This is a genomic window from Sphingomonas sp. AAP5 (assembly GCF_004354345.1).
GTDB classification, from domain to species: Bacteria; Pseudomonadota; Alphaproteobacteria; order Sphingomonadales; family Sphingomonadaceae; genus Sphingomonas; species Sphingomonas glacialis.
This window is the reverse complement of record NZ_CP037913.1, coordinates 1486716-1543528: the sequence shown is the minus strand read 5'-3', so window position 1 is coordinate 1543528 and position 56813 is coordinate 1486716. Positions and strand designations below refer to the sequence as shown.

Annotated in this window: 52 protein-coding genes (2 of these 52 cut by a window edge); 26 read left to right on the top strand and 26 right to left on the bottom strand. The window is 66.9% G+C overall.

Annotated features, from left to right (window positions below; all coding sequences use genetic code 11):
* From frr to E2E30_RS06910, 15 genes are all read left to right on the top strand, one after another.
* Nucleotides 1-437: the 3' portion of a ribosome recycling factor gene (gene frr, locus E2E30_RS06980; RefSeq protein WP_133188501.1), read on the top strand. The gene continues 121 nt to the left of window position 1, outside the view; the window shows 437 of its 558 coding nt (coding positions 122-558); its start codon lies off the left edge, out of view; the stop codon is at nucleotides 435-437.
* Entirely contained in the window at nucleotides 434-1177 is a 744-nt protein-coding gene (locus E2E30_RS06975; protein WP_189674831.1) for an isoprenyl transferase, read from the top strand. The genes frr and E2E30_RS06975 overlap by 4 nt, the downstream gene beginning before the upstream one ends.
* A complete protein-coding gene (locus tag E2E30_RS06970) occupies nucleotides 1174-1974 on the top strand; it encodes a phosphatidate cytidylyltransferase (protein ID WP_133188497.1) in 801 nt (266 codons plus the stop codon). Before E2E30_RS06975 ends, E2E30_RS06970 begins: the two co-directional genes overlap by 4 nt.
* Nucleotides 1971-3164, top strand: a complete 1194-nt coding sequence (locus E2E30_RS06965) for a 1-deoxy-D-xylulose-5-phosphate reductoisomerase (RefSeq protein WP_133188495.1) — start codon at nucleotides 1971-1973, stop codon at nucleotides 3162-3164. Before E2E30_RS06970 ends, E2E30_RS06965 begins: the two co-directional genes overlap by 4 nt.
* Entirely contained in the window at nucleotides 3161-4294 is a 1134-nt protein-coding gene (locus E2E30_RS06960; protein WP_133188493.1) for a M50 family metallopeptidase, read from the top strand. The genes E2E30_RS06965 and E2E30_RS06960 overlap by 4 nt, the downstream gene beginning before the upstream one ends.
* 68 nt (nucleotides 4295-4362) lie before the next feature.
* On the top strand, nucleotides 4363-7149 hold the full coding sequence (gene bamA, locus E2E30_RS06955; RefSeq protein ID WP_189674827.1) for an outer membrane protein assembly factor BamA: 2787 nt from the start codon (nucleotides 4363-4365) through the stop codon (nucleotides 7147-7149).
* Entirely contained in the window at nucleotides 7149-7880 is a 732-nt protein-coding gene (locus tag E2E30_RS06950) for an OmpH family outer membrane protein (RefSeq protein ID WP_133188491.1), read from the top strand. Before bamA ends, E2E30_RS06950 begins: the two co-directional genes overlap by 1 nt.
* Nucleotides 7881-7885: 5 nt before the next feature.
* The gene (gene fabZ / locus E2E30_RS06945; RefSeq protein ID WP_133188489.1) at nucleotides 7886-8362 is read left to right on the top strand and encodes a 3-hydroxyacyl-ACP dehydratase FabZ; all 477 of its coding nucleotides are present in this window, start codon (nucleotides 7886-7888) and stop codon (nucleotides 8360-8362) included.
* Nucleotides 8362-8580 (top strand): hypothetical protein, encoded by a 219-nt coding sequence (locus E2E30_RS06940; protein ID WP_133188487.1) that lies wholly within the window; start codon nucleotides 8362-8364, stop codon nucleotides 8578-8580. The genes fabZ and E2E30_RS06940 overlap by 1 nt, the downstream gene beginning before the upstream one ends.
* Before the next feature lie 81 nt (nucleotides 8581-8661).
* On the top strand, nucleotides 8662-8895 hold the full coding sequence (rpmE, locus tag E2E30_RS06935) for a 50S ribosomal protein L31 (RefSeq protein ID WP_010186706.1): 234 nt from the start codon (nucleotides 8662-8664) through the stop codon (nucleotides 8893-8895).
* A gap of 182 nt (nucleotides 8896-9077) precedes the next feature.
* Nucleotides 9078-9404, top strand: a complete 327-nt coding sequence (locus E2E30_RS06930) for a PilZ domain-containing protein (RefSeq protein ID WP_133188485.1) — start codon at nucleotides 9078-9080, stop codon at nucleotides 9402-9404.
* Between the two features lie 151 nt (nucleotides 9405-9555).
* On the top strand, nucleotides 9556-11043 hold the full coding sequence (locus tag E2E30_RS06925) for a TolC family protein (protein ID WP_133188483.1): 1488 nt from the start codon (nucleotides 9556-9558) through the stop codon (nucleotides 11041-11043).
* Nucleotides 11040-12038, top strand: a complete 999-nt coding sequence (locus E2E30_RS06920; RefSeq protein ID WP_133188481.1) for an HlyD family secretion protein — start codon at nucleotides 11040-11042, stop codon at nucleotides 12036-12038. Before E2E30_RS06925 ends, E2E30_RS06920 begins: the two co-directional genes overlap by 4 nt.
* Nucleotides 12035-13171 (top strand): ABC transporter permease, encoded by a 1137-nt coding sequence (locus E2E30_RS06915; protein WP_133188479.1) that lies wholly within the window; start codon nucleotides 12035-12037, stop codon nucleotides 13169-13171. The genes E2E30_RS06920 and E2E30_RS06915 overlap by 4 nt, the downstream gene beginning before the upstream one ends.
* Nucleotides 13168-14280 (top strand): ABC transporter permease, encoded by a 1113-nt coding sequence (locus tag E2E30_RS06910; protein ID WP_133188477.1) that lies wholly within the window; start codon nucleotides 13168-13170, stop codon nucleotides 14278-14280. The genes E2E30_RS06915 and E2E30_RS06910 overlap by 4 nt, the downstream gene beginning before the upstream one ends.
* Nucleotides 14281-14298: 18 nt before the next feature.
* Here the strand turns inward: E2E30_RS06910 and E2E30_RS06905 are convergent, their stop codons facing one another.
* The 7 genes from E2E30_RS06905 to E2E30_RS06875 form a co-directional block, all read right to left on the bottom strand.
* Entirely contained in the window at nucleotides 14299-15438 is a 1140-nt protein-coding gene (locus E2E30_RS06905; protein WP_133188475.1) for an aldose epimerase family protein, read from the bottom strand.
* 146 nt (nucleotides 15439-15584) lie between these two features.
* A complete protein-coding gene (locus tag E2E30_RS06900; protein ID WP_133188473.1) occupies nucleotides 15585-18074 on the bottom strand; it encodes a TIM-barrel domain-containing protein in 2490 nt (829 codons plus the stop codon).
* 18 nt (nucleotides 18075-18092) lie between these two features.
* The gene (locus tag E2E30_RS06895) at nucleotides 18093-19613 is read right to left on the bottom strand and encodes a tryptophan halogenase family protein (RefSeq protein ID WP_133188471.1); all 1521 of its coding nucleotides are present in this window, start codon (nucleotides 19611-19613) and stop codon (nucleotides 18093-18095) included.
* Nucleotides 19610-21229: an alpha-amylase family glycosyl hydrolase gene (locus E2E30_RS06890; protein ID WP_133188469.1), complete on the bottom strand. Its 1620-nt coding sequence runs from the start codon at nucleotides 21227-21229 to the stop codon at nucleotides 19610-19612. Before E2E30_RS06890 ends, E2E30_RS06895 begins: the two co-directional genes overlap by 4 nt.
* Nucleotides 21230-21234: 5 nt before the next feature.
* Nucleotides 21235-23049, bottom strand: a complete 1815-nt coding sequence (locus tag E2E30_RS06885) for an alpha-amylase family glycosyl hydrolase (RefSeq protein WP_133188467.1) — start codon at nucleotides 23047-23049, stop codon at nucleotides 21235-21237.
* Entirely contained in the window at nucleotides 23046-24569 is a 1524-nt protein-coding gene (locus E2E30_RS06880) for a tryptophan halogenase family protein (protein WP_133188465.1), read from the bottom strand. The genes E2E30_RS06885 and E2E30_RS06880 overlap by 4 nt, the downstream gene beginning before the upstream one ends.
* 81 nt (nucleotides 24570-24650) lie before the next feature.
* Nucleotides 24651-27605 carry a TonB-dependent receptor gene (locus E2E30_RS06875; protein WP_206365654.1) on the bottom strand — a complete coding sequence of 985 codons (2955 nt, stop codon included), beginning with the start codon at nucleotides 27603-27605 and terminating at the stop codon, nucleotides 24651-24653.
* Nucleotides 27606-27816: 211 nt separating this feature from the next.
* Between E2E30_RS06875 and E2E30_RS06870 the strand changes: the two genes are divergently transcribed.
* The gene (locus E2E30_RS06870) at nucleotides 27817-28839 is read left to right on the top strand and encodes a LacI family DNA-binding transcriptional regulator (RefSeq protein WP_133188463.1); all 1023 of its coding nucleotides are present in this window, start codon (nucleotides 27817-27819) and stop codon (nucleotides 28837-28839) included.
* Between the two features lie 13 nt (nucleotides 28840-28852).
* Here the strand turns inward: E2E30_RS06870 and E2E30_RS06865 are convergent, their stop codons facing one another.
* Nucleotides 28853-29536 carry a DUF6445 family protein gene (locus E2E30_RS06865; protein WP_240699063.1) on the bottom strand — a complete coding sequence of 228 codons (684 nt, stop codon included), beginning with the start codon at nucleotides 29534-29536 and terminating at the stop codon, nucleotides 28853-28855.
* Nucleotides 29537-29677: 141 nt separating this feature from the next.
* Here E2E30_RS06865 and E2E30_RS06860 point away from each other — a divergent pair, with 141 nt between their 5' ends.
* On the top strand, nucleotides 29678-31180 hold the full coding sequence (locus E2E30_RS06860) for an MFS transporter (RefSeq protein WP_240699062.1): 1503 nt from the start codon (nucleotides 29678-29680) through the stop codon (nucleotides 31178-31180).
* On the opposite strand, the gene E2E30_RS06855 is transcribed toward E2E30_RS06860, so the two are convergent.
* The 4 genes from E2E30_RS06855 to E2E30_RS06840 all read right to left on the bottom strand — a co-directional run bounded on the left by E2E30_RS06855 (nucleotide 31173) and on the right by E2E30_RS06840 (nucleotide 34140).
* On the bottom strand, nucleotides 31173-31556 hold the full coding sequence (locus tag E2E30_RS06855; RefSeq protein ID WP_133188459.1) for a response regulator: 384 nt from the start codon (nucleotides 31554-31556) through the stop codon (nucleotides 31173-31175). The genes E2E30_RS06860 and E2E30_RS06855 overlap by 8 nt on opposite strands.
* Before the next feature lie 53 nt (nucleotides 31557-31609).
* A complete protein-coding gene (locus E2E30_RS06850; protein ID WP_272482945.1) occupies nucleotides 31610-33130 on the bottom strand; it encodes a PAS domain-containing sensor histidine kinase in 1521 nt (506 codons plus the stop codon).
* Nucleotides 33127-33285, bottom strand: coding sequence for a hypothetical protein (locus E2E30_RS06845; RefSeq protein ID WP_240699097.1), 159 nt, complete (start codon nucleotides 33283-33285; stop codon nucleotides 33127-33129). The genes E2E30_RS06850 and E2E30_RS06845 overlap by 4 nt, the downstream gene beginning before the upstream one ends.
* Before the next feature lie 117 nt (nucleotides 33286-33402).
* Nucleotides 33403-34140, bottom strand: coding sequence for a glycosyltransferase family 2 protein (locus E2E30_RS06840; protein ID WP_133188455.1), 738 nt, complete (start codon nucleotides 34138-34140; stop codon nucleotides 33403-33405).
* 200 nt (nucleotides 34141-34340) lie between these two features.
* On the opposite strand from E2E30_RS06840, the gene E2E30_RS06835 reads away from it, so the two are divergent.
* The 4 genes from E2E30_RS06835 to E2E30_RS06820 all read left to right on the top strand — a co-directional run bounded on the left by E2E30_RS06835 (nucleotide 34341) and on the right by E2E30_RS06820 (nucleotide 37469).
* Nucleotides 34341-35201, top strand: coding sequence for an SMP-30/gluconolactonase/LRE family protein (locus E2E30_RS06835; protein WP_240699061.1), 861 nt, complete (start codon nucleotides 34341-34343; stop codon nucleotides 35199-35201).
* Nucleotides 35198-36100 carry a 2-dehydro-3-deoxygalactonokinase gene (locus E2E30_RS06830; RefSeq protein WP_133188451.1) on the top strand — a complete coding sequence of 301 codons (903 nt, stop codon included), beginning with the start codon at nucleotides 35198-35200 and terminating at the stop codon, nucleotides 36098-36100. The genes E2E30_RS06835 and E2E30_RS06830 overlap by 4 nt, the downstream gene beginning before the upstream one ends.
* Nucleotides 36097-36735: a 2-dehydro-3-deoxy-6-phosphogalactonate aldolase gene (locus tag E2E30_RS06825; RefSeq protein WP_133188449.1), complete on the top strand. Its 639-nt coding sequence runs from the start codon at nucleotides 36097-36099 to the stop codon at nucleotides 36733-36735. The genes E2E30_RS06830 and E2E30_RS06825 overlap by 4 nt, the downstream gene beginning before the upstream one ends.
* A 65-nt stretch (nucleotides 36736-36800) precedes the next feature.
* Nucleotides 36801-37469, top strand: coding sequence for a FadR/GntR family transcriptional regulator (locus tag E2E30_RS06820; protein ID WP_133188447.1), 669 nt, complete (start codon nucleotides 36801-36803; stop codon nucleotides 37467-37469).
* 8 nt (nucleotides 37470-37477) lie between these two features.
* Here the strand turns inward: E2E30_RS06820 and E2E30_RS06815 are convergent, their stop codons facing one another.
* Entirely contained in the window at nucleotides 37478-37912 is a 435-nt protein-coding gene (locus tag E2E30_RS06815; protein WP_133188445.1) for a MerR family transcriptional regulator, read from the bottom strand.
* 348 nt (nucleotides 37913-38260) lie between these two features.
* Between E2E30_RS06815 and E2E30_RS06810 the strand changes: the two genes are divergently transcribed.
* From E2E30_RS06810 to E2E30_RS06795, 4 genes are all read left to right on the top strand, one after another.
* Nucleotides 38261-38671 carry a DUF2147 domain-containing protein gene (locus tag E2E30_RS06810; protein ID WP_133188443.1) on the top strand — a complete coding sequence of 137 codons (411 nt, stop codon included), beginning with the start codon at nucleotides 38261-38263 and terminating at the stop codon, nucleotides 38669-38671.
* Nucleotides 38672-38718: 47 nt separating this feature from the next.
* Nucleotides 38719-40023 carry an OmpP1/FadL family transporter gene (locus E2E30_RS06805; RefSeq protein WP_133188441.1) on the top strand — a complete coding sequence of 435 codons (1305 nt, stop codon included), beginning with the start codon at nucleotides 38719-38721 and terminating at the stop codon, nucleotides 40021-40023.
* Nucleotides 40024-40255: 232 nt separating this feature from the next.
* A complete protein-coding gene (locus E2E30_RS06800; protein WP_165954472.1) occupies nucleotides 40256-40843 on the top strand; it encodes an alpha-ketoglutarate-dependent dioxygenase AlkB in 588 nt (195 codons plus the stop codon).
* 31 nt (nucleotides 40844-40874) lie between these two features.
* A complete protein-coding gene (locus E2E30_RS06795; RefSeq protein ID WP_133188437.1) occupies nucleotides 40875-41738 on the top strand; it encodes an exonuclease domain-containing protein in 864 nt (287 codons plus the stop codon).
* Here E2E30_RS06795 and E2E30_RS06790 read toward each other — a convergent pair.
* The 13 genes from E2E30_RS06790 to E2E30_RS06730 form a co-directional block, all read right to left on the bottom strand.
* Nucleotides 41735-42565: an aldo/keto reductase gene (locus E2E30_RS06790; RefSeq protein ID WP_133188435.1), complete on the bottom strand. Its 831-nt coding sequence runs from the start codon at nucleotides 42563-42565 to the stop codon at nucleotides 41735-41737. The two genes, E2E30_RS06795 and E2E30_RS06790, sit on opposite strands and share 4 nt — an antisense overlap.
* 19 nt (nucleotides 42566-42584) lie before the next feature.
* Nucleotides 42585-43988 carry an efflux transporter outer membrane subunit gene (locus tag E2E30_RS06785; RefSeq protein WP_133188433.1) on the bottom strand — a complete coding sequence of 468 codons (1404 nt, stop codon included), beginning with the start codon at nucleotides 43986-43988 and terminating at the stop codon, nucleotides 42585-42587.
* Nucleotides 43985-44869 carry an efflux RND transporter periplasmic adaptor subunit gene (locus tag E2E30_RS06780; protein WP_133188431.1) on the bottom strand — a complete coding sequence of 295 codons (885 nt, stop codon included), beginning with the start codon at nucleotides 44867-44869 and terminating at the stop codon, nucleotides 43985-43987. Before E2E30_RS06780 ends, E2E30_RS06785 begins: the two co-directional genes overlap by 4 nt.
* On the bottom strand, nucleotides 44866-45072 hold the full coding sequence (locus tag E2E30_RS06775; RefSeq protein WP_133188429.1) for a DUF1656 domain-containing protein: 207 nt from the start codon (nucleotides 45070-45072) through the stop codon (nucleotides 44866-44868). The genes E2E30_RS06780 and E2E30_RS06775 overlap by 4 nt, the downstream gene beginning before the upstream one ends.
* Nucleotides 45069-47114: an FUSC family protein gene (locus E2E30_RS06770; RefSeq protein ID WP_133188427.1), complete on the bottom strand. Its 2046-nt coding sequence runs from the start codon at nucleotides 47112-47114 to the stop codon at nucleotides 45069-45071. Before E2E30_RS06770 ends, E2E30_RS06775 begins: the two co-directional genes overlap by 4 nt.
* Nucleotides 47111-47500: a MarR family winged helix-turn-helix transcriptional regulator gene (locus E2E30_RS06765; RefSeq protein WP_240699060.1), complete on the bottom strand. Its 390-nt coding sequence runs from the start codon at nucleotides 47498-47500 to the stop codon at nucleotides 47111-47113. Before E2E30_RS06765 ends, E2E30_RS06770 begins: the two co-directional genes overlap by 4 nt.
* Nucleotides 47501-47815: 315 nt before the next feature.
* Nucleotides 47816-49219 carry an efflux transporter outer membrane subunit gene (locus tag E2E30_RS06760; protein ID WP_206365653.1) on the bottom strand — a complete coding sequence of 468 codons (1404 nt, stop codon included), beginning with the start codon at nucleotides 49217-49219 and terminating at the stop codon, nucleotides 47816-47818.
* 8 nt (nucleotides 49220-49227) lie between these two features.
* The gene (locus E2E30_RS06755; protein WP_133188421.1) at nucleotides 49228-52425 is read right to left on the bottom strand and encodes an efflux RND transporter permease subunit; all 3198 of its coding nucleotides are present in this window, start codon (nucleotides 52423-52425) and stop codon (nucleotides 49228-49230) included.
* A gap of 211 nt (nucleotides 52426-52636) precedes the next feature.
* Complete coding sequence (locus E2E30_RS06750; protein ID WP_133188419.1) at nucleotides 52637-53908, bottom strand: efflux RND transporter periplasmic adaptor subunit; 1272 nt, start codon at nucleotides 53906-53908, stop codon at nucleotides 52637-52639.
* The gene (locus tag E2E30_RS06745; protein WP_133188417.1) at nucleotides 53905-54300 is read right to left on the bottom strand and encodes a hypothetical protein; all 396 of its coding nucleotides are present in this window, start codon (nucleotides 54298-54300) and stop codon (nucleotides 53905-53907) included. The genes E2E30_RS06750 and E2E30_RS06745 overlap by 4 nt, the downstream gene beginning before the upstream one ends.
* A 328-nt stretch (nucleotides 54301-54628) precedes the next feature.
* A complete protein-coding gene (locus tag E2E30_RS06740) occupies nucleotides 54629-55243 on the bottom strand; it encodes a TetR/AcrR family transcriptional regulator (protein ID WP_133188415.1) in 615 nt (204 codons plus the stop codon).
* A 69-nt stretch (nucleotides 55244-55312) separates the two neighbouring features.
* Nucleotides 55313-55777, bottom strand: a complete 465-nt coding sequence (locus E2E30_RS06735) for a group I truncated hemoglobin (protein WP_133188413.1) — start codon at nucleotides 55775-55777, stop codon at nucleotides 55313-55315.
* A 15-nt stretch (nucleotides 55778-55792) separates the two neighbouring features.
* Nucleotides 55793-56671, bottom strand: a complete 879-nt coding sequence (locus E2E30_RS06730) for a DUF3034 family protein (protein ID WP_165954471.1) — start codon at nucleotides 56669-56671, stop codon at nucleotides 55793-55795.
* A gap of 119 nt (nucleotides 56672-56790) precedes the next feature.
* On the opposite strand from E2E30_RS06730, the gene E2E30_RS06725 reads away from it, so the two are divergent.
* Nucleotides 56791-56813, top strand: partial view of a methylamine utilization protein gene (locus tag E2E30_RS06725; RefSeq protein WP_206365652.1) — the start only. 586 nt of this gene lie beyond the right edge of the window; 23 of the gene's 609 nt are visible here — the first part of the coding sequence; its start codon is at nucleotides 56791-56793; its stop codon lies off the right edge, out of view.

Below are 56813 nucleotides of genomic sequence, written 5' to 3'. Positions count from 1 at the left end.
CGGTCGAAGTGTACGGCGCGCAAATGCCGCTCAACCAGGTCGCGACCGTCTCGGTGCCCGAGCCGCGGATGATCTCGGTCCAGGTGTGGGACAAGATGAACGTCGGCCCGTGCGACAAGGCGATCCGTTCGGCCGGGCTCGGCCTCAACCCGATCGTCGATGGCACCACGCTGCGTCTGCCGATCCCCGATCTGACCGAGGAGCGCCGCAAGGAACTCGCCAAGCTCGCCGGCAAATATGCCGAGGATGCCCGCATCGCTGCGCGCAACGTGCGCCGTGACGGGATGGATTCGCTCAAGGTCGACGAGAAGAAGGGCCTGTTCGGCGAGGACGATCGCAAGAAGCTCGAGACCGAAGTCCAGAAGCTGACCGACAAGACGATTGCCGACATCGATGCCGCGGCATCGGCCAAGGAAAAGGAAATCCTGGGCAAGTGAGGCCGTTCGCCGCCCGGGCTGCCGATCCTGCGACCGTGGCCGGGGTGCTCCCGCGCCACGTCGCGATCATCATGGACGGCAATGGTCGCTGGGCCAAGAAGCGGCATTTGCCGCGGATCGCCGGGCACCGCCAGGGTGTCGAGGCGGTCCGCCGCGTCGCGCGCGCGGCGCGTGCGATGGGGATCGAGGCGCTTACGCTCTACGCCTTCTCGAGCGAGAATTGGCGGCGGCCGGAAGAGGAAGTCAGCGACCTGATGGGTCTGCTGCGCGTCTTCATCCGCAGCGATCTCGACGAGATGGTGCGCGACAATGTGCGGCTTCGCATCATCGGCGACTATCGTCGCTTTACCCCCGATCTCGTCGAGCTGATCGACACCGCGATCGCGCGCACGTCGGTCAACACGGGGCCGATCCTCGTGATGGCGCTCAATTACGGCGCGCAGGCAGAAATCGTCGAAGTCGCCCGGCGGATGGCGGAGCGTGCTCAGGCAGGTACGCTCGACCCCGCGACGATCGACGCTGCGATGTTCGAGGATGAACTCGACACGCGCGACTTGCCGCCGCTCGATCTGTTGATCCGTACGTCGGGCGAAGTCCGGCTGTCGAATTTCCTGCTGTGGCAGGCGGCCTATGCCGAATTGCTGTTCGTCGACACGCTCTGGCCCGAATTCGATGCCGAGACGCTGGCTGGCGCGATTGCGACCTTCGGACAGCGGCAACGGCGGTTCGGCGGCCTGTGACCGCCGTCCCCAAGGCGGCCGGCCCGTCGAATCTTACACTCCGGATCGTTGTCGGATTGGCGCTGATTGCGGTTGCGCTCGGCGCGATCGTGTTCGGCAGCATCGCGTTCTGGCTGCTGTGCGTCGTGCTCGGCTTGTTCATGATGGCCGAATGGTCCGATCTGCGACATGCGCCGCCGCACACCAAGCGGCTCGCGCAATATGCGCTGTCGGTGCCGCTGGCGATCATGATGCCGGTGGTCGGGGCAGGGGCGGGGTTCCTGTCGCTTGGCCTGTTGGTTGGCGCGGCGTTTTTCGTCGTGATCGTGACGCGGCTCCCCGGCCTCGCGCGTGGCGTGCTGTACGTCGGGCTGCCGATCATGGCGCTGCTGCTGATCCGGCATCAGCGCGACGGCGTGGTGCTCACGCTGTGGGCGCTGGCGCTGGTCTGGGCGTGCGACATCGGCGCCTATGCCGCAGGACGCGCGATCGGCGGGCCCAAGCTCGCCCCGGCGATCAGCCCGAACAAGACCTGGGCCGGCCTTGCCGGCGGCGTTGCTGCGGCGAGCCTGTTCGCCGCGGCGATGCATCTGCACTATGGCCTGCCGCTTCGCCTGACGCTGGCGACGCCCTTGCTCGCCGTGCTTGCACAGGCGGGCGATCTTTATGAAAGCTGGCTCAAGCGCCAGGCGGGCGTCAAGGATAGCGGTACGCTGCTTCCCGGCCATGGCGGCGTGCTCGATCGCCTCGACGGGCTGGTGCCCGTCGCCCCCGTCGCGGCGCTGCTGATCCTGTTACCGAAAGTCTATTGGTGGTGAAGACGATTACAATTCTCGGCGCGACCGGTTCGATCGGTACGTCGACGCTTGATCTGATCGAGCGCGAGCCCGACCGGTTTGCGGTCGTTGCGCTGACCGCGAATTGCGACGTCGCGCGGCTTGCCGCCGCAGCGATCCGCACCAATGCCAAATTCGCGGTGGTCGCCGACGAAAGCTGCCTGCCCGAACTGCGCGCGGCGCTTGCCGGGACCAATATCGGGTGCGGCGGCGGGCGTGCCGCGGTGCTCGAGGCGGCGAGCATGGGTGCCGACATCACGATGGGCGCGATCGTCGGCTGCACCGGGCTCGAGCCGGTGATGGCGGCGATTGCTGGCGGCAAGACGGTGATTCTGGCCAACAAGGAACCGCTGGTTTCGGCGGGCGAGGTCGTTCTCGCCGCCGCAGCCAAATCGGGCGCGACGCTGCTTCCTGCCGATTCCGAGCACAATGCGATCTTCCAATGCTTCGACGCGGCGCGTCCCGAGCGCGTCCGGCGGATCATCCTGACGTGCAGCGGTGGACCGTTTCGCGAATGGTCGACCGAGCAGATGCGCAGCGTCACGCCCGAACAGGCGGTCGCGCATCCGAACTGGTCGATGGGCGCGAAGATCTCGGTCGATTCGGCCACCTTGTTCAACAAGGGGCTCGAGCTGATCGAGGCGGCGCGGCTGTTTCCGGTGCCGAACGACGCGATCGAGATCGTGATCCATCCGCAATCGGTGATCCATTCGCTGGTCGATTATGTCGACGGCTCGGTGCTGGCGCAGATGGGCCCGCCCGACATGCGCGTGCCGATCGCCTCGTGCCTCGCCTGGCCCGACCGGATGGCCACGCCGATGGCGCCGCTCGATCTCGTCGCGATCGGCCGGCTCGATTTCACCGCGCCCGATCCGGTGCGCTTCCCGGCGTTGCAGCTGACGCGCGATGCGCTCAATGCGGGCGGCGCGCGCCCGGCGATCCTCAATGCGGCCAACGAGATCGCGGTCGCGGCTTTTCTCGCCCGCGAGATCGGCTTCCTCGAAATTGCCGCAATCGTCGCCGATACGCTCGAGGGCTATGATCCGGCCGCACCGGCGACGTTGGAAGACGTGCTCGTGGTCGATGCCGAAGCGCGCAGGATGGCGCGCCGGTATGTCGGGTCGCGCGGCGGGGCGGCGAGAGGGGCGAACGTGAAGGATATCTCGGTTTGAGCCAATCCCCAGGCCTGTTGCTTACCGTCCTCGCTTTTGCGCTCGTCATCGGGCCGCTCGTTTTTCTGCACGAACTTGGACACTATCTCGCCGGGCGGCTGTTCGGCGTGAAGATCGACGCATTTTCGATCGGCTTTGGCCACGAGCTGTTCGGCTGGACCAACCGCCGCGGAACGCGCTGGAAGTTCAGCGCGCTGCCGCTCGGTGGCTATGTGAAGTTCGCGGGCGATCTCAACGCTGCGAGCACTCCCGATCCGGCATGGCTCGAACTGCCACCCGAAGAGCGCGCGCGGACGTTGCAGGCGCGGCCTGTATGGCAGCGCGCGATCGTCGTCGCGGCGGGGCCGATCACCAATTTCATCGTCGCGATCATCATCCTTTCGGGATTTGCCATGACCTTCGGGGTCGACCGGACGCCGTCCGTCGTCGGTCTGGTCAGCCCCGGCAGCGCCGCGTCGACGATCGGCATGCAGCCGGGTGATCGCATCACTGCGCTTGGCGGACGCCCGATCGCGACCTTCAACGATGTCGCGCAATTCGCCATGCTACGCCCCGGCGAGCGTGTGATGGTCAGTTACGTCCGCGGCGGAGCAACCGTCGAGCGCGAAGCCGTGCTCGGAACCGCGACCGAGCGCGATCGCTTCGGCAACGAATTCAAGAAGGGCTTGCTCGGGATCGGCCCGACCGCACCCGTCGCTCGCCCCGTCAGCTTGCTCGAGGCGCCGGCGTTCGGCGTCGCAATGACGGGCAAGATCCTGCGCACGACGCTCGACGGCCTGGGCCAGATCATCACCGGGCGGCGCTCGGTCGACGAACTTGGCGGGCCGCTGCGCATTGCAAAGGTGTCGGGCGAACAGCTCGCGCTCGGCTGGCCCGACCTGATCTTCCTGATCGCCGGGGTTTCCATTAATCTCGGATTCATCAATTTATTGCCAGTCCCTCTGCTCGATGGCGGGCACCTGTTCTTTTACGCGATCGAGGCGATCCGGCGCAGGCCCGTGACGCCGGCAATCCAGGAATGGGCGTTTCGCGGCGGGCTGGCGGCGATTCTCGCGCTGATGATCATGGTAACGATCAACGATCTCGGCGCATTTGGCCTCTGGAAGTCGCTGACCGGCTTGATCGGTTGACGCTTGTAAGGCAGGGCGGGCCGACGATTTATCGGCCACGCGGAATTTTCTCCGATTTGGGGTGGGATGTGACAGCGATCAAGGTTTCCAATTTCGGCGCACGGGCCACCGCCGTGTTGCTCGCCGGCACGATGCTGACGGGCGTTCCGCTCGCGGCGTCGGCGCAGACGACGGGCCAGCCCGCCGCAGCTCCCGCGCAGGCCACACCTCCGGTCGTGGCTGCCGCCGCGCCGGTCGTGTCGCGTACGATCAAGTCGATCCGCGTCGAAGGCGCGCAGCGGCTCGAGCCAGAGACGGTGCTGTCCTATACCAAGCTGCGGACGGGGCAGGCGTTCACCAACGAGACGCTCGATCAGGCGATCAAGGATCTCTACGCGAGCGAACTGTTCGCCGACGTGATCATCGCCGGCGCCGATACCGGTGAGCTGGTGCTGCGCGTTCGTGAGAACCCGGTGATCAACCGCGTCATCTTCGAGGGCAACAAGCGGCTCAAGGAAGACAAGATCAAGAAGGAGGTGAAACTCGCCCCCCGCCAGATCTTCACGCGCACCGCGGTCCGGCAGGACGTCGCACGGATCGTCGAACTGTATCGTCGCCAGGGCCGCTTCGCTGCGGTCGTCGAGCCGAAGATGGTCAGCCTCGACCAGAACCGCGTCGACGTGATCTTCGAGGTTTCGGAAGGCCCGAAGTCGAAGGTCCGCCAGATCAACATCCTCGGCAACGAGGTCTATTCGGACAGCAAGCTGCGCGAGCAGATGGCGACCAAGCAAGCGCGTCTGACCACGCTGCTGAGCTCGAACACGAGCTATGATCAGGATCGCCTGGCATACGACCAGCAGAAGCTGCGCCAGTTCTACCTGACCGAGGGCTATGCCGACTTCAAGGTGACCTCCGCGGTCGCCGAGCTGACGCCCGACAAGAAGGACTTCATCATCACGTACGTGGTGGAGGAAGGGAAGCGCTACAAGTTCGGCGATATCACCGTCGACAGCGACATCCGCGACTTCGACAACAAGAAGCTCGCCGCCAACCTCGGCATCAACAAGGGCGATTGGTACGACGCCAAGAAGGTCGAAACCGCGATCGATTCGCTGAGCGAAGCGGCCGGCCTGTTCGGCTACGCGTTCACCGAAGTGAACCCGGATTACGCGCGTGACAAAGACACGCTGACGATGGGGCTCAACTTCCACATCGCCGAAGCCAAGCGTACCTATGTCGAGCGGATCGACATCAACGGCAACACCCAGACGCAGGACAAGGTCGTCCGTCGCGAGATCCGTTTGTCGGAGGGCGATGCGTTCAACAGCTTCCAGGTCAAGCGCTCGCAGGACCGCATCAACTCGCTCGGCTATTTCCAGGACAAGTTCGAGATCAAGCAGACGCAAGGGTCATCGCCCGACCGCGTCGTGCTGACCGCGAACCTCGAGGAGAAGTCGACCGGCGAGCTGTCGCTGTCGGCTGGCTATTCGAGCCTCGAACGCTTCATCATCCAGGCTTCGATCCGTCAGCGCAACTTCCGCGGCAAGGGCCAGGAATTGCGCGCGAGCGTCAACTATTCGACCTATTCGAAGTCGGTCGAGCTGGGGTTCACCGAACCGTATCTGTTCAACAAGAACATCGCGATCGGTGGCGACATCTTCCGGCGCGATTACAACGCGTTCAACTACACGCTCAATAACCAGCGCCAGACGACCTATACGCAGGTGTCGACTGGCTTCCAGATTCGCTCGGGCGTGCCGCTGACCGAATATTGGCAGCTCGCCGGCCGCTATGGCCTGTCGTACGATCAGGTCGGGTTGGACAAGTCGACCTATTATACCGACAGCAATTTCGACGGCATTCGCGGGAACTCGTCCAACGACGGGTGCGATCCGCTTCAGGCAGGGCGTTATCTGTGCGACGCAATCGGCAATCGCTGGACGTCGTCGGTCGGCTATTCGCTGATCTACGACAGCCTCAACAGCCGCTTGCGGCCGACCGCGGGGCATCGCTTCATCTTCAGCCAGGATTTTGCCGGGCTTGGCGGTGACGTGAAGTACATTCGTACCAAGTTCGAGGGTTCGAAGTTCTTCAACATCGGCAGCGGCTTCATCGCTTCGGCCAACGTCGAGGGCGGCTATATCAAGTCGCTCGAGAAGAGCCGTGGCGTCGGCATCGACAATGTCCGGATCACCGATCGCTTCTATCTCGGCGAGCCCGATTTCCGCGGCTTCGACATTCGCGGCGTCGGCCCGCGCGTCCAACGGCAGAGCTTCACGACCGATGCTTCGGGCAAGCAGACGGTCGTCACCGATCGTACGCAGCTCCTCGCCGACGATGCACTCGGCGGTCGCGCCTATTACCTCGGCAAGCTCGAGCTCGAGATCCCGCTCGGTGCGGGCGCGCGCGAACTCGGTCTGCGGCCGTCGATCTACGTTCAGGCGGGTGCGCTGTTCGGAATCACATCGCCAGTGTTGCAGGGCGGCCAGTTCCCAACGCGGATAGAGTCCGATGGAAGCATCACCTACCTGCCGTTGATTACGCAAAACTACGCGACGAATGGCAGTCCGCTCTATGTGGTGCCGAATACCGATGCAACGAACCCGGGTTCGGCCACGACCTGCGCAGTCGGCTATTCGTCGACGATCGGTGGGGCGTGCACCGGGACGTCGACCAATGTCGCCTCGACCAGTTCGAACGCGCCGTTCAAGGAAACCTTCGGGGGCGATTCGCCGCGGCCGCGTATTTCGGTCGGTGCGGGCGTCAACTGGAACTCGCCGTTCGGTCCGCTGCGGATCGATCTTGCTTATGCGTTGCTCAAGGATAAGAGCGACGACTCGAAACTCGTTACTTTCAACGTAGGGACACAGTTCTGATGAAGACGTACCAGAAGCTCATGCTGGGTTGCGCGGCGATTGTGCCGGCGCTCGCGATGGCGAATTCGGCATTTGCACAGGCCAATGGCGTGGCGATCTCCGATCCCGAGACGGTGATCCTGACCGCGAAGGCGCTCGACGCCGCCAACCAGTCGATCAGCACGACCTACAAGGCGCAGCTCGACCAGGCGAGCGCACGCCAGGCTGCGCTGCAGACCGAAATGGCAACGCTCGGCGCGCCGCTCGACACCAACAAGGACAAGCGCCTGTCGGACGAGGAAATCGCCGCTGCCCAGGCTGCGCGCAACCCGATCCTCGCCAAGATGGAAGCCGCGCAGAAGACCGCGCAGGCCGAGTCCGCACGTCTCAGCGCACCTGCGACGCGCGCCCAGGCCTGGGCGATAGAGCAGATCTCGCAGAAGTATTCGGCTGCGGTGAAGACCGTCGTCGATTCGAAGAAGATCAGCTTGCTGCTCTCGGCCAATTCGGTCCAGTACAGCGCGCCGGCAGTCGACATGACCGACGAGATCAAGGCCGCCCTCGACGCCGCAAACCCGACAGTGTCGATCACGCCGCCCGCCAACTGGCAGCCGAGCCAGCAGACCGCGCAGCTGCAGCAGCAGTTCCAGCAGCTCGTCTATCTCTCGGCCGTGCGTCGCGCGCAGGCGCAGCAGGCTGGTGGCGCAGCCGCAGCACCGGCTGCCGGCGCCAAGGCGCCATCGGGCCGCTGAGCCTGATGAGCGATAGCGAAAGCAGGGGCCCGCTTGGCCCGCTCGATATCGGGCGGGTCATGGCGGCGCTGCCGCACCGGTATCCGATGCTGTTGGTCGACCGTGTCGAGGAACTGATCCTCGACCGGTCGATCACCGCCATCAAGGCGGTGACGATCAACGAGCAGTTCTTCCAGGGGCATTTCCCGGGGCGGCCGATCATGCCGGGCGTGCTGATCGTCGAAGCGATGGCGCAAGCCGCCGGGATCCTTGCCGTCGAATCGCTCGGGCTCGCCGGCTCGGGCAAGCTCGTCTATTTCATGGCGATCGACGGCGCGAAGTTCCGTAAACCGGTCGAGCCGGGCGTGCTGCTCAAGCTCGAGGTCGAATTCGTCCAAAAGCGCTCGAGCGTCTGCAAGTTCGCAGGCCGCGCTACGATCGACGGGCAGCTCGCCGCGGAAGCCAATTTCACCGCGATGATCGCCGATCCGCCCAAGGCGTAATGGACGCACTGACCTGGTTCGGCCTGTTTGCCGTGTCGGCGATGCTGGTCTGCTACGCCTTCGAGCAGCGATCGTCCTGGTGGGTCCTCGGCTTTGCCGGGGCCTGCGTGCTGGGCTCGACCTACGGCTTCCTGCAGGGCGCGTGGCCGTTCGGCGGGGTCGAGGCGATCTGGTCGCTGATCGCGCTGCGCCGCTGGTGGGGATTGCGGGGCGGTTGAGTTTGCAAAGACCGCTGCGCCCTGCTAGGGGCCGCGACTTCGCTGCTGGTCGGTAACCAGCGGCTCTTCGGAGATTTAGACGTGAAAAAAGGCATTCACCCCGATTATCACACCATCACGGTGCAGATGACCGACGGCACGCAGTTCCAGACCCGCACCACCTGGGGCAAGGAAGGCGATCTGATGACGCTCGACATCGATCCGCTGGCGCATCCGGCATGGACCGGCGGGCGCGGCACGATGCTCGACGCAGGCGGCCAGGTCGCGCGCTTCAACAAGCGTTTCGGCGCGATGTCGTCGATCGGCAAGAAGTAAGCATCGCGACCAGCGCCGCACGGCGCTGCGCGGATCGAGCCGGCTCGTTCCCCATCACGGGGAGCGGGCCGGTTCTGTTTTGGGGCCACGGAAAATCGCCGCGGGGCAGCATCGCTAACCGCGCCTTAACGATACCGGCATAGGCTTTCGTCTCCCGCGAATGGCGCGGGAAGGAACCGCCGATGATCGCCGCCGAATTCGAACCCGCCGTCAGACCCGATCGCCGTCGCAGTCCGCGTTCGCCGATCTCGCTCGATGCCAAGATGGGCCGCGGCGGTCTCGATCGCGCCTTGTGCAAGGTGACCGACGTCTCGCTGCACGGCGCCAAGATCCACACCTATTCGCCGATGACCAAGGGGGCGATGATCTGGCTGACGTTGCCCAAGATCGGCCAAATCATCGCAACGATCATCTGGGCCGACGAATATCAGGCGGGTTGCCAATTCCGCGAGCCGCTCGACGATGTCGCGTTCGCGCGGTTGACGGACCGGACGCTCGAACTGGCGTGACTTTGGCTGGCTTACCGTCAGCTACCATAAGGTTTGATCGGTGCACGTCCGAGACAAGCGTCCTCGGACGCAATGGCAATCCGTACTGAGGGCGCCCGCCTCTGCGCGCTTCGACTTGCGCCGGGGACCGTAGTCGAGGCATGGCGGCGACATGGCCCATTTGCTTTCCTTTGGTGCGGCAGGCGTGAGTCTTCTTCTTGCGCTGCCCGCTGCGGCGCAGGATGTCGCGCCGCCGGTGGCGATGAGCTTCGAGGCGGCATCGCAGGCGCTGGGCAAGGGCTCGCGCGCGCTCAGTGCTGCGGATCACGAGGTGCGGGCGGCACAGGCCACGGCAGACGCGCTGAAGGCATTGCGGCGGCCCGTTGTCTCCGCCTCGGCGAGCTTTGTTGAATATCAGAAGACGCTTGCGATCGACCTGTCGGGGAGCAAGAGCGACCTGACCGGAGCGACCACCGACTTTCTCGCCGGCTTGCCCGGGCAATTCCCGCCGGGCTTTCAGGAAATCGTCAGCCAGGTGACGCAACGCGTCGGCGCGGCGCTGCCCGGGTTAGTGTCGGCAATCCCCGACTCGCTGCGCTTCCAGACGCGCGATACGGCGTTTCGCCCGACGGTGACCGCCGCGCTGCCGCTCTACACCGGCGGTGCGATCCCCGCGATCCAGCGTGGCGCGCAGGCCGGCGTCGCGATCGCCGAGGCGACGCAGGCGCAGGGGCGCGATCTGTCGCAGCTCAACCTGGTGCGGACCTATTTCGGCCAGCAAGTCGCCGAACAGCTCGCTGCCTCGACGCGCGCGACGCGCGACGGCTTCGACCGGCATCTTTCCGACGCGCGCAAGCTCGAGCAGCAAGGCGTGTTGTCGCACGCCCGCGTGCTCGAGGTCCAAGTCGCGCGCGATGCCGCCGACCGCGCCTATCTGCGCGCCGATCTCGAGGCGGCGACCGCGCGCGATACGCTCGCGCGGCTGCTTGACGCCGAGGGTGGGGTGCAGCCGACCACGGCGCTCTTCGTCAACGCCCAGCCGCTGCCGCCCAAGGCCGAATTCCTCGCCGCGACCGACCATCCACAGGCGCGCGGTGCCGACGCGGCGCGCGCGGTCGCCGCGGCCGGGGTCGATCTGGCGCGCTCGCGCTATCGCCCGCAGGCGTTCGCGTTCGGTGAGTATAATCTCAACCGCAACGATGCGCTGCCGACCGAGCCCGACTGGATCGCGGGGGTCGCGGTGCGGATGACCTTGCTGTCGAACGTCGACCGGCGCCGTACGCTCGATGCGGCGCACGAACGCGAGCGCGCGGCCGCCGACGGCGCGGCCGAAATCCGCAAGACGATCGCGACGCAGACGATCCGCGCCTATGACCTGACCGAAACCGCGCGACGCACCTTCCTCTCGCTCGACAGCAGCGTTGCCGCGGCGGAGGAGAATCTGCGCGTGCAAGAACTCTCGTTCCGCGAGGGCGAGGCGACCTCGGCGGCGGTGATCGATGCGCAGGCGGCGATCGCGACGGTCCGCACGCAACGGATTGCCGCGGCGTATGAATATGATCTCGCGCTGGCGGGGCTGCTTGTCGCCAGCCATCAGCTCGACAGTTTCGGCGGCTATCTCGCGCGCGCCGACCACCGCCTGGGGGCCGTGACGCCATGACCGACACTGCGCGCCGTAAACGCAATCTCAAGCCGCTGTTCTACGCCGCGCTGGTCGTCGTCGCGATCCTGCTCGCGATCGGGCTGTGGCTCGCCAGTCGGCCCGCGCCCGAGCAGTTGCAGGGGATGGTCGATGCCGACGAGGTCAACGTTGCGACCAAGGCGCTTGCGCGTGTCGATCGGCTATTCGTCGACGAGGGCGCGCACGTCCGTGCCGGGCAAGTGCTCGCGCAACTGTCGAGCCCCGAGATCGCGGGCGGACAAGCGCAGGCCAAGGGCGCTTTGCAAAGTGCGCAGGCAGTCCAGTCCGAAACCGAGCAGGGTGCACGCGCCGAGGATGTCGCGAGCGTCAAGGCGGTCTGGTTGGCGGCGCAATCGGTCGCCAATTTGGCGCAAGTCACCAGCCGCCGGTCCGAGACGCTCTATGCCGAGGGCGTGATCGCGGCGCAGCGGCGCGACGAAGCCGTCGCCGCGCGCGACAGCAGTGCACGCCAGGCCGAGGCGGCGCGCCAGCAATATCTCAAGGCGTTGGCGGGCGCGCGGCCGCAGAACAAGGCGGTGGCGGCGGCGCAGGTCGATATCGCGCGCGCCGCGCTCACTACAGCGACCGCGCTTGGCGGCGAGACGCGGTTGGTCTCGCCGATCGCGGGCGAAGTATCGCGCAAGCTCGTCCAGCCGGGTGAGGTCGTCAGCCCGATCGTCCCAGCCTATCAAGTGATCGACGTCGCGCATCCGTGGGTGTCGATGACGGTGCGCGAGGACCAGTATCGCGGCATCGCGATGGGCAAGGTGCTGAGCGGCAAGGTTCCAGCGCTCGGCACGACCGCGAGCTTCCGTATCTATAGCATCGCGCCGCGCGCGGATTTTGCGACGTGGCGCGCGACGCGGCAATCCTCGGGCTATGACGTGCGCTCGTTCGAGGTGCGGATGCGCCCGGTCGGTACGCTCGCCAAGCTGCGGCCGGGCATGAGCGTATTGTTCGACTGGCCGCAATGAGCGCGTTCGCGCGCGCGCTGTCGGCGGAACTCGCGCATTTGCGCGGCTGTCGCTGGGATCTCGCGATGCTGACGCTGATGCCCGCCGCCTTGCTCTTCGCGATGGGGGCTATGCTGTTCGGAGGCGTGGCGCGCGATCTGCCGATCGCGGTCGTCGATCATGACGCGACCAGCGCGAGCCGCGCGATCGTGCGTGCGGTCGATGCGTCGCCGGCGGTGCGGATCGTCTCGGTCGGGGCGGATTTGCCCGATGCGATGACGCTGGTGCGGCGCGAGCAGGCCTGGGCGATCGTCGAGATCCCGCGTGGCGTCGGGCGGGGGGTGGCGCGCGGTACAGTGCCGGCGATCCATATCCGCTATCAAGCGAGCTTCCTCTCGACCGGCACGCAGGCGGTGCGCGGGATATCGAGCGCGGTGACCGCGGCGAGCACAGAGCTCGTCGCCGCGCAGTTGAGCGCCCACGGACTGCCACCGCTTCGCGTGACGCCGCTCACGGTGCAAGTGACCGCGCTGTACAACGCCGCGACGAGTTTCGAATGGTATTTGCTCTCGCTGATCAATCCGGCGGTGCTCCACCTGCTGACCGCCTGCGTGACGGTGATGGCGCTCGGCCGCGAACTCCGCGACAAATCGCTCTCCGCTTGGGCCCGCGCGAGCGGTGGTGTCGCGGGCGCGGTGTTCGGCAAGATGCTGCCCTATGTCGCGGCGATGAGCCTGTGGGGTGTTGCCTGGTTGCTCTACCTGACGCTCGCGCGCGGGTGGCGGGTCGAGGGGAGCATCGCGCTGATCGTCGCAGGGCAGTCGCTTTTCTATCTCGGCACCGCGTGCATCTCGGCACTGCTCGTCGCGGTGACGCGTGAGACCTCGACCGGGCTCTCGGCGAGCGCGGTCTATGCCGGGTCGGCGCTCGCCTTTTCGGGAGCGACCTTGCCGCTCGATGGCGGCAGCGGCTTTGCGCGGATCGTCAGTGCGATCCTGCCGTTGACGCATTACCTCGCGCTGCAGATGGGGCAGTTCGTCGGGGATGCGGCGGCATCGGCGGTCGGGCCGATCCTCGCGCTGCTCGCATATGTCGCGATTGCGGGCGGCGGCGCGGTGCTGCTGATCGCGCGCAGCGCCCGGAGCGCGGCATGAGCTTTCGCGAAGCCTTCGAGGAGACGTGGCGGACGGTGCTGACGTCGCGCACGCTCGCCAGCACGATGCTGCTCGCGGTCGTGCTCTATGCTTTTTACTATCCCGCGCCGTATGCGCACGAAGCGACGCAAAGCGTGCCCGTGCTGGTGGTCGACCAGGAGGATAGTGGGCTGACGCGCGAGGTGCTGCGCAATCTGGCGGCGACGCGCGAAGTGCGGATCGTCGCCTCGGTCGCCGACATGCCAAGCGCGACCGCGCGGATGCGCGCGGGCGAGGCCGACGGGATCATCCTGCTGTCGCGCGGGGTGACGCGCTCGCTGCTGACCGGCGCGCCGGGCGGCGGTGTCGGTGTATGGGTGAAGGCCGCATATCTGTTGCGCGCGAGCGCGATCGGCGAGGGGGTCAGCGCGGCGATCGCGGGCGCGGCGGAGAACCGGCTGGGGAGCGCGGCGCGCGCCCTCGGGCTGCGCACCCCGGTCCGCGTCATCCAGGAGCCGCTGTTCAACACCGGCGCAGGCTACAAGGACTATGTCTTTCCCGCGGTCGCGAGTGTGATCCTCCAGCAGACCTTGCTGTTCGGCGTCGCCACCTTCGTCGCCGGGCGACGCGAGCGCGGCGATCCGCCGATGCGGCGTGCTGCGTTCTTGGGGGCATGGGCGGCGATGACGCTGCTCGGCGTGTTCGCGGCGTTCTTCTATTTCGGCTTCATCTTCTGGCTGCAGGACGTTCCGCGTGGCGGCAACATCCCGGCCTTGCTGGTGACGGTGCCGTGCTTTGCCGCAGCGGTGGCGGCGCTCGGGCTGTTCCTCGGCGGGCTGTTCGATCGCTCCGAGCGCGCGATGGCGGTGCTCGTGCCGACCTCGGTTCCGCTGTTCTTCCTCACCGGATCGGCATGGCCGCTCGAGCAAATGCCGTCCTGGCTCGCCGCGCTCGCGCATCTCGCGCCCTCGACGCTCGCGGTCCATATCTTCGTGCCGCTCAACCAGATGGGGGCGGGGTTGAACGACGTGGCGGGTGACGCGATCGCGCTCGCGGTGGAGGCGCTGGTCTATGGCGCGCTCGCCGCCTGGCTGCTCACGCGCGCCTCCCGGATAGCGCGAGCAGACTGACCAGGGCGATCGTTGGCGCTAGCGGGCGGCGACCGAGAAGCGATAGACGATCACGTTGCGATAGGTCTGGCCCGGATCGAGCCGCGCCGATCCGAGCGCCGGCTGGTTGGGGGTGTCGGGGAATATCTGCGGTTCGAGCGCGATCCCGTCGCCCTGGCGATAGGCATGGCCCGATTTGCCGACCGCGGTGCCATCGAGGAAGTTCCCGGTGTAAAGTTGCACGCCCGGCTGGTTCGACAGGATTTCCATCGTCCGCCCGCTCACCGGATCGGAGACGCGCGCCGCAAGCCGCGGCGTCGCGCTGAGCGTGCGCGCGAGGACGTAATTCTCGTCATAGCCCTGACCAAAGACGATCTGCGGATCGCTCGCATCGCGGATCCGCGTGCCGATCACGGTCGGCGTGCGGAAGTCGAACGGCGTTCCCGCGACCGGGCGGAAGCTGCCGGTCGGGATCAGAGTGGCATCGACCGGCGTCGTCGTATCGGCCGGGATCGTCAACACCGCGTCGTAGATCGACCGCTGCGCCGCCTCGCCGCCGAGATTGAAGAAGCTGTGATTGGTGATGTTGACGACCGTCGGCTTGGTCGTCGTCGCGCGATACTCGATCGTGAGTTCGTTGGAGTCGTTGAGCGAATAGGTCGCAGTGACCTGGAGTTCGCCGGGATAGCCTTCCTCGCCGTCTGCGCTGGTGTATGCGAGCGTCACGTGTGGCGTGGCACCGCCGGCCACGTCGACGATCCGCCACGGACGCTTGTCGAACCCCTTGACGCCGCCATGCAGCGCGTTGGTCTTGTTATTGAGCGAGAGCGTATAGCCCTTGCCGTCGAGCGTGAAGCGACCGCCCTTGATCCGGTTGGCATAGCGCCCGACGGTCGCGCCGAAATAATTGGGCGCGGTGAGATAGCCGCGCATGTCGGCATAGCCGAGCGTCACGTCGGCGATCTTGCCGTCGCGGTCGGGAACGTCGACGCCCTGGAGGATCGCGCCGTAGCTCAGGATCCGCGCACGCATGCCGTGGCTATTGGTCAGTGTAACCACTTCGACCGGGCTGCCATCGGCGAGCGTTCCGAAAGGCGCGCGATCGGCGCCGGCGGCGGCTGCCATGGTGGGTGCGGCAAAGCCGAGCGCAAGCGCCACAAGAGCGAAAGTCCGAGGCATCGAGGTCCCCTCCAGGAGTCTGTGACACAAGGCCGCCGACGCAGTGTCAACGTGATCCTCTTGCGCTTATAGTCAGACCACAGAGGGCAAAGCGCAAGGCCCCGTGGTGCGCTGTCGCGCCCGGGATAGCCGCCGGGCGCGCCCGGTCAGCGCGCCAGCGTGATCTGCGTTGCCCGGATTGGCGCGGCGACGGTGAAGCTCAGCGTGCCGGCCGCGCTGTCTGGCTGCGCGGTGATCGCCTTGCGGTCCTGCGCCACGGTGGCGGCACCGGTCCAGCCATGCACGGTGACGGCGATCTGCTTCCACCACGGCGCAAAGCTGCCCTCGCGCGCGTCGAACGCGATCGTGAGCCCGTTCGCGGTTACGCTGCAGCGGACCGTCTGCCGCAAATAGCCACGGCGCTGGTAGGCGAGCGTCGTGCCGTCATCCTCGTAGAGCGTTCCGACACAGTCCTCGCCCGGATAGATGTCGAGCATCAGCGGCCCCGACGGCGTCTGCGCGGTGCTCTGGACGAGCGGCTGGCGCGGCAGGATCGTGCCGGCGCGGACGAACACCGGCAGGCGATCGAGCCGCGGGGTTTCGCTCACGCGGTCGCCCTTGGCGTGTTCGGTCGGGACGGCCTGGGTCGCCGACTGGATCGGGCCGGCGGAGGTTGGCTCGGGGCTCCCGGCGCGCTGGCCGGTCCAGTAATCGTACCAGCCGCCCGCAGGCAGGCAGACGTCGTAGCGCTGCGGCGATTCGGGGCTCGGCGGTGGCGCGATCAGCAGCGCCTTGCCGAGCGTGAACGCCATCGACTGATCGCAGCCCATGCTCGCGGCGCTCGGATAATCGTAGAACACCGGGCGCATGATCGGATCGCCGAGCCGGCTGTTCTGGTCGGCCAGCGCGTAGAAATAGGGCATCAGGCGATAGCGCTCCTCGACGAAGCGGCGGCGAATCGCGAGATGATCGGGGCCGTCGACCCACGGCTCGACGCGCGGCGTACCGGTCGCCGAGTGATCGCGGAACACCGGCGTGAACGCGCCGATCTCGAACCAGCGCGTCAGCAGATCGGGGCTCGGCCCGCCCGCAAAGCCGCTGACGTCGGCGGCGCTATAGGCGAAGCCCGACAGGCCGAGGTTGAGGATCTGGTGGACCGAAAGCTTCAGATGGTCCCAGGTCGCGCTGTTGTCGCCGGTCCAGGTCACGGCATAGCGCTGGCCACCGGCATAGCTCGCGCGCGTCATCACGAACGGCCGCTCGTTGGGGCGGAGCGCGAGCAGGCCGTCATAGGTCGCGCGCGTGTTCTGCATGCCGTAGACGTTGTGGATCTCACGGTGGTCGCCGGTGCGGCCCGCGAAATCGTCGCTGGCGATGCGGTGTTGCGTGTCGAGCGGCATCGTCTTCGTCGCGGTGTTGAAGATCGCGGGCTCGTTCATGTCGTTCCAGAAGCCGGCAACGCCGTCATCGAGGAAGCCCTTGTAGAGCGTGCCCCACCACGCGCGCGACTTGGCCTGGGTGAAATCGGGGAAGACCGACGGGCCGGGCCAAACCGGCGCGACATAGTCGCTGCCGTCGGGGTTCTTGACGAATTCGTCGCCGCGCTTGCCGCTGGTGTAGGGCGCGTAACCGGTATCGACCTTGGCGATGTGCAAGTCGGTGATCGCAACGAGCTTGATCCCTTGCGCCTTCATGTCGGCGACGAGCTTCGCCATGTCGGGGAAGGTCTTGGGGTTGGTAGTGAAGGGCCGGTTGCGGTCCTGATAGTCGATGTCGAGCCAAATCACGTCGGTAGGCACGCGGTCGGCGCGCAGGTGGCGTGCGATCTCGCGGACTTCGTCGGCCGACATGTAGCTGTAGCGCGACTGCTGATAGCCGAGCGCCCATTTCGGCGCGAGCGGCGCGCGGCCGGTCAGCCCGGCATAGCGGCGCGTCACGTCGCCGAGGCTGGGGCCGGCGATGAAATAATAGTCGATCGGGCCGTCGGGGCCGCCGAACGCGAGCGTCTCGGCATCCTTGTGGCCGAAGTCGAACCAGGTGCGATAGGTGTTGTCGAGCAGGATCCCGTAGCTGCCGCCTGCCGCCCCGGTCGAGGCGAAGAAGGGGATCGACTTGTAGATCGGGTCGTCCGAGCTCGAAAAGCCGAACGCGTCGGTATTCCAGTCGACGAACGCCTTGCCGCGTCGGTCGAGCCCGCCGGTCTTGTCGCCGAGACCGTAGAAATGCTCGCCGATCGGCAGCGTCTTGGTCAGCGTGAAGGTCTTGCCGTCGACGCTCGCGGGCGCGGCATCGGCCGAGATGATCTTGCCGTCGAGCGTCTCGAACGTCACTGCGCCACCCGCACCGATGCGGACACGGAGCTTCGCGGTGGTGAAGCCGTCCGCAGTCGGGGTCACCGTCGCGCGCGTTGCGCGCTGCGCGGGGAGGACCGCCCAGCTGGCGTCCTCGGGATAGACGCCGCCGCGCGCGATGCGGACGCGAACGAGATCGTCGCTAAGCGCGATCAGCTTCATCTTGAGCGCGCCGGCGGTCACTTCGACGCCGTCCTTGGCCGCGGTGAGCGTCGGGGCGGGGGCAGCGCTCTGCGCGTGCGCGGCGACCGTGGTGAGCGGCAGCGCGACGGTAGCGAGCAGCAACGCGAGGGGGAGGCGTTTCATGTCAGGTCTTTCAAGAGATTACCGGGGGAGGTGATCGGTATGCGGGCGGAAATTGTGCGCGCAGCGGCGCAGGAAGTCTTCGATCCTGACCATGTCGATCCGCTCGATATCGGGGCCGGGCGGCACGAGCCGCGCGTCGTCCGGGAAGGTGCCGTATCCAGCGAGCAGACAATGCCAGCTTATCGCATTGTAATAGCGCGTTATGTCGAGCTGGTCGATCGTCGCGGTGAGGTCGGCGCCGGTGAACCAGGCCGACATGACGTGCTTGAGCGTGTCGGACGGCTCGACCGCGCGCGCCGCCGCCCAATAGCGGTGCGGGTCGGCGTGACGCTGGTTGAGCCGGTAATGCGCGACGATATAGTCGCGCACGCCGTCGTAGCGCGCGGCGATGCGGGCGTTGAAGGGGGCGCGGGCCTTCTCGGTGAACCCGTCGGCATCGACGGCGTCGAGGAACGCCTCGACCGTGGCGATGACGATGTGGAGTGCGGTCGCCTCGAGCGGTTCGAGGAACCCCTGCGCCAGCCCGACCGCGAGCGCATTGTGCGACCAGCTTTCGGCGACGCGCCCGACGCGCATCGACAGGTGGCGCGCGGTGCCTTCGTCGCCGACCTTCAAGTGCGCGCGCAGCTCGGCCTCGGCCTGGTCGCGGCTGATATGGCGGCTGGAATAGACATAGCCGTTGCCGGTCCGGCTGGTCAGCGGGATGTTCCACACCCAGCCCGCCGACAGCGCCGTGGCGCGCGTCTGGCTCGCCAGCGGTGCCGCAGGATCGCGCGGGGTCGGCATGACCACCGCCGAATCGTTGAACAGCGAGTCGCCATAACGGACGAACGGCACACTGAGCGTGCCCTCGAACAGCAGGCTGCGAAAGCCGCTGCTGTCGAGGAAGAGATCGCCCGCGATCCGCGCGCCGTCGTCGCACAGCAACGCCGCGATGCCGCCATCGGCGCGCCGTTCGACGCTTTCGACGCGACGCTGGAGGTGAGTGACGCCGAGTTTGGTCACCGCATGCCGGCCGAGGAACGCGCCGACCTTGTAGGCGTCGAAATGATAGCCGTAGCTCACCTCGAACGGAAAGCTCTCGTCGGGCTGCGGCGCGCATCCGGCTGCGGCAAGTCGCGCCGGAAGCAGGAATTGGTCGGGATGCGCCGCGACGTCGCGGCCCGTCCGCCGCGCGCGCGTGTTGTAGAAGAACGCGCCCGCGGTGTGGCTGTCGAGCGCGGTGGGGAAGGGGTGGAAGTAGCGCTCGAATCCAGGCCGGTCGGACCAGCCCGCAAAGCCGATGCCGAGCTTGTAGGTTGCATCGCACGCCGGCATCCACTCGGCCTCGGCGATGCCGAGCCGGTCGAAAAAGCCTTTGAGCTGCGGGGTCGAGCCTTCGCCGACGCCGACGATGCCGATCTCGGGGCTTTCGACGAGCGTCACGCGCGCGCTCGGCCAGCGCTGCGCGATCAGGCATGCCGCGATCCAGCCTGCGGTTCCGCCGCCAAGGATCACGATCGCGCCGTCGCGGGCGAGGTCCTTGGCGGAATCGCTCACCCGCGCAGCACCAAGCCGGCGAATGCGGGGAGGGTGCCCGTCTCCAATTCGCCTGTAGCGAGCAGGATCCTACTCGTCGGTTCGATGCCCTCCGGCCAAGCCTGCGCGGCGTCGCTCATGTTGAACAGGCACAGCAGCGGCTCGCCATTCTCTTCGCGCTCGAACGCGAGCACGGCGGCGTCATTGTGGCGCATCCGAAGGTCGCCCGAACGCAATGCCGGATGTGCGTTGCGCGCTGCGATCACGCGGCGCGTCCAGTTGAGCTGCGACTCCGGATTTGCATCCTGCACATCGACCGCGAGCGCCGCATGGTCGCCGCCGAAGGGCAGCCACGGCGTTGCGCTTCCGAAACCGAGATCGGGCGCGGCACCGGTCCACGGCATCGGCGTCCGTGCGCCGTCGCGCGACAGCGTCATCGGCCAATTGGCGATCGCCTCGGGATCGAGCAGATCCTCGAACGCGATTTCGACTTGCGTCAGCCCCAGCTCCTCGCCCTGATAGAGGAAAATGTTGCCGCGCAGGCACGCGAGCAGCAGCAGCTTCATCCGCGCGAAGGCGCGCGCATGATCGGGGCGCGTCCAGCGCGTCACCGCGCGCGGTGCGTCGTGATTCTCGAACGCCCAGCTTGGCCAGCCGATCGTCGGATCGTTGGGCCAGCGCGCGAGCGAGTCCGCGACGAGCTCGGGCGTCAGCGCATCGGCGTAGAGAAAGTCGAAGCTGTATGCGCTGTCGAGCCGCTTGCCGCCCGCGGTGAACAGCTTCATCTCGCGGTCGCTATCCTCGCCGCCGATCTCGGCAACGGTGAAGCCAGCGCCATATTCGTCGAGCAACGCGCGGATCCGCTCGAGGAACGGCGGAATGTCGGAATGGCCCTGATTGTGCAGCTTCAACTGGAAATCGAACGGCCGCGTCCGCGCGCGATTGGTCGCGGGCGCGGGCGGGTTATCGGTCAGCGCCGGATCGTGCATCGCGAAATTGATCGCATCGAGCCGGAAGCCGTCGACGCCGCGATCGAGCCAGAAGCGCGCGGTGTCGAGCAGTTCCTGCTGCACCGCCGGATTGTGCCCGTTGAGCTGCGGCTGTTCCTTTAGGAAATTGTGCAGATAATATTGCTGCCGCCGCGCGTCCCACGTCCACGCCGGGCCGCCGAACACCGATTGCCAGTTCGACGGCGGGCTGCCGTCGGGCTTGGCATCGGCCCAGACGTACCAGTCGGCCTTGTCGCCCGACCGGCTCGCGCGGCTTGCCTCGAACCAGGGGTGCGCGTTCGACGTGTGCGAATAGACCTGGTCGATGATGATGCGCAGCCCGAGCGCGTGCGCGCGCGCGATCAGCGTGTCGAAATCGGCGAGCGTCCCGAAGATCGGGTCGACGTCGCGATAGTTCGCCACGTCATAGCCGAAATCCTTCATCGGCGAGGTGAAGAAGGGCGACAGCCAGACGGCGTCCATCCCGAGCCCGGCGACGTATTCGAGATGCGCGGTGATGCCGTTGAGGTCGCCGATCCCGTCACCGTTCGAGTCGGCGAAGCTGCGCGGGTAGATCTGATAGATCGATGCGCCCTTCCACCAGGGTTCGGGAGTTCCGGGAACGGGGTGTTGGGCAGGGGCGGGCATAGGACTCATTCGCTGGGGAGGCGTGCAGGAGTGGCGGCGCAGATGGCGTAGCCGAGCGGTGGGAGCGTGATCGCGGCCGAGCCGGGTGCGGTTACCGTGGCGGGGCAGGCGCCGGCGAGCGTGGCGAAGCCGGCCGAGCGCGCGCCGACTTCGACATTGGCGCTGAGCGGCTGGTTCGAGGTGTTGAGGACGACGAGGATCTCGCGCCCGTCGTCATCGCCGCGCGTGAAGGCGAGCAGGCCTGGCTTGTCCGACGCGAAGCGGACGACGGTGCGACCGTGGCGCAACTGCGCGTGGGTCCGCCGGATCTGCGACAGACGCGCGATCGTCTCGAAGATCGGGTTGTCGGTGCCGAAATGCGCGGTCGCCGTCGTGCTGGTGGTGCCGATCAGGCGATTGTCGTTGTAGCTCGCGACCTGGCTCGCAAACATATCCTCGCGCGCGTCCTGGTCGCCGCCATGGCCGGTGAAGCCCTGCTCGTCGCCCGAATAGATCGTCGGCACACCGCGCGCCGAAAGCAGCAGGACGTGCGCGAGTTCGAGCCGCGCGAGGCGTTCTGCGTCGGTCGCCTTGGGCCAGGCCAGATCGAGCATGTGCCCCATCCGGCCCATGTCGTGATTGCCGAGGAAAGTCGGCAGCCGCAGCGCGGTGGCGTCGCCGCCTTCGTACAGCACGTCGCCGTCGATCAGCTTGGCGAAGACATCGGTCCCCGCCTTGCCGCTCAGCATCGCACGCGCGGCCGCCTGGAACGAGAAGTCGAGCACTTCGGGATAGCCGTCGCGGCGCGTGAATTGCGCGGTGTAGCCGGGGTCGACGGTTTCCGAATAGACTTCGCCGAAGATCGGGAAATTGCGGATCCCGCGCGCGGCGGCGCGCGCTTGCATCGCCGGGATGAACGCCTGCCAGAATTCGGGGTTCACGTGGCGCGCGGTGTCGATGCGGAAGCCGTCGACGCCGAAGCGATCGATCCAGCCGCCATAGATCGCGATGAACCCCGCGATCACGCGCGGATCCTCGGTCATCAGATCGTCGAGCCCGCTGAAATCGCCGTAGCGCGCGGATTCTCCGGCGAAGGTCGAGTCACCGCGATTGTGGTAATAGCGCGGGTCGTTGAGCCACGCCGGGACCTTGACCTTCGCTTCCGCTGCCGGAACGAACGGCGTGTAGGCATAGGCCGGGTCGGTCAGCTTGGCGAAATTCTCGGGCGTTTGCACCGCATCGCCTGCAAAACCGGCGTTGATCGGTTTGCCCGTGACGCCAAGCCGGCGCTGGTATGGATAATCCGCCTTGCCGCGGTACGCACAACTCTTGCCGACGCATTCGCGGTACTGGATCACGTCGGCAGTGTGGTTGGCGATGATGTCCATATAGACCTTCATGCCCTTCGCGTGCGCGGCATCGACGAACGCCGCGAACTCGGCGTCGGTGCCGAAATGCGGATCGACCTTCGTGAAGTCGGTGATCCAATAGCCGTGATAGCCGGCGCTCTCATGCCCCGCCGCGCCCTGCACGGGCTTGTTCTTGAACACCGGCGCGACCCAGATCGCGGTGACGCCGAGCGCCTGGATATAGTCGAGCCGCTGGAGAAGCCCCTTGATGTCGCCGCCGTGATAGAAACCCTTGGCGGTCGGGTCGTACCCCGTCGTCAGCCGGTCGCCGGTCAACCCGCCTGTGTCGTTGGCCGGGTCGCCATTGTCGAACCGGTCGGGCAGGACGAAATAGATGATCTCGTCCTCGGGCAGACGCGCGCGGACCTGTTCGACGGGGACTGCGGTCGCCGGACCGGCGAGCGCGAGCAGCAACGCGGCGGTAAGGCTCACGCCGCCACCGGCGTCGGCGCGGCGCAGTGGCGCGCGATGAAATCGGCATGGCTTGGCATCTGGGCAACCTCGCGGGCGTTGAGCTGGTCGATCGTATCGAGGAATTCGGCGAGATCGGCGGCGGGTATCGCGTCGGCGAGCGGGTGGTGCCCCGCTGGCATCACACCCTGGCCAGCGAACACCTGGAGCCAGCCGACCTCGGTGAAGAGCTCCTCATGCTCGCGCGTGATGTGGCCGTTACCGCGCCACAGGTCGATCTTGGCGGCAAGCGTTTCGGGCAGCGTCGCCTCGCGGCACATCTGCCAGAACGGCTCGCTCCGATTGTTGGCGTGATAATGCAGGATGATGAAGTCGCGGATGCGTTCGTATTCGAAATCGCTCTGGCGGTTGAATTCGTCGCGGTCGGCTTGCGCGATGGTGCGTCCGGGCAACAGCTTCATCAGCCGCGCGATCGCCGACTGGATCATGTGAATGCTCGTCGATTCGAGCGGCTCCATGAAGCCGCCCGACAGACCGATCGCGACGACATTGCGGTTCCACATTTGCCGACGCTTGCCGGTGCGAAACTGGATCGGGCGCGGATCGGCAAGCGCTTCGCCGTCGAGCCCCGCGAGCAGGGTTGCGGTCGCCTCGTCGTCGCTCAAATGCTGCGACGAATAAACGAGGCCGTTGCCAGTGCGGTGCTGCAGCGGAATGCGCCATTGCCAGCCCGCTGCCTTTGCGGTCGAGCGGGTGTACGGGGTGAACGCGGTGCTGCGTTCCGACGGCACCGCGATCGCGCGGTCGGCGGGCAGCCAGTGCGTCCAGTCGTCATAACCGGTCTTGAGCGTCTGCTCGATCAGCAGCCCGCGAAACCCCGTGCAATCGATGAAGAGATCGGCGCCGAGCGTCGTCCCGTCCTCGAGCAGCAGCGTCGAGATATCGCCGCGCTCGTCCTGGTCGACGCGGACCACCTTGCCTTCGATCCGGGTGACGCCGCGCGTCTCGCTGTAGCGGCGCAGATGGCGCGCATAGAGGCCGGCGTCGAAATGAAACGCGCTCGGCATGTCGGGCAATACGCGTGCGGTGCGCGCGGAACCGCGCTGCATCCGGTCGGCCAAAGCCGCCTGGTTGTTGAGCGAATAGGCCGCGAGATCGCGCGCCGACCCGAGCTTTTGCGCGCGCAGCCAATATTGGTGGAACGGCAGCAAACCGACATCGCGCCCGACCGCGCCGAACGCGTGCATGTAGCGATGGCCTGGCCGCAGCCAGTCGACGAACTCGATCCCGAGCTTGTAGGTGCCTTGCGTCGCGCGCAGGAAGGCATCTTCGTCGAGCCCGAGCGCATCGTTGAACAAGCGGATCTGCGGGATCGTCGCTTCGCCGACGCCGACGGTGCCGATCTCTTCGGATTCGATCAGGTCGATCTCGAACCCGGTTTCGAGGAAACGCGCGAACGTGGCGGCCGCCATCCAGCCTGCGGTGCCGCCGCCCACGATGACGATCCGGATCGGTCCGGTCGGATCGGATAGAGTGGCCATGGTCCGCGTCCCCGCTTCTTCGACATTAGACTCGCGGAACGGCGGACGGCGAAAGGGTTCGCCGTCCGCCGTCGCACGCGGTCAGAACTTGTACGTGATGCCCAGATAGTAATCACGGCCATAGCGCTGGTAATCGATCACCTGGCGCGGGTCGTCATTCTGGTACGTCACGAACGGACGGTCGGTCAGGTTCTTCGCCTGCGCCAGGATCGCGAAGTTCTTGAGCGGACCGCTCTGGAACTCATAGCCGATCTGCGCATCGAGAATGCCTTCCGATCGCGCGGTGCGATAGGTCGGGTTGGCCGAGAGGCCCGCGACCTCGGCGAGGAACGACGAGCGATAGCGATAGTTCACGCGCGCCTGGAAGCCGTGCTTCTCGAAATACACCGTGCCGCTGCCGGTCCACTTCGACAGGCCGGGCAGGGTGATCGCCTGCGTTGGGTTGCTGACGAACTTGATCTCCGACTCGGTGTAGTTGCCCGAGACGAACATGCCGAAGCCGTCGAGCGCTTCGCTCACCATCTTGAAGGGGAGCGAGATCGTCCCTTCCACGCCGATCACGCTGCCGCGACCGGTGTTGGCAGGCGCGCTGACGTTGCCGATTGCCAGCCGGTTCGCGGTGACGATCGCGCGCTGTGCCGGCGACAGGGCGCCTAGCAGCGAGGAGAAGTCATACGCGTAGCTGTTGTTCGGATCGACGAAGTCGGTGAGGTGCTTGTAATAGCCCGACAGCGCAACGTAGCCGCCGCCACGGAAATACTGCTCGAACGACATGTCGATGTTGGTCGACTTGTACGGCCGGAGCGCGACGTTGCCGCCCGACGAGGTGAACACCGGGTTGAGCCCGGGGTTGAAGTTGTTCGGCACGATATTGGCGATGTTGATCGCCACGTCCTGCGTCACGCGCTCCTGGTCGAGGCGCGGGCGCACCATCGTCTGCGAGGCACCAAGCTTGACATAGCCCAGCGGGACCAGCTCCACCGCCATCGTCGCCGAGGGCAGGACGTTGGTGTAGCTGTACTTTTGCGACGCAGGGGCGATCGTCACGACGCCGTTGACGACGCTCGCGATCTGGCCGGTCGAGCGCTGCTCGCTGTGGATGACCTGCGTGCCGATCGAGCCCTTGAGCGCCTTGCCGCCGACATCGCCGTCGATGTTGATCTTGGCGTAGCCGGTATAGACGTTCTCGGTCACGACGTTGTCGCGGACGAGCGACGACGGGCGGTTGTCGAAGAACGTGTTGTAGCTGTTGTTGTACAGATACAGCGGATCGAGCGCGAGCACCGCGGGGACGCCGAGATAGTCGAGCGGGATCTTGCCGATCACCGCCTGGGTCGGGATCGGCGCGGAAGTCGGCGTGCCGCTCGCGACGGTGCAGTTGCTGCCGGCGCCCTTGGGGCACAGGAAGAACGACTGGTAGGCGCTGGTCTTCTCGCGACGGCTGTAGTTGGCGCCGGCTTCCCAGCTCTTGATGATGCTGTTGTCGAATTCGCCGTTGAGGTTCGCGCGGAGCGACTTGAGGTCGTCCTTGAAGCTCGGGCGGTTGAGGAAGCCCGACTGCACGACGGCCTGCGTGCCGTTATAGCCCCAGCCCTGCGGATCGGTCAGCTTGAACACGCTGGTGTTGGTATAGTCGAGCGTCGGCACGATCTTGTAGGTGCCGTTGCCCTGCTGCGAAACCCGGACGGTGTCGTCCGGGCCCGCGCCGCCATAGCCGACGCCGGTATAGGTCTCGAGCAGGAAGTCGGTGCGCGTCGCATGGCTCCAGCTCGCGTCGACGTTGAGGTGGATCTTGTCGCTGAGCTTGAGGTCGTTGTTCCAGCCGAGCGAGAAGTTCTCCGCCTTGCGCTGGTTATAATCGTTGCGCTGGATCGCGTGGACGCCCGAAAAGGTCGTCGCGGTGGCGAAGCCGTTGGCGACGGTCACGCCGCTTTGCGTCGGGCTCGAGAAGCCGAGCGGGAATTCGATCCCGCGCAGGTGCTGCGTTTCCTCGAAGTGCGAATAGAGCGCGTCGAAAGTCGAGTGGAACACCTCCGACGGGCGCCATTCGATCGTCGCGACGCCGCCGTAGCGCTTGAGTTCGTTCGACTGGACATAGGGCTTTGCGCCGCCGAGCACGAACGGGCTCGCCGCGGTACCGGCACCGGCATAGCCCCACGCATTGTAGCGCTCGTCCTGCGACGGGGTGAGCGTCGCCGATGCGCCGAGCGCGATGCCGAGCGTGTCATTGGCGAACTTGTCGACATACGTCGCCGACGCGCGATAGCCGTAGCGCGAGCTGTCGGGGTTGAGGTTCTTGATGCCGTTCATCTGGCCGCGAGCGCTGACCGCGAGAACGCGCTTGGCCTGATCGAGCGGGCGCAGCATGCGCAGATCGACCGTGCCCGAGATGCCGGCGGCGACGAGCGACGCGTCGGCCGATTTGTAGACGTTGACGGTCTTGAAGAATTCCGACGGATATTGGTCGTACTCGACGCCGCGATTGTCACCGACGGTGACTTGCTCGCGACCGTTGAGCAGCGTGGTCGAAAAGTCGGGGCCGAGACCGCGGATCGACAGGCGCTGGTCGCGGCCCTCGAGACGCTGCGCGGTGACGCCGGGAAGGCGGGCGAGCGAGTCGGCGATCGACACGTCGGGCAGCTTGCCGACGTCTTCGGCCGAGACCGAGTCGACGATCAGCACCGACTGGCGCTTGATCTTGGCCGAGGAGTCGAGGCCCGCGCGGATGCCCGTCACGACGATGTCGCCGTCGGGCGTGGTGTCCGTGGTCGGCGCAACGTCGGCGGCGGTCACGGGCGCCGGCGTCGTCGGCTGCGGCGTCGGATCGGCTTGGGTCGGCGTTGCTTCGACTTGCGCCTTGGCGGTCGGGTTCGCGTTCGCAGTCGTCGCGGCATCCTGCGCGTAGGCGGCGCCAGGCAGCAGCAGGGCAGCGGTGATCGCGGCGGTGCTGGTGTACAGCCCAAGGCGTGCCGACATGGAAATGCGGCGCAGCGGCGCGCACGCGCGGTCAGCGCGGCTCGGCTCGAAATCAGTCATGTGGTGTTCCCCATCAGGCGGGCCCGGCCCGCACATCCTCGCTTCAGTTTCCTCGACGTCGTGAAACAGCGTCGATTGGCCCGGCACGGCTATATTTCGAGCAGACACATTTCGAAAGGATCGGGCATACGTATTCACGAATGGGCTGTCGTCAGCCGATCGTTTGGCGCAGTATCGCGTGTGCCGTGTAGCGCAGGACCTGCTTTTCCCGATGGCCAGACGACCGACCTCCCTCGATATCGCGCAGTTAGCGGGCGTCTCGCAGCCGACCGTCTCGCGCGCCTTGCGCGGGGTGAAATCGGTCAATCCGCAGACGCGCGCGCGGATCGAGGCGATCGCGCGGAGCCTGCATTATGCGGTCGACAAGAACGCCTCGAGCTTGCGCAGCCAATCGTCCAACACGCTGGCATTGCTGTTTTTCGAAGAGGCAGCGGATGACGATGCCGCGATCAACCCGTTCTTCCTCTCGATGCTCGGATCGATCACGCGCGCTTGTGCGAAGGCCGGGTACGACCTGCTGATATCGTTCCAGCAGCTGTCGGGCGACTGGCACGTCGATTATCAGGACAGCCACAAGGCCGATGGGATCATCCTGCTCGGCTACGGCGATTACGAAGCGTACCGCGTGCGACTCGACCATCTCGTCGAGCAGGGGACGCATGTCGTGCGCTGGGGTGCGGTCGGGACGGGGCCCGCCGGGATCACCGTCGGATCGGACAATCGCGGCGGCGGGGCGTTGGCGACGGCGCATCTGATCGCGCAGGGACGGCGTCGGATCGCGTTCCTCGGCTCGGCCGACAGCCGCTATCCCGAGCTCCTGGAGCGCTATCGCGGTTATCTCGATGCGCTGGCGAGCGCCGGGCTGACCGCCGATCCGATGTTGCGCGTCGATGCGACGACGGCGGAGGAACCGGGGCAGGCGGCGGTCGAGACGCTCGCCAGCCGCGGCGTGGCGTACGACGCGATCTTTGCCGCAAGCGACAGCATCGCGATCGGCGCGATGCGCGGCTTGGCGGCGGCGGGGCGGCGCGTGCCCGACGACGTCGCGATCGTCGGGTTCGACGATATCCCCTCGGCCTCGCTGACCAGTCCGCCGCTGTCGAGCGTCGTGCAGGATACGCGGCGCGCGGGCGAAGTGCTGGTCGAGACGCTGCTCGGCCAGTTGCGCGGTGGGATGTGCGAGGCGGCACCGCTCCCGACGCGGCTCGTCGTCCGCGCGAGCAGCGGCGGCTAGCGCCGGCGCGGTCTCAGTCGTCGAACAGGAAGAGGTTGAGCGTCAGGCGGCCCGCAAGCGGATCGGCACTGAGCACGACCTCGGGCGGCAGATGCGCGCAGTGGAGCGTGTTGCCGGGATAGACGAGCGCGCGGTTAAACGCGCCGGGCTGTAGCGCGATCCGTTCGTAAAGCGGCGTATCGCCGGCGATATATGCCGGGTCTGGCATGCCGTGGGTACGCACGCCCTCCTCCAGCGTCGCCTTGAAACGATCGAGCCGGTCGGCATCGACGCTTTCGAAGCCCGTCTCGCGCTGGCGGTAGAAGGCGGTGCCGCCCTGCGCGCCATGGCCGAGGAACAGCAGCAATGCGATCCGGCGCGGCTCGACCCCGTCGAAATGCGGCAGCCGCTGGATCGGCGCGAGCGCTGCGGGCGGGGTCGTGACGAGCGAATAATAGGCTTCCGATACGCTGGGCGCCGGATCGAACCCGAAATGCGTGGCGAGCAACGGCGCGATCCTGCGACGCATCGTCTCGGCGAGGCGCGCCGGGACTTCGGCGCGGACGCCGGGGTAATGCGGGCCGATCTCGCCCAGGCGCAACGCCGCTGCATCCTCGCGCAGCATCTCGGGGTCGGGCCAGAAATCGTCGATCACGAGCAACGGGCGGCGCTCGTTGCCCTGATGATGGAGGTGCACGGTGTCCATGGCTGGCGTCATGGAACGCGCGTGGGGCGCTCGGCAAGGGTTTGTGCGGCGCTGCGCATTCGTATGCAGGCTTGTGCGGCCCTCGGCTTGTCGCCACGCTCGCCGACAAACACGCCCTGCCGATCGTCAGGCGCCGGGCAGGGGAGGCCAGAGTTGAACGAAAAACCGGTGCAGGGCTTTGGCGGCCTGTGGAATATCAGCTTCGGCTTTTTCGGCATCCAGATCGGCTTCGCGCTGCAAAACGCCAATATGAGCCGGATCTTCCAGACGCTCGGCGGCTCGCTCGACGACCTCTCGTATCTGTGGGTCGCCGCGCCGCTGACCGGGCTGCTGATCCAGCCGATCATCGGCCATTACAGCGACCGGACGTGGAACCGGCTCGGCCGGCGGCGGCCGTATTTCCTCGCGGGCGCGGTGCTCGCGGCGCTCGCTTTGTTCGTCATGCCCGAGGCCAGGATCCTGTGGTTCGCGGCGGTGACGCTGTGGGTGCTCGACGCCTCGATCAACGTCTCGATGGAGCCGTTCCGCGCGTTCGTCGGCGATATGCTGCGCAAGGACCAGCACACCGCGGGCTATGCGCTGCAAACCGCCTTCATTGGTGCGGGCGCGGTGGTCGGGTCGATCTTCCCGTTCGTGCTGGCGCATCTCGGCGTCTCGGGAACAGCGCTCGGCGGGGTCCCCGACACGGTGCGCTACAGCTTCTGGTTCGGGGGCGCGGCGCTGCTGCTCGCGGTGTTGTGGACCGTCGGCAGCGTCAAGGAATACAGCCCGGCGCAAATGGCCGCATTCGGCGAGCGCGATCCCGTCGAAGGCGTGGGCGAACCGATGCGCGCGCTTGCCGCGCGCGGGCTGGGGCGCAGCCTCGCGTGGATCGTCGGCGGGTTGGTGATCGTCGCCGCGGTGCCGCTGCTCGCGTTGCAGAAGGAAGTGTATCTGCTCGGTGCGCTGTTGATCGCCTACGGCGTCGCGAGCATCGTCGCGATCCGGCTCGCACGCGGCGGGAATACCGGTAACGCTCTCAGCATGATCGTCGGCGATTTCGCGGGCATGCCGCTCGTGATGAAGCGGCTGGCGCTGGTGCAGTTCTTCAGCTGGTCGGCGCTGTTCATCATGTGGATCTTCACCACCCCGGTCGTCGCGCAATACATGTTCGGCGCGAGCGACCCGAAGAGCGCTGCCTACAATGCCGGTGGCGACTGGGTCGGCGTGCTGTTCGCGGTCTATAACGGCGTCGCGGCGCTGGCCGCCTTGCTCCTTCTGCCGCGCCTCGCCGTACGGATCGGCAAGGTCCGGACGCATATCGCCTGCCTGCTGTGCGGGGCCGCGGCTTATGCCAGCTTCTTCGTGATCCGCGATCCCAACTGGCTGATCCTGAGCGAGATCGGCGTCGGCATCGCCTGGGCGTCGATCCTGGCAATGCCGTATGCGATCCTCGCCTCGAGCCTGCCGCAAGCCAAGCTCGGCATCTATATGGGGCTGTTCAACGTCTTCATCGTCGTGCCGCAATTGCTCGTCGCGACGGTGATGGGGTCGGTGCTCAAGGCGTTCTTCCCGACCGAGCCGATCTGGACGATGGCGTTCGCCGCGATCGTGATGGCGCTGGCGGCGCTCGCGATGTTGCGGGTTCCCGAGACGGGGGATCGCGCGGTCAGCTGAACGTGATCGCGGCGATCAGGTCGGCCTGGTGGACTGGCTTTTCGAGCACTGCGGCAAAACCCGAAGCGCGGGCGCAGTGTTCCTGCTCGTGCGACGGATTGCTGGTGATCAGCACCGCACGCCCGTCCCACCCGCGGCTCTGCAGGATGCGCAGGATCGCGATCCCGTTGCTGCCGGGCGGGGCATAATCGGTAATCAGGATGTCGGTGGCGTCGGCATAGCCACCCTGCAGCACCGGCGCAGCGGTGCCGAACGAGCGCACCTCGTAGCCATGCCATTGCAACGCCAACTGCAGCTGGCGGCGAACGCTCTCATCGGCGTCGATCAGCACGATACGGGTGCGGCGGGGCGGTTTGGCGGCGGCAAGGTCTGACATAGGTACCCGGGGAATAGGAACGCCGGTCCTGCCGCGAGCGCGACGCCGCGTCGCTACGTAATGGTCCGGGTGTCGGTGGCGTCGGGCGCGCCGCGGACTGTAAAATGAAACGCGGTTCCGCCGTTTGGCCGTGGCACCGCCCAGATCCGACCTTCGTGCGTTTCGACGATCGTCCTGCAGATCGACAGACCAAGCCCCATGCCGCTTTTCTTGCTGGTGGCGAACGCCTGGAACAGGCGCGGCGCGACTGCGGGATCGATCCCGGGGCCCGTGTCGGCGACGATGATCTCGATCATGTCGCCCGCCGCCGCGCGCACGCTGATCGTCACGTCGCGCGTCAACGACATCTCGACCGCCTCGACCGCATTGCGCACCAGATTGACCACGACTTGCTGGATCTGCACGCGATCGACGAGGGCGTGCGCGGCATCGCTCTCGAACGCGAAGAAAGATCGCACACCGCGCTCGCGCGCGCCGATCAGTGCCAGCGCGCTGGCTTCCTCGATCAGCGGGCGCAGCGGAACGACGCGGCGATCGACTTCGCCGTGCGATACGAAGTCGCGCAAGGCGCGTACGATGTCGCCGGCGCGGAGCGTTTCCTTGGCCGATTGATCGACCGCTTCGCGCAGATAGCCGAGCGTATCGGCATCGGGCGCGTCGAGCAGATCGCGGCTCGCCTCCATGTAATTGGCGATTGCGGTCAGCGGCTGGTTGAGTTCGTGCGCCAGCGTCGATGCCATCGTCCCCATCGCGCTGAGGCGAGAGACGTGGATCAGCTCGGATTGCAGCTCCTTCAGCCGCAATTCGCTGCGTTGCTGTTCGGTCAGGTCGCGGATGAAGCCGGTGAAGATGCGCCGCCCGGTACTGCTCGCCTCGCCGACCGAAAGCTCCATCGGGAAGGGAGTGCCATCGCGACGCATCCCCACCACGACTCGGCCGATGCCGATGATGCGGCGTTCGCCCGTCGTCAGATAATGGCTGAGATAGCTGTCATGGCGGTCGCGGTCGGGGCTCGGCATCAGCATGCTGACGTTGCGGCCGACCAATTCGGCCTCGGCATAGCCGAACAGCCGCTCGGCCGCCGCGCTGAACGACAGGATGCGGCCGCGTTCGTCGATCACGATCATCGCATCGGGCACGGTTTCGAGGATCGAGCGGACGTGCTGCTCGCTATCGGCAAGCGCTGCCTCGGCGGCGCGACGCGCGGTGATATCGTACACGCTTTGCCCATAGCCAAGCAGCGCGCCTGCCGGATTGCGCAACGCGACGAGCGTTGAATCCGCCAGGAATTCGGAACCGTCGCGGCGAATCCGCCAGGCTTCCTTGCGCGTCGTGACGTCTTTCTGCGCTTGCGCCAGATCGGCGGCGGGGTCGCCGCGTTCGGCGTCGGCGGGGGGGTAGAACAGCATGAAGGACTGTCCGATGATCGCCTCTGCACTCCAGTCGGTCAGGATTTCGGCACCGCGATTCCAGCTCATCACCAGGCCCGCAGGATCGAGCAGGAACTGCGCGCGATCGGTCGTGCTGTTGACGAACAGGGCGAAGGCATCGGCCAGCGGGTCCGTGGCGGTCACCGTAATGTCTCTATCTCCCCTTCGACAAACCGGATTCGGCCGACCGCCGCGACGAAGAAGGCCGTCGACCAGCCCCGCAGGATGACGCCGTTGGCGCCCTCGCTCGCGCCGACGATCGCCCACGAACGGACAAGTACCACATCCCCATAGCCGATGGTGGCGGAGGTAGGTGTCGAAAAATACGAAGCGGGCTCGAAATCGGGCCGCGCGTGGGTCGGGCTGTACAGCGCGGCATAGCGTTCCCGGCCCGCACGATGTCGTCCACGGGGGAGCTAGCGGATGTCCTCATACCCTTTGGTCGCGGGTTTGCCGCGCAGCATGATCGACGCATAATTGGCGAGGTAGATCCCCGCGATCTTCGCAAAGCCCTGTTTCTGCATGCGACGGCCCGATGTCGGCATGACGAAGCGCGGTGAGAACAGGACCTTTCCCTGTTGCTTGGCGCGCTTGGCGATGTCCACGTCCTCGCCGTAGAACTCGATCGAGCTGTCGAAGCCGCCCATTTTCTCGAGAACTTGGCGCGGAATCGCGAAATTGCCGCCGACCATCAGATAGCCGGTGATCCCGTAGATCGATCGGGCCGCGACGAACCACGCGGTCGACACGCGATTGCGCAAGCCGCTCAGGTCGTAAAAGCTGTAGGGGCCCGACAGGCAGGCAAGATCGCGGTTCGCGGCGAACTGCTCCCAGATCTGCTCGATCCAGCCGGCGGGCGGATGCGTATCGGCGTCGACATATGCCAGAATATCGCCGCTGGACGCGATCAAGCCGCGCTGCCGCGCGCGCGTGATGCCCTTGTTCGGCTCGAACACATATTTGACCGAGGGGTAGCGCTCGACCACCGCCTTGGTGCCATCGGTGCTGTTATTGTCGACGACGATGATCTCGAACGCCTTGCCCGCGACATTGCGCATGACTGCATCCAAGCAGGCCGGGAGATAGTCCTCCTCGTTATACGCCGGGATGATGAGGCTGATTGTCGGCGTTCGAACTTGGGGTAAGCCGGTCATGCGGCGCAGGTGCCCGATTATCGACCGCAAGGCTAGCGGGGATAACGCAAAAAGTCGGAGAATTGGGATGCATGCGGCATAGCCTGGCGGCGGCCCGTGACCCGATTTGCCGCGACGGTTCGGCGATTGCCCGATCCCTGCGGCTTAATTATATGATCGATCACACATTATCGGCCGCGAGGTCAGGATCGGAGAGCGCTGTGTCACAAAGTCGTTTGGTTTGGCCGGTCGCCGCAACGCTCGGCGAGGGGCCTGCCTGGGTCGATGGCGTGCTGTGGTTCGTCGATATCAAGTCCGGCGCGATCCATCGCTATGATCCGGGTACCGACACGCGCGAGAGCTTTGCCGTCGGCGGAGCGCCAAGCTTCATCGTTCCAACCGCCGATGGCGCGCTGTTGGTCGGTAATCGCGGTGCGCTCCAGCTGTTCGACGGCGCGGCGCTCGGGGCGCCGATCGCGACGGTGCCGATGCCCGATCATAACCGGACCAACGATGCCACGGTCGACCCGCAGGGCCGGCTCTGGTTCGGTACGATGGACGACGAAGAGTCGCGGCCGAGCGGCGCGGTCCACACCTACGACGGTGACAGCATCACCGTGGTCGGCGGCGAATGCACGATCACCAACGGCCCCGCGATCAGCCCCGACGGGCGCTTTCTCTATCATGTCGATACGCTCGCTGGCACGATCCACCGCTTCGACATCGCGACCGATGCGCAATTGCGCGACGGCACGCTGTTCGCGACGATCGCGCCGGAGGATGGCAATCCCGATGGCGTGACGGTCGATGCGGAAGGGTGTGTCTGGGTCGGTCTGTGGGGTGGCTGGGAAGCGCGGCGCTACGCGCCCGACGGCAGCGTGTTGATGCGCGTCGCCCTGCCGTGCGCCAATGTCACCAAGGTGGCATTCGGCGGCCCCGATCTGCAGACCGGCTATGTCACCACCGCGCGCGCCGGACTGTCCGACGCCGACCTCGCCGCGCAACCGCTTGCCGGCGGGCTGTTCGCGTTCGATGCGCCTGCCCCCGGACTACCGCTTCCTGCCGTCAGGATCGTGCGATGAGCTACCGCATCGTCGGCGATTGGGGCACCAGCCGGTTGCGGCTGTTTCGCATCGAACACGGCGCGGTCGTCGCGCGCGCCGAGGGCGCTGGTATCGGCGCGCTCGACGGCACGCCCGAGGCGGCGCTGCGCGACGCGATTGCGCCGTGGCGCGCCGAGGGCGCTGCCGAGTCGATCGCGCTGTGCGGTATGGTCGGGTCGCGCAACGGCTGGATCGAAGTGCCCTATGCGGGATGTCCTGCCGACGTCGCGGGCTGGCTCGCCGGGGCTGGGCAGGTTGCGCTCGACGGGGTGCCGGTCACGATCATGGCCGGGCTCGCTTGCACCGCGCCGTCGGGCGGCCCCGATGTGATGCGCGGCGAGGAAACGCAACTCTTCGGGGCGATCGCGCGCGATCCCGCGCTGCGCGTGGGACGCCATCGCCTCGCTCTGCCGGGGACGCACAGCAAATGGGCGACGATCGAAGACGGGCGGATCACCGGCTTCCAGACCTTCTTCACCGGCGAGCTGTTCGCGCTGCTGCGCGATCGCTCGACGCTGCTGCGCGCGGCCAGCCAGGGCGATGCCGACCCTGCCGCCGAGCAGGCAGGCTTCGCCCACGGTCTCGCGCGGGCGAACGACGGCGCCATGATGCTCGGCGCGTTGTTTGAGGCGCGCAGCGCGCAGCTCATCGACGGGCGTTCGCCCGATTGGGCCGCCGGCTATCTGTCGGGCCTGCTGATCGGTCGCGAGGTCGCCGAGGTCGCCTCCGCCGGAGGCGAGACGATCGGCTTGATCGGCGATCCCGCGCTCTGTGCCCGCTATGCCCGCGCGCTCGTCGCGCGCGGGATCGATACGAAATTGCTCGATGGCGATGCCTGTGCGCTCGCCGGGCTTGCCTTGTTGGAGACTGACCGATGACGATCGACGATCTGCTGGCCGCTGGTGCCCCGCCCGTCGTGGCGATCCTGCGTGGGATACGGCCCGATGAGGCGCTCCCCGTCGCCCAGGCGCTCGTGAAGGCCGGCGTTCGCATTATCGAGGTGCCGCTCAACTCGCCCGATCCGTTCACCAGCATCGCCGCGATCCAGCAGGCGTTCGGCGACACTGCGGCGATCGGCGCGGGCACGGTGCTCGATCTTGCTGGGGTCGAGGCGCTGGCAGCGACCGGGGCGACCGTGATGGTCACGCCCAACACCGCGCCCGCGCTGATCGCGCGCGCGGTCGAGCTGGGGCTCGAGCCGATGCCGGGCTTCGTCACGCCGAGCGAGGCGTTCCGCGCGATCGATGCGGGTGCGCGGCGGATCAAGCTGTTCCCGGCGGTCGCGCTTGGCCCGAACTACCTCAAGGCGATCCGCGAAGTGCTGCCGCGGCATGTCGCGGTGTGGGGCGTCGGCGGCACGGGGGCCGACAATTTCGGGGAATGGCTTGCTGCGGGGGCCGAGGGGATCGGCGTCGGGGGCGCGCTCTACCGCCCGGGCGACGATGCCGCGCGCGTCGGCGCCAAGGCTGATGGCCTGATCGCAGCCTGGCGCGCTGCCCGCGCGTCGTTGTGACCAGCGGCGAGGGACCCGAGCCGCACGACGTCCGCAGCTCGCTCGGACGCAATCTTACGCACGGGATGCTCGATGCGTTGGGGCGGGCGATCGTGACGGGGGTGTATACGGACAAGCGTTTCCCGACCGAAGCCGATCTCGCGAGCCAGCACGGCGTCAGCCGATCGGTGACACGCGAGGCGGTCAAGATGCTCACCGCCAAGGGGCTGTTGTCGGCCCGGCCGCGCCAAGGGACGATCGTCCAGCCGGCCGAGTCGTGGAACCTGTTCGATGCCGATGTGCTCGGCTGGTTGCTCGAGCGGAAATTCTCGCTCGGGCTGCTGCGGCATTTCAGCGAGCTCCGCATCGCGATCGAGCCCGCTGCAGCGGAGCTTGCCGCGCGCAATGCGGGCGCGGGCGGGCTCATCGCCATCCGCGCGGGCTACGCGCGGATGGTCGCGGCTGAGGCGGGCGAGGATGACTCGCTCGACGCCGATATCGCGTTCCACGTCGCGATCCTGCGCGCCGCCGGCAACCCGTTCTTCGCGCAGTTCGAGGACGTCGTGACGACCGCGCTGCGCTCGTCGATTCGCTTCACCAATCGTTTCAAGGGCCGCAGCGCCGATCTGGCGGCGCACGGCGCGGTGCTGCGCGCAATCGAGGCGCGGGACGGCCTGGCGGCGCAGCATGCGATGCAGCAGATCATCGCCGACGTGCTGGCGCTGATCCTTGCGCGTGAGCACGACGACACGTGATCAGACGGCTAGGCCTCGCGCGGCGCAGCGTCTGACGACAGGACGACACGCGGGCGGCGGGGTTTGGGCACGCGTGCCAAGGCTTCGCGCTCGATCTTCTCGAGCTCGACGAGCGTTTCGGCGATCGCCTCCTGCTGCGCGGCGAGCCGGTCGATCCGCTGGCGGCATCGCTGCGCGAGCGCGCGCATCTGTTCGACATGCTGCGGATCGGTATCGTAGAGATCGAGAAATTCGACGATATCGCGTAGCGTGAAGCCGAGCCGTTTGCCGCGCAGGATCAACCGCATCCGCGCGATCTCGCGCCGCGTGTAGACGCGGATCGCGCCGACCCGGCACGGGGTGATCAGCCCCTTATCCTCATAGAAACGCAACGTGCGGGGCGTGATGTCGAGCATGCGCGCGACCTCGTTGATCCCCGTCAGATCCTGCATCGGCTCTTTCATTCACGCCCTCGATCCAATGACGCCGACCCTTGCCGGACCACCGGCGAGCAACGGACACGCTCCTTTGTCGAATGCGTGGCGATCAACGTCTTGGCCTGTGTGTTGCGGATTTCATCGCGTTGGGGAAGCGCGATCTTGCGGTGTTGCCGGGTCGGTGTGCCCGAGCGGTACCGACAAGTGCTTGACTTGTCGGCATACGAATCTACTGCGAGCCATCTGCCGCATACGTCAACGGGCTCGCCATTAGGGCCGAAACGGAGCGACACCAGAACCGACCGTGCGGGGATCGCTCAAGCACGGCAACCACGATTGCACCACCGAGATGGTGGTGCTTGGAGAGGAACGTACATGTCCCTGCTGCTCATTGGCGCCCTGCTCGCCGGCGCCCCCGCCACCGCCGACACCGTGATCGGTCGCTGGAAGACCGAGACGCTCAATGCCATTGTCGAGATCAGCCGTTGCGGCGCCTCGATCTGCGGTAAAGTCGTCACGTCCGATGCGATCCGCGCCAATCCGTCGCTCAAAGACGCCAAGAATTCGGACGAAAAGCTGCGCACGCGTCCTGTCCAGGGAATGCTGATGCTGAGCGGCTTTGCGCCCGACAAGGACGGCGTATGGGCCAACGGCCAAGTCTACAATGCCGAGGACGGCCACACCTATAGCGGTCGTATCACCCCCGTTGGCAGCGACCGGCTCAAGCTGCGCGGCTGCGTCTTCTTCCCGCTCTGCAAGACGCAGACGTGGACGCGCGTGCGCTGAGCCCACTTTCTTTCTTCCCCCTCGAAAAGTCAGTTCAGGAATATATCATGGTTATCCGTTGCAAGGCCCCGTTGCTGGCCGCGTCTGCACTCGTCTCGACCGTCGGCTTCGCCGGCGTTGCGCACGCCGATGCTTTCTATCTCCAGTCACAGACCACGGTCGGCGCGGGGCGTTCGTTCTCGGGTGAAGTCGCCGACACGGGACCGTCGTCGCTGTGGTGGAACCCTGCCGCGATCGCCGGGATCACCGACACCGAAGTCCAGGTCAGCGCGACTGCAATCCTGCCCAAGGGTGACGTCGTCGACAACGGCACGCTGATCGCGCGTCCCGGTCAGGCCTTCGCGCCGATCGGCGGACAGACCCGCTCGCGCAATCCGATCAACAACGGCGTGCTGCCGAGCGGTTCGGTCGCATATCCGATCAACGACCGGATCGCGGTCGGCCTCGCGGTGACGTCGCCGTTCAGCTTCACCACCGATTACGACGCCAATAGCTGGACGCGCTACAGCGCCGACAAGACGCGCTTGCGCACGATCGACATCCAGCCTTCGATCGGCGTCGTGCTGACCGACTGGCTGCGCGTCGGCGGCGCGCTCAATGTCGAATATACCGACGCGTACCTCAGCAACGCGCTGCCCAACGTCTCGGCGGCACTGCCCGACGGCAATCAGACGCTGCGCGGCAACGGCTGGGACTTCGGCTGGACCGCAGGCGTCCAGCTCCACAACAAGCTGGTTTCGGTCGGCATCAGCTACAAGTCGAGCATCAAGCACACGCTCAAGGGCGATCTCACCGTTGCCGGGCTGGTCGGGCCGCTCGCGGCGCAGAACCGCTCGCTTTCGGGTGTCCAGGCGCAGTTCAACACGCCGGGGCAGGTGATCGTCGGTGGCCGCCTGCGCGCAACCGAAGCGCTGACGCTCAACGCACAGGTCGTCGCGTATAACTGGAGCAAGTTCGACGCGATCCGCCTCGGCGCGCCGCTCAACGTCGCACTGCCCGAGAACTACCGCGACAGCTGGAGCCTCGCCGGCGGTTTCGATTACGCCGTCAGCCCCAAGGCGACGGTGCGTGCCGGCGTGCAGCGCGCGGTGACGCCGACACAGGATGGCCTGCGTGACGCGCGCGTGCCCGATTCGAACCGCTGGACCTATTCGGCGGGCGGCAGCTATCGCATGAGCAACCACATGACGATCGATGCCGCGGCAAGCTATGTCGATTTCAAGGACACGACGATCGACCGTGCGACCGCAGCCTATGCCGGCACCGCCGCGCAGACGGTCATCCTGACCAAGGGCCTGCTGCAGAACGCGCATGCCGTCGTGCTGTCGCTTGGCGGGCGCTTCAGCTTCTGATCGAACGGACATTCGGGGATCTTGCAATCCCCGGAGGCGTCACCATCTTCCTGTCATCGTTCAACAATGGAAAGGAGGTGGTCGAATGTCTCATTGTCTCACGCCGCAGTCGGCACAGGGTTTGAGCTCGTTCTCCCTCGTGGAGGGCGGTCTCGCCTGAAGAGTTGCCGGCCTGAGGCCGACAATGGAAAGGCCGTCCCGCAAGGGGCGGCCTTTTGTTTTTGGATCGGTGATGCGTGATCTGTTCGATACCCCGATCCTGCCCGGCCTGACCGCGGTCGAGGATTTCGTGTCCGCGGACGAAGCGGGCGCGCTGATCGCTGCAATTGACGCCTGCGAGCTAGAGCCGTTCCGCTTCCAGGGCTGGCTCGGCAAGCGGCTGACGCACAGCTTCGGCTGGCATTACGACTTCGACACCGGCGGGATGGCCGAGGCTTCGCCAATTCCGGCGTGGCTCGATCCGCTTCGTCGCCGTGCCGAGGGGATGGCGGGATTGGCCGCTGGCACGCTCGTCCAAGCGCTGGTGATTCGCTACGATATCGGTGCCGGGATCGGCTGGCACCGCGACCGGCCGCACTTCGAGCATGTCGTCGGCATCTCGCTCGGCGCCCCCGCGGCGCTGCGCTTCCGCCGTCGGATCGGCGACCGCTTCGAGCGGGCCACCGCGCTGCTGACTCCGCGCGGCGCCTATCATCTGAGCGGCGTCGCACGCCACGCGTGGGAGCACAGCATCGCCGAAATGGATGCACCGCGCTGGTCGATCACCTTTCGCAGCCTCTCCGACACGGGCAGGGCGTCGATCGCAGCCGCAAATCGCTAAGCCTGTGGACAATGCCCGCCTGAAAACTGCTATGCCGGACGACGTGTCGTCTGCCGAGTTCCAATCCCCGCCGCCCGATTTCGTCGTGATCGACGTCGAAACCGCCTGTTCGCGCGCGAGCAGCATCTGCCAGATCGGCATTGTCGGGTTTCGCGGAGGCCGCGAAGTCTTCGAATACGAAACGCTGCTCGATCCGTGCGACGAGTTCAACATCTTCAATACGCGGATCCATGGGATTGCCGCGCACCATGTCGTCGGGCAGCCGCGCTTCGGCGACGTGCACGCGGTCGTCGAACGGCATCTCGCCGGGCGCACCACGGTCGCGCATTCGTTCTTCGACAAGAGCGCGCTCGCGGCGGCCTGCCGGCAGCACGATCGGCCGATGATCGAGACGACGTGGCTCGACAGCGTCCGCGTCGCCCAGCGCGCTTGGCCCGATCTCGAAAACCACAAGCTCGGTGGCCTCGCGCGCTATCTCGGGATCGCCCATCGCCATCACGACGCGCTGAGCGATGCGCGCGCCGCGGGCTGGGTGATCGTCAAGGCGATCGAGCAGACCGGGATCTCGCTCGAGAAATGGCTGGCACCGCCGCGCAAGCCGGGGCCAGCGCCGACCCCGGCCGAGGCAGGGCCGCTGCTCGGCGAGCGAGTCGCGATCGTCGGCGAGCCACGCGATGGGCCATTGGCGCATCGGCTCGCGGCGCTCGGTGCCAAGGTGATGACCTCGGTCGGTACGAGCACCAATGTCCTCATCGTCGCCGGAGGCGATCGCTTCACGCGCGCGACGTTGATGAGCCCGGCATATGGCAAGGCCGAAGCGCTGCGCCGCGCGGGCAAGCCGATCCGGATCGTGTCCGAACAGACGCTGCTCGCCGCAATCGGGCAAGCCGCTTAGAGCATCGCGAGCGGCGTACGCGCGCGTGGCGGCGGGAACGCTGCATCCAGCGCTGCCAGCGTTTCCGCGTCGAGTTCGAGATCGAGCGCGGCACGATTGTCGCGGACGTGCGCGACGCTGCCGGCCTTGGGGATCGCGATCACGGCGTCGCGCCGCATCGTCCAGGCCAGCGCGAGCTGTGCCGGTGTCGCGTCGCGCGCGGCAGCGATCGTCGCCAGCGCGCCGTTGCCGAGCAGGCGTCCTTGCTCGACCGGGCTGTACGCCATGATCGGCATGTGCCGTGCCGCGAGCCATGGCAACAGGTCATGCTCGGGCCCGCGTCGCGTGAGATTGTAGAGGATCTGATCGGTCGCGCAGCCTTCGCCACCCGCTTCGACCAGCTCCTCCATATCGTCGGTGTCGAGGTTGCTGACGCCCCAGCGCACGATCATACCGGCATCGCGGAGCGCCTCCATCGCCTCGACCGTCTCGGCCAGCGGCACAGAGCCGCGCCAGTGGAGCAGATAGAGATCGAGCCGATCGGTCCCGAGCCGCTTGAGGCTCGCTTCGCACGCCGCGCGAAGGCGCGCGCGCCCGGCATTCTGCGGATAGGCCTTGCTGACCAGGAACACCTGATCGCGAAGCCCAGTGATCGCTTCGCCGACCAAGCCTTCCGATTCGCCCTCGCCATACATTTCGGCGGTGTCTATCAGCGTCATGCCGAGCGCGATGCCCTCGCGCAAAGCCGCGATCTCGGCGCTGCGGTTCGAGCGGTCCTCGCCCATCATCCAAGTGCCTTGGCCGAGCGCGGGGACGGTCGTGCCATCGGGGAGGGAAACCTGTTTCATCATTGCTCCGGGCGGCGCGTCAGGACTGCCAGCCCCCGCCAAGGGCCTTGAACACATCGACTTGCCGATCGACCAACAACGCGTTGGAGGCGGCAAGGTTCGCTTGCGCCGTGGTGAGCGCGGCCTGTGCGCTCAGCAGAGCGAGGAAATCGGTCCGCCCGAAGCGATAGAGCGTGCCCGCCTGGTTCGCCGCGCGCGCGGCACTCGCCTGCGCGCGAGCGAGTGCCGCGTTGCGATCGGCCTCGCGCGCATAGGCCGAGAGCGCGGTCTCGGTCTGGCGCAGCGCCTCGAGCGTCGTCGAATCGAACTGCGCGAGCGCAGCGTCGGCGGCCGCGCCCGCCTGCGCGATCTGTGCGCGGACGATCGGGCGGTTGGGGAAGCTCCAGCTGATCAGCGGCCCCAGCCCGACATGGAAGGCATCGCCCGACCCGAACGCCGAGAGCGGCCCGGTCAGCCCGACCGATCCGCCGAGGCTGACCTGGGGATACAGGTTCGCCGTGGCGACCCCGATCCGCGCGGTTGCGGCGGCGAGCGAGCGTTCGGCGGCGCGGATATCGGGCCGCCGCGCGATCAGCCCTGCGCCGTCACCGATCGGCAGCGGCTTGCGCATCGTCGGCGCGGTCGCGCAGCTTGCCACGTCCTTGGGGTAGTCCGCAGGCGCGCGGCCCATCAGCGTGGCGAGCCGGTAGAGCGCGGCGGTGCGCGTCGCGATCGTTGAGGGGACGAGCGCAGCGCTCTGATCGACTGCGCTTTGCGCGCGCGTGACGTCGAACGCGGTGCCGCGACCGCCGCGTTGCAGCCGCTGCGTCACGCCGAGTGTCTGGCGCTGGAGCGCGAGCACGCGGTTGTTGGCGGCGAGCACCATGTTCGCCGTGCAGGCCGCCGCATAGCTGCGCGCGATCTCGGCAGCCACGGTCACGCGGACATTGTCACGCGCGGCGGCGACGGCTTCGGCATCGCCCTGCGCCGCCTCGATTGCGCGCCTGATCCGGCCTGCCAGATCGAGCGGGTAGGCGAGCGACAGCCCGACATCGTAGCCCACCGTCCCCGGCAGCGATCCGCCGGTGCCAGCGGGCCGCGACAGCGACGCGCCGCCGCCAAGCGCGGTCGACAGCGTTCGTCCAGCAGCGACCTCCGCCACGACCGCATCGGCGCGGCGCAGATTGGCGTCGGCAACGCGCAGGTCGGCATTGGCGGCAAGCCCTTCCGCGACGAACCCGTCGAGCCGCGTGTCGCCATAGAGCTGCCACCAGTGATCGGGCAGCGGGACATCGGCAAAGCGCTTTTCCTTGCCGCTGTCGAACGCGCCTTGCGCGCTCGGGCGGTTGACCACGGCGGGATCGGGCAGCGTGTAGTTCGGTCCGGCAGTGGTGCAGCCGGCCAGCAGAAGCGCGGCAGCTCCCGCGAGGACACCGCGCCTCATGCGTGCACCTGTGGGGCTTGCGGGACGACCGTTACCGTCGCGCTGCGCCCGACGATCAGCGAGACCCCCTGCGGCACCGCGGTCAGCTTGACGCGCACCGGGATACGCTGTGCGAGGCGGACCCAGGTGAAGGTCGGGTTGACCGTCGGCAGCTGGTTCGCGCTGATGCTGCGCTCGTTGTCGCTGATGCCCGCTGCGATGCTGTCGACGCGGCCCTTCAGCGCGCGCGGCTCGCCCATCAGATGGACGGTGACGGGGTCGCCGATATGAATGCTGCCGAGCTTTGTTTCCTCGAAATAGCCCTCGACGCGAATCGAATCCGAATCGAGCAGCGCCATCGCTTGCGCCCCCGCTGCGATAAAGTCGCCCGGGTGCAGATCGAGATTGGTCACCGTGCCGTTGACGCTCGCGCGCACCGTGGTCCGCGCCAGGTTGAGCGCGGCGGTGGAGCGCGCGCTCTGTGCCTGCGCGAGCGCCGCGCTGGCGGTCGCAACGCGCGCGACATTCTGCTCGTGCGTTTCCTTGGCGACGAGATCACCGAGCGCGAGGTCGCGCTGCGCCTCGCGCCGCGCTTGCAGCAGCGTCGCGCGCGCGCTCTGGATCGCCGCGTCGGACTGCGCGAGCGTCAGCGCGAAGCGCGGGCGATCGACGACGAACAGCACGTCGCCCGCCTTCACGCGCTGATTGTCGTGCACCGCGACTTGCGTGATCAACCCGCCGACATCGGGGGTGATGCGGACGACATCGGCACGGATATGCCCGTCGCGCGTCCACGGATCGGTCTCGTAGCGGCGCCACAGCCACAAAGCGACGAGGATCGCGAGCAGCACGATCACGATCGTCACGGCGGAACGGCCAAGCGGGGCGAGCAGCGATTTCATAACGAGGGTCCGGTCAGCAAGGACAAGAGTCCGAGGATGAGAAAGAAGATGGCGAGGTCGACCAAGGGTCGGTAGGCAACGAAGCGATACGCGCCGAACGCCGACAGCAGCCGCGTGACGACGGCGGTCAGCACCAGCGCGGCGATCGCCAGCAGCAGGATCGTCGGCACGAACACCCCGCCGATCGAGACTTCGCCGATCATGCCGCGACTCCATACGCCGGTGCGCCGGGGAACAGGTTGCGGCGCAACGACGTCAAAGCCAGCACGCCGGCGCGCGCGCGGGCGGGTTCGGGGTTGGCCGCCAGATCGCCGATCGCGCTGTCGAGATCGGCAAGCAGCTCGGGTTCGGGCGGGGCGGGGCGATCGGGCCGCAGCGCGCGGTAATACGTGCCGACGCCCTGCAGGACGGGAGTTATGCTCGCAGCGTCGTCGGGCGTTCCGTCGAGCCGCAATTGCCGCAATTCGCCGATCGCGACGCCAACGCGCAGGTCGCTCAACGCATCGAGCAGCGGTTTGCCCGGATCCTTGTCCTGCAGCGCGAGCCGCGGCGCTAACAAGCCGATCCGGTCGAGCATCCGCGCGACCCAGCCCGCGGCGTCGGGCGGGCCTTTCGCGTTGCTACGCTCCGCCAATTCGCGCCAACCGGCGCGGATCAGGCGGCGCGCGGCGGTATCGGCGCCGATCGTCTGGAACAGCCCGACGGTGACGACCGCGAAGATCGTCCCGATCAGCTGCGAGACGCCGCCATTGACGAATCCGTCGAAGCTGCCGCCGTAGCGATCGTTGAGCCCGACCGTATTGATCCCGCCGAGCAACGCGCCGAGCGTGACCAGCGTCGTCCGCGGGCGCGACAGGAATACGCCGCCGATCAGCATCGCCGGCGCGAGCACCGCGATCAGCGTCACGAAATCGGTGACGCGTGGCAGGATCGCGAAAGCGTAGATTGCCGCCACGGTCAGGCCGAGGATGGTGCCGTAGAAGAACGCCATGATCGACGGCGCGGGATCGTCGCTGTTGCCGAACAGCGCGCAACACACGCCCGCGATCAGCACAGCACCCGCGCCATCGGACCAGCCCGTCCCGATCCAGAAGACGCAGCCGATCAGGATCGTCGCGACGGTTCCCGCCGCCGCCCGCAGCGCGATGCCACGGTCGCGGTGGAGCGGGCGGCGCGCGGTCCGCGCCAGCAGTCGCGCGACGCCGGGGTTGAGCGGCGTGCGCGAGGGCGAGCGCATCTGGTCGAGCAAGTCGCGCGCATTGCGATGCGCATCGATCAGCTCGGCGAGCCGCGCGAGCAAACTCAGCCGCAGCGCGTCGCGCCACAACAATGGCTCGACCACCGGCGGCTCGAGCGCGCGGGCGCGGGCGATCAGCGCATCGGCGGTGGCGTTGCGCTCGGCCATCGGCAGCGCCGCTGCAAGCCAGCCGCGAACCTCCTCGATCAACGCGAGCGCTTCGGGCCGCGGCGCGTCGGCCCCACGCAGCAATTCGCGGATACGGTCGTCGACGGCGCTGGCGAGCGGGAGCAGCATCGACAGCTCAGCTTGAAGCGCGCGCAGCGTACGGACGCGCGGCTGGAGGCGTGCAGTGTCGAACGGCAGATGGATCGAGAGCTGGTGCAGCTCGTTGATATCGAGCGCGAGCCGGCGCCGATCACGGTCGAGCCGGCTGTCGGCCAGCCCCGCGAGCGAATCGCGCGACCAGCGCTCGGCATCGGCGAGGATCGCGTTGACGCGCGAGAGCAGCGTCGCGGTCACGGTCTGCGGGAAGACGAAGCCGTGCACCAACGCGCCGCACAGGATCCCGATCGTGATCTCCTCGACGCGCAGGATCGCGGTGGTGAAAATCGCACCCGGCGCTTCGACCGAGGGGAAGCCGATGATGCTCGCGGTATAGCCGGCGAGCAGGAAGACGTAGGCGCGCGGTGTCCGGTCGAGCAACGAGATGTAGAGGCACACGCCCAGCCACAGCGCGAGCCCAAGCGACAGCAGTTCGGGCGCGTTGACGAGGTTCGGCACCAGCACGACGGCGGCGGCGGCGCCGAGGACCGTCCCCATCACGCGGAACGCCGCCTTCGACAGCGCGGCGCCGGCGAGCGGTTGCGCGACGATGTACGACGTCGTCACCGCCCAATACGGCCTCGTCAGGCCGATCCGCAGCGCGATATAATAGGCAAGCACCGCCGCGAGCAGGCATTTGACTGAGAACAACGCCTCTTTCCAGCCGAAGCGATTGCCCGTCATCGGTTGCGCTTCCGGGTGAAGCGCGCCTCGAGCTGCTCTGCCACCCGCAGGGCGGTGGCAAGATCGGCGTCGGCGACATCGGCGAGCATCTCGCGTCGCAACGCCTCGAACGCCGCTTCGATCTTTGCGACCAGCGCGCGGCCCCGCTCGGTCAAGCGGACGCGGCTGACGCGGGCATCGACGTCGTCGCGTTGGCGGTCGACCAGTTCGGCCGCGACCAACTGATCGACCACGCGAACCAAGGAGGCGGCGGAAACGTCGAGCTCGGCGGCGAGGTCGGTCTGTCGCACATCGTCACCGAGGCGCCCGACTTGGACGATCGTCCACCCGCCTGAAGCGGATAGGCCAAAGCCGCTCAGCGCACGGTCGGCGGATTGGCGCCACATACGCGCAAGCGGAAGGAGTGTGCGAGCATAAGCGGCTTCGACGATAGATCGTTCGGACATCATTAGCGTGCTAAGTAATGACGCATGGCGCAATCGCAACCCTTGAGGACGGAATGCGACGGCAACGAAACGAAACCGCTTTGGGTCCAAGCCGGGACGAATTTTGGTGCGGACCGGCCGGCGGGGCGTTGGTCCACCACGCCAGCGGTTCGTCGGTTGTGCGGCGCGGCCGTGGCTTAGGCGTTAGGAGCGCGTCCGTGTGGGTCGACGCGCCGCCGATGGCCCTTCGATCGGCCGCCACCGCGCCCTGCACGATCAGCTTTGTCGGGACTGCCATCCACCTCCCAGCGCGCGGAACAGATCGATCTGCGCATCGGCGATCCGCGCGTCGGCGGCGGCCAGTTCGGCGTCGCTGTCGGCGAAGGTGCGTTCGGCATCGAGCACTTCGAGAAAGTCGATCGTCCCCTCGCGCTGGCGCGCGCGGGTGATCCGCGCGGCGGTCGCGGCATTGTCGCGCGCCGAATGCAACTGCGTGCGGCGGTCTAGCTCGCGCGCATAGGTCGACAGCGCGGTCTCGGTCTCCTCGAGCGCGGTCAGCACGCTGCCGTCGAAGGTCGCGAGCGCGCCGCGCGTCTCCGCCTTCGCCCCGGCGATCCGGGCGCGCGCCGCCGACTGGTTGAGCGACCAGTTGAGCAATGGCCCGAGCAGCCAGCGCACCGGACCACCGGTAAAGATATCGCCGACCGTCGTCGCGGTCGAGCCGATCGAGGCGCCGAGCGAGATCTGCGGATAGAGCTGCGAGGTCTGCACCCCGATCCGCGCGGTCGAAGCGGCAAGGCGGCGCTCGGCGGCGCGAACGTCCGGGCGTCGGGCGAGCAAAGCCGCCCCGTCGCCGATCGGGATCGGCTGGTCGAGCCGCGGCGTCGTGCTGCGCGCGCTGGCGCTGGCGGGGAGGTCGCGCGGCGTTCGGCCGGTGAGCGTCGCCAGGCGGAACAGCGCGGCTTGCCGCTCGCTCTCGATCTGCGGGACGAGCGCGGCGCGCTGGTCGCGCAGCGCGGCGATGCGGACCTGGTCGAGCTTGGTCGCGCGCCCGGCATCGACGCGCTTGCCGGTCAGCGTCGTCGACTTTTCGAGGAGGTCGACGATCCGCCGCGCCACCGCGAGCCGCTCGGCCGAGGAGGCGGCATCGACATAGGCGCGCGTCGTCGCGGCGACGATCGAGACGCGCACCGCATCGGCATCGGCCTGCGCCGCGCCGACATCCCCGCGTGCCGCCTCGACGTTGCGTCGGACTCGGCCCGAGAGGTCGAGCTCGTAGCTGACGTCGAGGCCGACGTCGTAGGTGGCGCGCTCGCGTGCCAAGCCGGGCAGGCTCTGGAGTTGCGACGACCGTGCGTAATTGCCGCTCGCGCCGGCATTCACCTGCGGCTCGCGGTCGGTCTTGGCGCCGCGCAGCGAGGCGCGGGCGGTGTCGAGCCGCGCGACCGCGACGCGCAGATCGGTGTTTGCCGCTAACGCATCGGCGACGAGCCCGTCGAGCACCGGATCGCGGTACATCCGCCACCAGTTCAGCTCGGCATCGGTGGTGACCGTCGCGGCAGTGGTCGTGACGAACGGCGCCGCGGCGGTCGGTGGGGGCAGGGGGGCGACGTAGGTGGGCCCGGCGGCGCAGGCGGAGAGCGCGAGCGCGGAGAGGCTGGTGAGCAGGATGGCTTTCATCATCGTTCCTATTCGGCTGGCTGCAGCGTGGGCGCTGCGGCGGGGCCATGGGTCGCGTGCGGGGCGGGGCGGCGGCGTTCGAGCCGCTTCGCCAGCGCGCGCGCGACGACGTAGAAGGTGGGGGTGAAGAGCAGGCCGAAGCCGGTCACACCGATCATCCCGAAGAACACCGCCGTGCCGAGCGCCTGGCGGAGTTCAGCGCCAGCCCCCTCGGCGATCACCAGCGGCACCGCGCCGAGGATGAAGGCGAAGCTCGTCATCAGGATCGGACGCAACCGGTCCTTGGCGGCGCGGACCGCTGCCTCGACCGGCGACAGGCCGTCTTCCTCCTCGGCCTGCTTGGCGAACTCGACCACGAGGATCGCGTTCTTGGCGGCCAGCGCGATCAGCACGACGAGGCCGATCTGCGTCAGGACATTATTGTCCATCCCGCGCAGATTCACCCCGGTCATCGCCGCGAGCAGGCACATCGGCACGATCAGGATGATCGCGAGCGGCAGCGTCAGGCTCTCATATTGTGCGGCGAGCACGAGGAAGACGAACAGCACCGCCATCCCGAAGACGAGCCCCGCCGTGCTGCCCGCCGATTTCTGCTGGAAGGCGATGCCGGTCCATTCATGCGCGTACCCCGTCGGCAATGCGGTATCGGCGAGCTTCTCCATCGCGACGAGCGACTGGCCCGACGACGACCCCTTGGCGGTGTCGCCATCGACCTCGACCGCCGGGAACAGATTGTAGCGCACGACGCGATACGGCCCGGTCTTGTCGCGGAAGGTCGAGACCGATCCGATCGGCACCATCTGCCCGGTGTTCGACCGCGTCTTGAGGTTGGCGATATCGGCGGTGGTGTTGCGGAACGGCGCATCGGCCTGGGCGGTGACGCGGTAGGTGCGGCCGAGCAGGTTGAAGTCGTTGACGAACGCCGACCCGAGATAGACCTGCAGCGCCTCGAACACGCGCTCGGGTGGCACACCCAGCATGTTCGCCTTGGTGCGATCGACATCGGCGAAGATGCGCGGCGTGGCGGTGTCGAAGAAGGTATAGACCTGCGCCAGCCCCTTGGTCTGGTTCGCCTGGCCGATCAGGCCATAGGCGGTCTTGCCCATCTCCTGATAGCCATGCCCCTGCAGGTCCTGCACCATCAGGCGGTAGCCGCCGGCCGAGCCGATGCCTTGGATCAGCGGCGGCGGGACGATCAGCAGGCGTGCCTCGTTGATGTCGGCAGTCGCCTTCTGCGCCTCGCCCATGATCGAGGCGAGCGTGACGCCGAGCTTGCGACGTTCTTCGAAGCTCTTGAGCGGGATGTAGGCGGCCGCGCTGTTGGGCGCGAGCGTCTGCGTCGGGCCGTCGAAGCCGGCAAGCATGACCGCGCCCTTGACCCCGGCGAGCGGCAGGATGCGCTTGGCGACCTTCTGCATCACGGCATCGGTGCGATCGACCGCCGAGCCCGGCGGCAGCTGGATGATCGTCAGGAAGTAGCCCTGATCCTGCGCTGGCACGAAGCCCGACGGCGTGACGGTGAAGACGACGGCGGTCAGCGCGATCAGCGCGCCATACGCCAGCATCATTTTGCGCGGTGCACTGACGAGGCGCAGCGTCATGCGGCCATAGGCCTCGCTCATCCGCTCGAAGCCGCGGTTGAAGGCGTCGCCTGCGCGGCGCACCAGCCGCGCGGCGCGGTTGCCCGAATCCGCCGGTCCATGCGGCTTGAGCAGCATCGCCGCGAGCGCGGGCGACAGTGTCAGCGAGAGCAGCAGCGAGATGATCGTCGCGGTCGAGATCGTCACCGCGAACTGGCGGTAGAACGCGCCCGACAGGCCGGTGAGGAACACGGTCGGGATGAACACCGCGCAGAGCACGAGCACGATCGCGACGAGCGCACCCGACACCTCGTCCATCGACTTGCGCGCCGCCTCGAGCGGGGAGAGCCCGTGTTCGAGGTTGCGCTCGACATTCTCGACCACGACGATCGCGTCGTCGACGACGATGCCGATCGCGAGCACGAGGCCGAACAGCGAGAGGTTGTTGAGCGAGTAACCGACCGCCGCGAGCACCGCGAAGGTACCGATCAGCGAGACCGGGATCGCAACGATCGGGATGACCGCCGCGCGCCATTTCTGCAGGAAGACGAGGATGACGAGCACGACGAGGATCATCGCCTCGATCAGCGTGTGCTTCACCGCGTCGATCGACTGGGCGATGAATTCGGTGGGGTTGTAGATGACCTTGTACGCGAGCCCCTTGGGGAACTTCTTCGACATCGTCTCCATCTCGGCCGACACCGCTTGCGCGGCGGCGAGCGCGTTCGAGCCGGGGCGCTGGAAGACCGCCGCGATGACCGTCGGCTTGCCGCTGAGATAGGTGTTGGCGCCGTAGTCCTGGGCACCGAGCTCGACCCGCGCGACGTCCGAGACCTTGACCTGGCGGCCATCCTTGTCGGTGCGGATCACCACGTCGGCGAACTGCTTGGGGTCGGTCAGGCGGCCCTGCGTCTCGACGTTGAGCTGGAACGCGCTGCGGGTCCCATAAGGCGGCTGGCCGAGCGTGCCGGCGGCGACCTGGACGTTCTGTGCACGCAGCGCGGCGACGATTTCGCCTGCGGTCAGGTCGAGCGCGGCGGCGCGGCCAGGGTCGATCCACACGCGCATCGAATAGTCGCGCGCGCCGAACAGTTGCACGTCACCGACGCCATCGATCCGGCTGAGGCGATCGCGGACCTGCGTCAGCGCGTAATTGGAGATGTAGCCGCGATCGAGCGAATTGTCGGGCGAGACCAGATTGACGACCATCAGGAAGTCGGGGCTGGTTTTCCGCGTGACGACGCCAAGGCGCTGCACGTCCTCGGGTAGCCGCGGGACCGCGACCGCGACGCGGTTCTGCACGAGCACCTGCGCGGCATCCAGGTTGGTGCCGATCTTGAAGGTGACGGTGATCGTCACCTTGCCGTCGCCGGTCGATTGCGACGACTGGTACAGCATGTTGTCGACGCCGTTGATTTCCTGCTCGATCGGCGCGGCGACGGTTTCCGCGACCGTCTCGGCCGAAGCGCCGGGATACACCGCGCTGACCGTCACCGTGGGGGGCACGATATCGGGATATTGCGACACCGGCAGGCTGAAATAGGCGATCAGACCCACGATGGTGATGACCACCGCGATGACCCCGGCGAAGATCGGCCGGGTGATGAAGAAGCGCGAGAAGCGCATGGACAGTGTCCCTAGAAGAAGCGCGCACGTCACCGGACAGCGTCCACGAGCGGGCGCCGAAGCGACGAACGGCAGTGATGAATCGATCGGCTATTGGGTCCGGACAGACGCCACTCCCGTCATCCGCGTGAAGGCGGGGATCCCGCTGTCTCGCCCCGTCGTGGGAGAAGAAGCGGGACCCTCGCCTTCGCGAGGGTGACGAGTAGGGGCGTCACCGGCTGAGCGTCGCTTCGCCCGCGATTGGCTGCGCGGTCGGCGCAGATGCATCCGCCGAAACCGCGATCTTGCCGACCGTGGGCGCAACCTTGGCACCCGGCATCGCCATCTGCGTGCCCTTGATGATGATGCGATCCTGCGGGCCCACGCCCGATCGGATCACGCGCATCCCGTCGACCACCGCGCCGAGCACGACCGGCTTGGCGGTGACGACATTGTTGCCATCGACCGTGAGCAGGACCTTGCGCGCCTGGTCGGTCTGCACCGCATCGTCGGGGACGAGCAAAGCGGGCCTGGTCCCGGCGCTGGCGAGCCGCATGTTGCCGAACATCCCCGGCGTCAGGAACAGCCCCGGATTGGCGAGCACCGCACGCCCGCGGATCGTGCCCGAATGCGTGTCGAGCCCGTTGTCGGTGAAGTCGAGCTTGCCCTTCCAGCGATGGCTCGTCTCGTCCTGCAACTGGATCTCGACCGCAGGCGCAGCGGCACCCGGCTGGCGGTTGCGTTGCGTCTTGAGGAACAACGCCTCCGAACCGTCGAAGGTGAAGTAGATCGGGTCGAGCGCGTTGATCGTCGTCAGCACCGTGCCGCCGGTGCCTTCGCCGCCGGCGACCTGATTGCCCGCATCGACGCGGCGATCCGAGATGCGTCCGCTGATCGGTGCCCGGATCTGCGTGAAGGACACATCGAGCGCGCGCGCCCGGACGCGGGCTTGCGCCGCCGCGAGGCCGGCTTGCGCCGCCTGCAGCTTCCCGCGCAGTGCATCGACTTCGCCGGCCGAAACCGCATCGTCGGCGATCAGCCGCGTCGCGCGGCCGAGATCGGTGCGCGCCAGCACCAGCGCGCTTTGCGCACTCGCCTCGTTGGCGCGTGCTTCGGCGAGCGCGGCGGCGAAGGGGCGCGAGTCGATCGTGAAGAGCAATTGGCCCTGGCGGACGACATCGCCGTCGTGGAAATGCACCCCGGTCACTTCACCCGCAACGCGCGGCCGGACCTCGACGCTGCGGCTGGGCGCGAAGCGGCCGACATAATCGTCCCACTCGCTGACCTGGCGTACCAACGGCGTGGCGATGGTCACGGCGGCGGGCGGCGGAAGCGCTGCGACCGCGTCGGAATGATCGAACAGCTTGACGCCGACGACCCCGGCGACCGCGATCGGCAGCAGGACAGCCGCGCGCTTTTGCCAGCGCGTCCACCGCTTTGGTTTGGATATGTCGGATTCAGTCCGAAGCTCCTGCGTCGTATCGATCGGTGCAATCATGTTCATGCGAAGATCCTCCGGTCGGTACGGCCGACGCGCATTCCGGTCACGCTGGTGATGAGCGTCTCGAGTTGCGCCTCGCTGAAGCCAACCGAATGGAAATGCGCGATTTCAGCCGTTGGCAGGGCGAAACCGCGATGCCGGGCGTGCACCGCCGCGCGGCGGAGCGCTTCCAGCTTCGGATCGGCGAGCCGCGATGCGGTACCGCGCCCGAATACGCCGCCAAGCGCGCGCGCCAGGCGGCCAGGGGTGGTAAGGCTGCCGAGCGTATCGCGTTGCGCCAGCGCAATGACGTTCCATTCGAGCGCCGAGAACCCGGCAAGCCCAGCGGTGGCAGGCGTCTGGCTGCGGCTGGTGACGGGCGCTGCGAACATATTGTCGAGGTCGAGATAGGCCATGGAAAATCCCCCTCTTGGGTCTTTGGCGGACAGACGAGCAGCACCCTACGCAGACGAGGCTTCGTCTGCGGTAGCCGCGCGATGGGCGTGAGAAATCATGCCAGGAAGCACATGCTTCCTGCTGATCAAGCTTTGGAAAGTGTAGAAAAGGCCCGCGGCATTACCGACGGACCCTTCAGTCAGGTGATCGTGTTGGTCATGGGCACAGACCCTTTTGCCGCTACCGGTTCCGCGTTAGGATCCAGCTTCAATACCGTTCGGTATATAAAGCGCCAAAGGAGTGCGTCAACGGCATTCTGTACCGGTCCGAATATTTATCGACAAGTTTTTATTGGGTCGGCCAAACCGCCATGCTGGTCTCGACGAGTTGCGAAAGCTCAGCGCAGGTCGCGCCCGATCCGCCTTGCAGCGCGAGGCCTTGCAGGATCGCGAAAAGGAAGCGGGTCAGCGCCTCGGGCGTCATACCTTCGGGGAATTCGCCCGCGGCCTGTGCCTCGGCGAAGCGCTTGACCAGCGCTGCCTCGGAAGAGGCGCGCCGCTTGACGACCTCGGCCTTGATCGGTTCGGCCTCGGCGCCGCAGGTCGCGGCGCTGATCACCCCGAGGCAACCCTTGGGATCGCACGTGCTCATCTGCATTTCGAGCGATCCGCGCAGCAAGCGTTCGGCGACACCCCGCGCCGTCGGTGCTTCGAGCGCCGACGTCATATAGGCCAGTTTTTCGCGCTCGTAGAGGTCGAGCGCCTTGTGGAACAGCTGCTCCTTATTGCCGAACGCAGCGTACAGGCTTGGCTTGGTGATGCCCATCGCACTGGTCAGCTCGGTCATCGACGCGGCCTCATAGCCGTTGCGCCAGAACACCAGCAAAGCCTGGCCCAGTGCCTCGTCAATGTCGAACTCACGCGGCCTGCCTTTCGGCGCCGAGGGGGAGCAAACGCTATTCATACCGGTCGGTATATAGGCATTCTGCCCGCGACGTCCAGACCTGTCACACGTGCGGACGCGTCAGCGAACCTAGCGTTCAACCGCATCGCGCTTGATCGGCGCGAGCTTGGCGAGAAAGCGATTCTGCGCGGCGAAGGGCACGCCTTCCTTGCGCATCGCCGCCTGGAGATCCTCGACGAGGGCACCGACGTCGGCGGTCTGCAGTCCGAGATTCTTGTGGCCTTCGCGCATCGTGCGTCCACTATAACCGCAGCCGCCGTTGAGGATGTAACAGAATTGCTCCTTGAGCAGCCGCCGCAACCGCACCTCGTCCTGGCCTTTGAGGATATCGGCGATCCGCGGGTCGATCTTGATGCGGGTGACGAGATCGTCGGCGATCCGGTCCACGCCTGCGCGCCCGTGGAACGCGACGAGCATCGCGCTGCCCTTGAACGGCGTCGCTCCGGCATTGGCGTTGCTGTGCGGATAGGGATCGACGGGATCCTCGCCAAACGGCGTGGTCTGAAGCGCGAGCGCGAGAGCAAGAAGTACCATGGGAACGCGCCTATCTCAAAAGCTCGCCTGGAGCGAAAGGAATGCGCCGCGCTGGCGCTTGAAGGTCGCGATACTGCCGAGATCGGCATAGGCGGCAGTCACCGTCAGATGGCGCTCGAATTGCCACGCCGCAAACGCATCCACCGCTTTGCGCTCGCGCGCGAAACCGAGATTGTCGGGCTTGGTGCGAATCTCGGCGCCAAGCAGCAGGCGGCGCGAGACGAGCAGACCAGCAGACCCTTCGAATTCGGCGTGATAGGCATCGCTCCTATCGCCGCCAAAACCGAGCAGCCCGAACTGATTGGCCTTGGTGAAGCGAACCGTCGCGCCGAGAACGAGACTGCGCGCGAGCACGACCTTGCTCGCCGACAACAGGAAATCGGTGCCCTGCGCGTGCTTGCCGCCGACCGCCGCGACGATCGCGCTCTTGGCGGTGCGGTGATACTGCACGCCGATCGAGATTTGCGGCAGCACGCGGTCTTGGTCATAAACCGCATCGCCGATCACGCGCAGTTTTGCACCGAACACGTCCTGGCCAAACGTGAAGTTGCGCCCGAGCCCGAGCGTCGCGCCCGCTTGGCGCGTGTCGAAGCTCTGGTGCGCGTAGGAAAATTCAACGCGATTGTGCAGGCCGATCGCGCCGCCGACGCTCTTGAGGTCGAAATCGGGCAGCGCGACGATGGTCGCATGCGCGCTACCGCCGATGCCGGCGTCGGTCTCATTGCCGGCGATCAGCGCCCAGGTCGCCAGTCCGCCGCCGGCCGAGCCCTCGACGGTCGAGACACCGCTCGTCAGCAGCAATTTGCCGCCCTGGCGCAATTCGCCGGCGAAGGCGGGAGGCGCGCACAGCAAGGCGAGCACGCAAACGACCAGAGCCTGAAAGTGTCGAAACATGAAACGCCCACCCGCGCCGACTGAAGTGCAGGCGCGGACTGTTGCCTAGGGAAAGACCCTTAGGGTTCCGTAAATACGTATTTTACGTTTTCGCCACCTTTCCGGCTTAGCCGGGTGTGATGTTAATCCATGTTATGCGATT

What these genes read in the sequence shown, in the direction of transcription:
- E2E30_RS06950 (WP_133188491.1), top strand. Translation starts at nt 7,149, where the DNA reads ATGAAGACGTACCAGAAGCTCATGCTGGGTTGCGCGGCGATTGTGCCG.
- fabZ (WP_133188489.1), top strand. Translation starts at nt 7,886, where the DNA reads ATGAGCGATAGCGAAAGCAGGGGCCCGCTTGGCCCGCTCGATATCGGG.
- E2E30_RS06940 (WP_133188487.1), top strand. Translation starts at nt 8,362, where the DNA reads ATGGACGCACTGACCTGGTTCGGCCTGTTTGCCGTGTCGGCGATGCTG.
- E2E30_RS06930 (WP_133188485.1), top strand. Translation starts at nt 9,078, where the DNA reads ATGATCGCCGCCGAATTCGAACCCGCCGTCAGACCCGATCGCCGTCGC.
- E2E30_RS06925 (WP_133188483.1), top strand. Translation starts at nt 9,556, where the DNA reads ATGGCCCATTTGCTTTCCTTTGGTGCGGCAGGCGTGAGTCTTCTTCTT.
- E2E30_RS06920 (WP_133188481.1), top strand. Translation starts at nt 11,040, where the DNA reads ATGACCGACACTGCGCGCCGTAAACGCAATCTCAAGCCGCTGTTCTAC.
- E2E30_RS06915 (WP_133188479.1), top strand. Translation starts at nt 12,035, where the DNA reads ATGAGCGCGTTCGCGCGCGCGCTGTCGGCGGAACTCGCGCATTTGCGC.
- E2E30_RS06910 (WP_133188477.1), top strand. Translation starts at nt 13,168, where the DNA reads ATGAGCTTTCGCGAAGCCTTCGAGGAGACGTGGCGGACGGTGCTGACG.
- E2E30_RS06905 (WP_133188475.1), bottom strand. Translation starts at nt 15,438, where the DNA reads ATGCCTCGGACTTTCGCTCTTGTGGCGCTTGCGCTCGGCTTTGCCGCA.
- E2E30_RS06900 (WP_133188473.1), bottom strand. Translation starts at nt 18,074, where the DNA reads ATGAAACGCCTCCCCCTCGCGTTGCTGCTCGCTACCGTCGCGCTGCCG.
- E2E30_RS06890 (WP_133188469.1), bottom strand. Translation starts at nt 21,229, where the DNA reads ATGCCCGCCCCTGCCCAACACCCCGTTCCCGGAACTCCCGAACCCTGG.
- E2E30_RS06880 (WP_133188465.1), bottom strand. Translation starts at nt 24,569, where the DNA reads ATGGCCACTCTATCCGATCCGACCGGACCGATCCGGATCGTCATCGTG.
- E2E30_RS06875 (WP_206365654.1), bottom strand. Translation starts at nt 27,605, where the DNA reads ATGACTGATTTCGAGCCGAGCCGCGCTGACCGCGCGTGCGCGCCGCTG.
- E2E30_RS06870 (WP_133188463.1), top strand. Translation starts at nt 27,817, where the DNA reads ATGGCCAGACGACCGACCTCCCTCGATATCGCGCAGTTAGCGGGCGTC.
- E2E30_RS06865 (WP_240699063.1), bottom strand. Translation starts at nt 29,536, where the DNA reads ATGACGCCAGCCATGGACACCGTGCACCTCCATCATCAGGGCAACGAG.
- E2E30_RS06855 (WP_133188459.1), bottom strand. Translation starts at nt 31,556, where the DNA reads ATGTCAGACCTTGCCGCCGCCAAACCGCCCCGCCGCACCCGTATCGTG.
- E2E30_RS06840 (WP_133188455.1), bottom strand. Translation starts at nt 34,140, where the DNA reads ATGACCGGCTTACCCCAAGTTCGAACGCCGACAATCAGCCTCATCATC.
- E2E30_RS06830 (WP_133188451.1), top strand. Translation starts at nt 35,198, where the DNA reads ATGAGCTACCGCATCGTCGGCGATTGGGGCACCAGCCGGTTGCGGCTG.
- E2E30_RS06825 (WP_133188449.1), top strand. Translation starts at nt 36,097, where the DNA reads ATGACGATCGACGATCTGCTGGCCGCTGGTGCCCCGCCCGTCGTGGCG.
- E2E30_RS06820 (WP_133188447.1), top strand. Translation starts at nt 36,801, where the DNA reads ATGCTCGATGCGTTGGGGCGGGCGATCGTGACGGGGGTGTATACGGAC.
- E2E30_RS06815 (WP_133188445.1), bottom strand. Translation starts at nt 37,912, where the DNA reads ATGAAAGAGCCGATGCAGGATCTGACGGGGATCAACGAGGTCGCGCGC.
- E2E30_RS06810 (WP_133188443.1), top strand. Translation starts at nt 38,261, where the DNA reads ATGTCCCTGCTGCTCATTGGCGCCCTGCTCGCCGGCGCCCCCGCCACC.
- E2E30_RS06805 (WP_133188441.1), top strand. Translation starts at nt 38,719, where the DNA reads ATGGTTATCCGTTGCAAGGCCCCGTTGCTGGCCGCGTCTGCACTCGTC.
- E2E30_RS06800 (WP_165954472.1), top strand. Translation starts at nt 40,256, where the DNA reads ATGCGTGATCTGTTCGATACCCCGATCCTGCCCGGCCTGACCGCGGTC.
- E2E30_RS06795 (WP_133188437.1), top strand. Translation starts at nt 40,875, where the DNA reads ATGCCGGACGACGTGTCGTCTGCCGAGTTCCAATCCCCGCCGCCCGAT.
- E2E30_RS06790 (WP_133188435.1), bottom strand. Translation starts at nt 42,565, where the DNA reads ATGAAACAGGTTTCCCTCCCCGATGGCACGACCGTCCCCGCGCTCGGC.
- E2E30_RS06785 (WP_133188433.1), bottom strand. Translation starts at nt 43,988, where the DNA reads ATGAGGCGCGGTGTCCTCGCGGGAGCTGCCGCGCTTCTGCTGGCCGGC.
- E2E30_RS06780 (WP_133188431.1), bottom strand. Translation starts at nt 44,869, where the DNA reads ATGAAATCGCTGCTCGCCCCGCTTGGCCGTTCCGCCGTGACGATCGTG.
- E2E30_RS06775 (WP_133188429.1), bottom strand. Translation starts at nt 45,072, where the DNA reads ATGATCGGCGAAGTCTCGATCGGCGGGGTGTTCGTGCCGACGATCCTG.
- E2E30_RS06770 (WP_133188427.1), bottom strand. Translation starts at nt 47,114, where the DNA reads ATGACGGGCAATCGCTTCGGCTGGAAAGAGGCGTTGTTCTCAGTCAAA.
- E2E30_RS06765 (WP_240699060.1), bottom strand. Translation starts at nt 47,500, where the DNA reads ATGTGGCGCCAATCCGCCGACCGTGCGCTGAGCGGCTTTGGCCTATCC.
- E2E30_RS06760 (WP_206365653.1), bottom strand. Translation starts at nt 49,219, where the DNA reads ATGAAAGCCATCCTGCTCACCAGCCTCTCCGCGCTCGCGCTCTCCGCC.
- E2E30_RS06755 (WP_133188421.1), bottom strand. Translation starts at nt 52,425, where the DNA reads ATGCGCTTCTCGCGCTTCTTCATCACCCGGCCGATCTTCGCCGGGGTC.
- E2E30_RS06750 (WP_133188419.1), bottom strand. Translation starts at nt 53,908, where the DNA reads ATGAACATGATTGCACCGATCGATACGACGCAGGAGCTTCGGACTGAA.
- E2E30_RS06745 (WP_133188417.1), bottom strand. Translation starts at nt 54,300, where the DNA reads ATGGCCTATCTCGACCTCGACAATATGTTCGCAGCGCCCGTCACCAGC.
- E2E30_RS06740 (WP_133188415.1), bottom strand. Translation starts at nt 55,243, where the DNA reads ATGAATAGCGTTTGCTCCCCCTCGGCGCCGAAAGGCAGGCCGCGTGAG.
- E2E30_RS06735 (WP_133188413.1), bottom strand. Translation starts at nt 55,777, where the DNA reads ATGGTACTTCTTGCTCTCGCGCTCGCGCTTCAGACCACGCCGTTTGGC.
- E2E30_RS06730 (WP_165954471.1), bottom strand. Translation starts at nt 56,671, where the DNA reads ATGTTTCGACACTTTCAGGCTCTGGTCGTTTGCGTGCTCGCCTTGCTG.